Origin of the sequence: Alkalibacillus almallahensis (assembly GCF_011761495.1) — a bacterium.
GTDB lineage: Bacteria > Bacillota > Bacilli > Bacillales > Alkalibacillaceae > Alkalibacillus > Alkalibacillus almallahensis.
In genome coordinates this window covers 1-57,671 of sequence record NZ_JAASRU010000015.1, presented here as the reverse complement: position 1 = coordinate 57,671, position 57,671 = coordinate 1, and the positions used below count along the sequence as shown (strand labels likewise).

52 protein-coding genes, 1 pseudogene and 1 riboswitch are annotated in these 57,671 nt (G+C 38.3%); of the genes and pseudogenes, 38 read left to right on the top strand and 15 right to left on the bottom strand.

What is annotated here, in order from left to right:
• Positions 1 to 61: 61 nt before the first annotated feature.
• Positions 62 to 502, bottom strand: a complete 441-nt coding sequence (locus tag FHR85_RS12350) for a cell wall hydrolase (RefSeq protein ID WP_167263725.1) — start codon at positions 500 to 502, stop codon at positions 62 to 64.
• 614 nt (positions 503 to 1,116) lie between these two features.
• On the opposite strand from FHR85_RS12350, the gene FHR85_RS12345 reads away from it, so the two are divergent.
• The 6 genes from FHR85_RS12345 (at position 1,117) to FHR85_RS12320 (ending at position 7,106) form a co-directional block, all read left to right on the top strand.
• A complete protein-coding gene (locus tag FHR85_RS12345) occupies positions 1,117 to 1,440 on the top strand; it encodes an ArsR/SmtB family transcription factor (protein WP_167263723.1) in 324 nt (107 codons plus the stop codon).
• A 32-nt stretch (positions 1,441 to 1,472) separates the two neighbouring features.
• Complete coding sequence (locus tag FHR85_RS12340) at positions 1,473 to 2,417, top strand: cation diffusion facilitator family transporter (protein ID WP_167263721.1); 945 nt, start codon at positions 1,473 to 1,475, stop codon at positions 2,415 to 2,417.
• 27 nt (positions 2,418 to 2,444) lie between these two features.
• Positions 2,445 to 3,260, top strand: coding sequence for a ZIP family metal transporter (locus FHR85_RS12335; RefSeq protein WP_167263719.1), 816 nt, complete (start codon positions 2,445 to 2,447; stop codon positions 3,258 to 3,260).
• 139 nt (positions 3,261 to 3,399) lie between these two features.
• Positions 3,400 to 3,501: riboswitch (purine riboswitch) on the top strand.
• A 126-nt stretch (positions 3,502 to 3,627) separates the two neighbouring features.
• Positions 3,628 to 4,989: a nucleobase:cation symporter-2 family protein gene (locus tag FHR85_RS12330; RefSeq protein WP_243864240.1), complete on the top strand. Its 1,362-nt coding sequence runs from the start codon at positions 3,628 to 3,630 to the stop codon at positions 4,987 to 4,989.
• Positions 4,976 to 5,968, top strand: a complete 993-nt coding sequence (locus FHR85_RS12325; protein WP_167263718.1) for an aromatic ring-hydroxylating dioxygenase subunit alpha — start codon at positions 4,976 to 4,978, stop codon at positions 5,966 to 5,968. The genes FHR85_RS12330 and FHR85_RS12325 overlap by 14 nt, the downstream gene beginning before the upstream one ends.
• Before the next feature lie 124 nt (positions 5,969 to 6,092).
• Positions 6,093 to 7,106, top strand: a complete 1,014-nt coding sequence (locus tag FHR85_RS12320; RefSeq protein ID WP_167263717.1) for a DUF3231 family protein — start codon at positions 6,093 to 6,095, stop codon at positions 7,104 to 7,106.
• A gap of 82 nt (positions 7,107 to 7,188) precedes the next feature.
• Here the strand turns inward: FHR85_RS12320 and FHR85_RS12315 are convergent, their stop codons facing one another.
• The gene (locus FHR85_RS12315) at positions 7,189 to 8,121 is read right to left on the bottom strand and encodes a DMT family transporter (RefSeq protein ID WP_167263716.1); all 933 of its coding nucleotides are present in this window, start codon (positions 8,119 to 8,121) and stop codon (positions 7,189 to 7,191) included.
• Between the two features lie 79 nt (positions 8,122 to 8,200).
• Positions 8,201 to 9,589 carry a tetratricopeptide repeat protein gene (locus FHR85_RS12310; protein WP_167263714.1) on the bottom strand — a complete coding sequence of 463 codons (1,389 nt, stop codon included), beginning with the start codon at positions 9,587 to 9,589 and terminating at the stop codon, positions 8,201 to 8,203.
• Positions 9,590 to 9,762: 173 nt separating this feature from the next.
• Between FHR85_RS12310 and FHR85_RS12305 the strand changes: the two genes are divergently transcribed.
• The 4 genes from FHR85_RS12305 to FHR85_RS12290 all read left to right on the top strand — a co-directional run bounded on the left by FHR85_RS12305 (position 9,763) and on the right by FHR85_RS12290 (position 13,623).
• A complete protein-coding gene (locus tag FHR85_RS12305) occupies positions 9,763 to 10,680 on the top strand; it encodes an alpha/beta hydrolase (RefSeq protein ID WP_243864239.1) in 918 nt (305 codons plus the stop codon).
• 190 nt (positions 10,681 to 10,870) lie between these two features.
• Positions 10,871 to 11,515, top strand: coding sequence for a GntR family transcriptional regulator (locus tag FHR85_RS12300; RefSeq protein ID WP_167263712.1), 645 nt, complete (start codon positions 10,871 to 10,873; stop codon positions 11,513 to 11,515).
• Positions 11,516 to 11,744: 229 nt separating this feature from the next.
• A complete protein-coding gene (locus FHR85_RS12295; protein ID WP_167263710.1) occupies positions 11,745 to 12,506 on the top strand; it encodes an SDR family NAD(P)-dependent oxidoreductase in 762 nt (253 codons plus the stop codon).
• A 118-nt stretch (positions 12,507 to 12,624) separates the two neighbouring features.
• Positions 12,625 to 13,623, top strand: coding sequence for an LLM class flavin-dependent oxidoreductase (locus FHR85_RS12290; RefSeq protein WP_167263708.1), 999 nt, complete (start codon positions 12,625 to 12,627; stop codon positions 13,621 to 13,623).
• 162 nt (positions 13,624 to 13,785) lie between these two features.
• Here the strand turns inward: FHR85_RS12290 and FHR85_RS12285 are convergent, their stop codons facing one another.
• The 3 genes from FHR85_RS12285 to FHR85_RS12275 all read right to left on the bottom strand — a co-directional run bounded on the left by FHR85_RS12285 (position 13,786) and on the right by FHR85_RS12275 (position 15,712).
• Positions 13,786 to 14,076: a hypothetical protein gene (locus FHR85_RS12285; protein ID WP_167263706.1), complete on the bottom strand. Its 291-nt coding sequence runs from the start codon at positions 14,074 to 14,076 to the stop codon at positions 13,786 to 13,788.
• A gap of 16 nt (positions 14,077 to 14,092) precedes the next feature.
• A complete protein-coding gene (locus FHR85_RS12280; protein ID WP_167263704.1) occupies positions 14,093 to 14,308 on the bottom strand; it encodes a helix-turn-helix transcriptional regulator in 216 nt (71 codons plus the stop codon).
• Positions 14,309 to 14,551: 243 nt separating this feature from the next.
• Positions 14,552 to 15,712: an alpha/beta hydrolase gene (locus FHR85_RS12275; protein WP_167263702.1), complete on the bottom strand. Its 1,161-nt coding sequence runs from the start codon at positions 15,710 to 15,712 to the stop codon at positions 14,552 to 14,554.
• Positions 15,713 to 15,872: 160 nt separating this feature from the next.
• On the opposite strand from FHR85_RS12275, the gene FHR85_RS12270 reads away from it, so the two are divergent.
• Positions 15,873 to 17,060 carry a DUF4317 family protein gene (locus tag FHR85_RS12270; protein WP_167263700.1) on the top strand — a complete coding sequence of 396 codons (1,188 nt, stop codon included), beginning with the start codon at positions 15,873 to 15,875 and terminating at the stop codon, positions 17,058 to 17,060.
• A gap of 82 nt (positions 17,061 to 17,142) precedes the next feature.
• On the opposite strand, the gene FHR85_RS12265 is transcribed toward FHR85_RS12270, so the two are convergent.
• On the bottom strand, positions 17,143 to 19,152 hold the full coding sequence (locus FHR85_RS12265) for a heavy metal translocating P-type ATPase (protein ID WP_167263698.1): 2,010 nt from the start codon (positions 19,150 to 19,152) through the stop codon (positions 17,143 to 17,145).
• Positions 19,153 to 19,290: 138 nt separating this feature from the next.
• Positions 19,291 to 19,851 (bottom strand): Maf family protein, encoded by a 561-nt coding sequence (locus tag FHR85_RS12260; RefSeq protein ID WP_167263696.1) that lies wholly within the window; start codon positions 19,849 to 19,851, stop codon positions 19,291 to 19,293.
• Positions 19,852 to 19,944: 93 nt separating this feature from the next.
• On the opposite strand from FHR85_RS12260, the gene FHR85_RS12255 reads away from it, so the two are divergent.
• Positions 19,945 to 20,781, top strand: coding sequence for an alpha/beta fold hydrolase (locus FHR85_RS12255; protein ID WP_167263694.1), 837 nt, complete (start codon positions 19,945 to 19,947; stop codon positions 20,779 to 20,781).
• 210 nt (positions 20,782 to 20,991) lie between these two features.
• Here FHR85_RS12255 and FHR85_RS12250 read toward each other — a convergent pair whose 3' ends face one another.
• Both FHR85_RS12250 and FHR85_RS12245 read right to left on the bottom strand, forming a co-directional pair.
• The gene (locus FHR85_RS12250; protein ID WP_167263692.1) at positions 20,992 to 21,816 is read right to left on the bottom strand and encodes an ABC transporter permease; all 825 of its coding nucleotides are present in this window, start codon (positions 21,814 to 21,816) and stop codon (positions 20,992 to 20,994) included.
• A 12-nt stretch (positions 21,817 to 21,828) separates the two neighbouring features.
• Complete coding sequence (locus tag FHR85_RS12245; RefSeq protein WP_167263690.1) at positions 21,829 to 22,761, bottom strand: ATP-binding cassette domain-containing protein; 933 nt, start codon at positions 22,759 to 22,761, stop codon at positions 21,829 to 21,831.
• A gap of 109 nt (positions 22,762 to 22,870) precedes the next feature.
• On the opposite strand from FHR85_RS12245, the gene FHR85_RS12240 reads away from it, so the two are divergent.
• From FHR85_RS12240 to FHR85_RS12215, 6 genes are all read left to right on the top strand, one after another.
• The gene (locus FHR85_RS12240; RefSeq protein WP_167263688.1) at positions 22,871 to 23,311 is read left to right on the top strand and encodes a MarR family winged helix-turn-helix transcriptional regulator; all 441 of its coding nucleotides are present in this window, start codon (positions 22,871 to 22,873) and stop codon (positions 23,309 to 23,311) included.
• Between the two features lie 61 nt (positions 23,312 to 23,372).
• Positions 23,373 to 24,140, top strand: coding sequence for an alpha/beta fold hydrolase (locus tag FHR85_RS12235; RefSeq protein WP_167263686.1), 768 nt, complete (start codon positions 23,373 to 23,375; stop codon positions 24,138 to 24,140).
• 16 nt (positions 24,141 to 24,156) lie between these two features.
• Positions 24,157 to 24,576, top strand: coding sequence for a magnetosome magnetite crystal formation protein family (locus tag FHR85_RS12230; RefSeq protein ID WP_167263684.1), 420 nt, complete (start codon positions 24,157 to 24,159; stop codon positions 24,574 to 24,576).
• 234 nt (positions 24,577 to 24,810) lie between these two features.
• Positions 24,811 to 26,040: an MFS transporter gene (locus FHR85_RS12225; RefSeq protein ID WP_167263682.1), complete on the top strand. Its 1,230-nt coding sequence runs from the start codon at positions 24,811 to 24,813 to the stop codon at positions 26,038 to 26,040.
• An 80-nt stretch (positions 26,041 to 26,120) separates the two neighbouring features.
• Complete coding sequence (locus tag FHR85_RS12220) at positions 26,121 to 27,125, top strand: DUF3231 family protein (protein WP_167263680.1); 1,005 nt, start codon at positions 26,121 to 26,123, stop codon at positions 27,123 to 27,125.
• A gap of 4 nt (positions 27,126 to 27,129) precedes the next feature.
• Complete coding sequence (locus tag FHR85_RS12215; protein ID WP_341770975.1) at positions 27,130 to 27,618, top strand: hypothetical protein; 489 nt, start codon at positions 27,130 to 27,132, stop codon at positions 27,616 to 27,618.
• On the opposite strand, the gene FHR85_RS12210 is transcribed toward FHR85_RS12215, so the two are convergent.
• The gene (locus tag FHR85_RS12210; protein ID WP_167263678.1) at positions 27,619 to 28,524 is read right to left on the bottom strand and encodes a DUF4349 domain-containing protein; all 906 of its coding nucleotides are present in this window, start codon (positions 28,522 to 28,524) and stop codon (positions 27,619 to 27,621) included.
• A 134-nt stretch (positions 28,525 to 28,658) separates the two neighbouring features.
• Between FHR85_RS12210 and FHR85_RS12205 the strand changes: the two genes are divergently transcribed.
• The 10 genes and pseudogenes from FHR85_RS12205 to FHR85_RS12160 all read left to right on the top strand — a co-directional run bounded on the left by FHR85_RS12205 (position 28,659) and on the right by FHR85_RS12160 (position 41,619).
• A complete protein-coding gene (locus tag FHR85_RS12205; protein ID WP_167263676.1) occupies positions 28,659 to 29,315 on the top strand; it encodes a VTT domain-containing protein in 657 nt (218 codons plus the stop codon).
• 20 nt (positions 29,316 to 29,335) lie between these two features.
• Positions 29,336 to 31,033, top strand: coding sequence for an ABC-ATPase domain-containing protein (locus tag FHR85_RS12200; RefSeq protein ID WP_167263674.1), 1,698 nt, complete (start codon positions 29,336 to 29,338; stop codon positions 31,031 to 31,033).
• 24 nt (positions 31,034 to 31,057) lie between these two features.
• The gene (gene queG / locus FHR85_RS12195) at positions 31,058 to 32,203 is read left to right on the top strand and encodes a tRNA epoxyqueuosine(34) reductase QueG (RefSeq protein ID WP_167263672.1); all 1,146 of its coding nucleotides are present in this window, start codon (positions 31,058 to 31,060) and stop codon (positions 32,201 to 32,203) included.
• A complete protein-coding gene (locus FHR85_RS14530; protein WP_167263670.1) occupies positions 32,204 to 32,737 on the top strand; it encodes a methylated-DNA--[protein]-cysteine S-methyltransferase in 534 nt (177 codons plus the stop codon).
• A 43-nt stretch (positions 32,738 to 32,780) separates the two neighbouring features.
• Positions 32,781 to 33,254: a TrmH family RNA methyltransferase gene (locus tag FHR85_RS12185; RefSeq protein WP_167263668.1), complete on the top strand. Its 474-nt coding sequence runs from the start codon at positions 32,781 to 32,783 to the stop codon at positions 33,252 to 33,254.
• Between the two features lie 315 nt (positions 33,255 to 33,569).
• Positions 33,570 to 35,204, top strand: coding sequence for a hypothetical protein (locus FHR85_RS12180; RefSeq protein ID WP_167263666.1), 1,635 nt, complete (start codon positions 33,570 to 33,572; stop codon positions 35,202 to 35,204).
• Positions 35,205 to 35,494: 290 nt separating this feature from the next.
• Positions 35,495 to 38,336, top strand: a pseudogene (locus FHR85_RS12175) (2-oxoglutarate dehydrogenase E1 component).
• Positions 38,278 to 39,567, top strand: a complete 1,290-nt coding sequence (odhB, locus tag FHR85_RS12170) for a 2-oxoglutarate dehydrogenase complex dihydrolipoyllysine-residue succinyltransferase (RefSeq protein ID WP_167263663.1) — start codon at positions 38,278 to 38,280, stop codon at positions 39,565 to 39,567. The pseudogene FHR85_RS12175 and the gene odhB overlap by 59 nt, the downstream one beginning before the upstream one ends.
• Before the next feature lie 62 nt (positions 39,568 to 39,629).
• On the top strand, positions 39,630 to 40,244 hold the full coding sequence (locus FHR85_RS12165; RefSeq protein ID WP_167263661.1) for a hypothetical protein: 615 nt from the start codon (positions 39,630 to 39,632) through the stop codon (positions 40,242 to 40,244).
• A gap of 178 nt (positions 40,245 to 40,422) precedes the next feature.
• Positions 40,423 to 41,619 (top strand): NupC/NupG family nucleoside CNT transporter, encoded by a 1,197-nt coding sequence (locus FHR85_RS12160; RefSeq protein WP_167263659.1) that lies wholly within the window; start codon positions 40,423 to 40,425, stop codon positions 41,617 to 41,619.
• A 199-nt stretch (positions 41,620 to 41,818) separates the two neighbouring features.
• Here FHR85_RS12160 and FHR85_RS12155 read toward each other — a convergent pair whose 3' ends face one another.
• Positions 41,819 to 43,177: an MATE family efflux transporter gene (locus tag FHR85_RS12155; protein WP_167263657.1), complete on the bottom strand. Its 1,359-nt coding sequence runs from the start codon at positions 43,175 to 43,177 to the stop codon at positions 41,819 to 41,821.
• A 94-nt stretch (positions 43,178 to 43,271) separates the two neighbouring features.
• On the opposite strand from FHR85_RS12155, the gene FHR85_RS12150 reads away from it, so the two are divergent.
• Positions 43,272 to 44,345: an undecaprenyldiphospho-muramoylpentapeptide beta-N-acetylglucosaminyltransferase gene (locus FHR85_RS12150; protein WP_167263655.1), complete on the top strand. Its 1,074-nt coding sequence runs from the start codon at positions 43,272 to 43,274 to the stop codon at positions 44,343 to 44,345.
• Between the two features lie 41 nt (positions 44,346 to 44,386).
• Here the strand turns inward: FHR85_RS12150 and FHR85_RS12145 are convergent, their stop codons facing one another.
• The 3 genes from FHR85_RS12145 to FHR85_RS12135 are packed head-to-tail and all read right to left on the bottom strand — an operon-like array spanning position 44,387 to position 48,155.
• Positions 44,387 to 45,538, bottom strand: a complete 1,152-nt coding sequence (locus tag FHR85_RS12145) for a Ger(x)C family spore germination protein (RefSeq protein ID WP_167263653.1) — start codon at positions 45,536 to 45,538, stop codon at positions 44,387 to 44,389.
• Positions 45,522 to 46,637, bottom strand: coding sequence for a GerAB/ArcD/ProY family transporter (locus FHR85_RS12140; RefSeq protein ID WP_167263651.1), 1,116 nt, complete (start codon positions 46,635 to 46,637; stop codon positions 45,522 to 45,524). The genes FHR85_RS12145 and FHR85_RS12140 overlap by 17 nt, the downstream gene beginning before the upstream one ends.
• A gap of 45 nt (positions 46,638 to 46,682) precedes the next feature.
• Entirely contained in the window at positions 46,683 to 48,155 is a 1,473-nt protein-coding gene (locus FHR85_RS12135; RefSeq protein WP_167263649.1) for a spore germination protein, read from the bottom strand.
• Between the two features lie 100 nt (positions 48,156 to 48,255).
• Between FHR85_RS12135 and FHR85_RS12130 the strand changes: the two genes are divergently transcribed.
• The 9 genes from FHR85_RS12130 to FHR85_RS12090 all read left to right on the top strand — a co-directional run bounded on the left by FHR85_RS12130 (position 48,256) and on the right by FHR85_RS12090 (position 57,534).
• Positions 48,256 to 49,266, top strand: coding sequence for a TIGR00341 family protein (locus tag FHR85_RS12130; RefSeq protein ID WP_167263647.1), 1,011 nt, complete (start codon positions 48,256 to 48,258; stop codon positions 49,264 to 49,266).
• Positions 49,267 to 49,395: 129 nt separating this feature from the next.
• The gene (locus FHR85_RS12125) at positions 49,396 to 50,205 is read left to right on the top strand and encodes a S1 family peptidase (protein WP_167263644.1); all 810 of its coding nucleotides are present in this window, start codon (positions 49,396 to 49,398) and stop codon (positions 50,203 to 50,205) included.
• Positions 50,206 to 50,265: 60 nt separating this feature from the next.
• Entirely contained in the window at positions 50,266 to 51,003 is a 738-nt protein-coding gene (gene sigI, locus FHR85_RS12120; protein ID WP_167263642.1) for an RNA polymerase sigma-I factor, read from the top strand.
• Positions 51,003 to 52,403, top strand: coding sequence for an anti-sigma-I factor RsgI family protein (locus FHR85_RS12115; RefSeq protein ID WP_167263640.1), 1,401 nt, complete (start codon positions 51,003 to 51,005; stop codon positions 52,401 to 52,403). Before sigI ends, FHR85_RS12115 begins: the two co-directional genes overlap by 1 nt.
• 143 nt (positions 52,404 to 52,546) lie before the next feature.
• Positions 52,547 to 53,968, top strand: coding sequence for a hypothetical protein (locus tag FHR85_RS12110; RefSeq protein ID WP_167263638.1), 1,422 nt, complete (start codon positions 52,547 to 52,549; stop codon positions 53,966 to 53,968).
• 19 nt (positions 53,969 to 53,987) lie between these two features.
• Positions 53,988 to 55,148, top strand: coding sequence for an ABC transporter permease (locus tag FHR85_RS12105; protein WP_167263635.1), 1,161 nt, complete (start codon positions 53,988 to 53,990; stop codon positions 55,146 to 55,148).
• Positions 55,145 to 56,146 (top strand): ABC transporter permease, encoded by a 1,002-nt coding sequence (locus FHR85_RS12100; RefSeq protein WP_167263633.1) that lies wholly within the window; start codon positions 55,145 to 55,147, stop codon positions 56,144 to 56,146. Before FHR85_RS12105 ends, FHR85_RS12100 begins: the two co-directional genes overlap by 4 nt.
• A 9-nt stretch (positions 56,147 to 56,155) precedes the next feature.
• A complete protein-coding gene (locus tag FHR85_RS12095; protein ID WP_167263631.1) occupies positions 56,156 to 56,851 on the top strand; it encodes an ABC transporter ATP-binding protein in 696 nt (231 codons plus the stop codon).
• Positions 56,852 to 56,937: 86 nt separating this feature from the next.
• Positions 56,938 to 57,534, top strand: coding sequence for a YhcN/YlaJ family sporulation lipoprotein (locus tag FHR85_RS12090; protein WP_167263629.1), 597 nt, complete (start codon positions 56,938 to 56,940; stop codon positions 57,532 to 57,534).
• Positions 57,535 to 57,671 lie beyond the last annotated feature (137 nt).

The following is a 57,671-nucleotide window of genomic DNA, read 5'->3' as shown; positions in this document are numbered from 1 at the left end:
ACTAAAAGCTTTAAACATCATTTAAACAAATTATCCCCCACAATGTGTGGGGGTAATTTGTTTAATATCGATAAGCACTTGCGCATGTATTTGCTTGTGGTTCGTAATAACAATGTTGTTTGTATCGTCCGGTAATTGGTTGACCGAACCATGTAGGCGGGCATTCGCCATAAGGGTTAAAGTACCAAAGTGCATATTTAGCAGGTTGTTGTCTCCAATACTCGATAACTTGCCTTGCTAATCTTTTCTCTGCTTCTCTTGCTGATTGATAAAATAAATTACCCTCTTGCACGGCTTCAAAAGAGTAATTTCCACCTTGAATTTGGAAAATCACGTCACGTATCGACCTCAAATCTTCAAAATCCAAACAATTAGCCCGTGTTCGATTTATAATAACATTTCCGACCATTAGCATACCTAATCGGCCTTCACCTACAGCTTCCGCCCTCATTAATCGGGCAATTATATCAACGTCTTTTTCGGTATAAGCTACTCTTGCCACACATATCACCTCTTATGAATTTTATGAATGAAAGTTTGAAGATATGAATCTTGAAATAAAAAATTAGTTGTCGAATTAGAGATTTTAAATAGCTACTATTAGTTATTGGTGTTGAGATATGTTCATTTGTGGTCTTAAGTATCCCAATAAAAAATCATATGGGGAATTCACCATGAAAAGACTCCTATTTTTCTCCAGTTACTTTATGGTCGTGTCGAACGGTTAATGTGAGCATCACAATGTTAAATACGATAGAAATTAATGCGCTAGCTATGTGTAGTCCAATAATTAAGTTGAGCTTCTTATCCAAGGTATAAGCACTCCTTTTATTTGTTTGCTGTTAGTCTTATCTTGTATTAGTAAATTTATTATTAGAAATATACGTTTTAAGTTTCTGTTTCAAAGTAATGGTTAAGCAGCCTCGTTTTACCGGAAGTATTAACTGTTTTTAGATCAACTTTGATTCCTTTCATTAATTTCTCTTCGACCGTAAAGTTCATTTAATTAGTTTTTTAGTAAATGATGTACAATATCATCAATTTTGACATGTTCAAAAAGTATATATTAATATATGAATATATACTAATATTCATTACAGAAGGGGTGAAGCCCTAATGACTGACGATCAACATATTAACCTAAATCATAAAGCTTTAGACGAAGAGACACTTTTTGTCTTGTCACAAACGTTCAAAGCGCTTGGTGACCCGACAAGGATTCAGATTCTTCATTTGTTGTTTAACAAGGAATATTCGGTGAATGGTATTGCCAATGCGTTGGACCTTAAGCAAGCAACGGTCTCGCATCAGCTTCGGGTTTTAAAAAATTTACGCTTAGTTAAATATCGCCGAGAAGGTACAACACTATATTATTCTCATGATGATGAACACGTGATGAAAATGTTAGAACAAACAATCAAGCATGCTAGTCATAGTTAAGTTTGTCCGAAGTTTGATCTGGAGGTATTAAAATGGGACACGATCATGATCATACACATGGTGCTAATAAAAAAGCTTTATTAATTAGTTTTTTGATCACGACAGGGTTTATGATTTTAGAAGCGATTGGTGGCTTTATCACTAATAGTCTCGCCTTACTATCTGATGCTGGTCATATGTTGAGTGATTCTATATCACTTGGTGTTGGATTATTGGCGTTTACGTTTGGTGAAAAAGTAGCTGATTATAGTAAAACATTTGGTTATAAACGGTTTGAAATATTAGCAGCTGTCTTTAATGGTATAACCCTAGTATTGATTGCGTTTTATATCTTTTATGAAGCTTATGGGCGTTTTGTTAACCCACCTGACGTTGCATCAACAGGTATGTTAATTATAGCTACCATTGGGTTATTCGTTAATATATTAGTCGCTTGGATTTTGATGAAACAAGGTGATACGGAAGAGAATTTAAACTTACGAGCGGCATTTCTCCATGTCTTAGGGGATTTATTAGGCTCTGTAGGAGCTATAATAGCTGCGTTATTAATCATTTTCTTTAATTGGGGCTGGGCAGATCCTGTTGCGAGTGTGATTGTTGCTGTCTTGGTCTTAATTAGTGGCATAAGAGTGACACGTGAATCGATCCATGTCCTCATGGAAGGCAAACCTAAAAATGTTGATTTAAATGAGGTTGTTCGTAGCATCAAAGAAATTGAGGGCGTTCAAGATATTCATGACCTGCATGTTTGGAGTATTACAAGTGGTCAAAATGCGCTATCGTCTCATGTCGTCGTTGAAGGCGATTTATCGATTAGTGAATGTCAATCACTACTTCGACAAATCGAACGTCAATTAGAACAGCAAAATATCGGTCACGTGACCATTCAGTTAGAAAATGATGATCATCCTCATGATGATTCGTTAATGTGCCAACTTGATTCGAATTCTCATGAACATAGCCATCATCATGACTAGTAAGATAATTCTTTGGAGTGGATAAAAATGTTTGAATTCTTTATATCGTTAAGCCCAGCTATGCAGGCATTAATTGCAACGTTATTTACGTGGGGGATGACTGCTTTAGGGGCTGCGCTTGTATTTACTAAGAAAACGATGAGTCAAAAATTACTCGACGGCATGTTAGGCTTTGCTGGTGGTGTCATGATTGCCGCCAGCTTTTGGTCGTTACTGGCTCCTGCTATTGATATGGCTGAATCTGATGCTATGCCAGCGTGGGTCGCTGCTGCGTCAGGTTTTCTAACGGGCGCCTTTTTCCTATGGGGCATTAATAAATTGATTCCGCATTTGCATCCTAATACGTCAATGTCAGATGCAGAAGGATTGAACCCTAGTAAAAGAAAGCGAAGCACGTTGTTAATTTTAGCGATTACCCTTCACAATATTCCAGAGGGCTTAGCTATTGGCGTGTCTTTTGGAGCGGTGGCAGGTGGTTTTGATTCCACATCGTTAGCGGCCGCTGTGACGTTAGCGCTCGGAATCGGAATTCAGAACTTTCCAGAGGGAACAGCTGTCTCCATGCCACTCCGTCGTGAAGGAATGTCACGCAGAAGAAGTTTCATGTATGGACAGTTTTCCGGTATGGTAGAGCCAATATCAGCTGTTGTCGGTGTGTTAGCGGTGACGATTATGGAGCCGTTATTGCCGTTTGCTCTTAGTTTTGCAGCAGGTGCAATGATATTCGTCGTCGCTGAAGAAGTGATCCCAGGTTCGCATGAAAACGGACATAAAGATTTAGCATCATTGAGTTTAATCGTCGGTTTTACGATTATGATGATGTTAGATGTGGCACTTGGATAATGATGGTTTTATATTTAAAAAACAAACTTTTAAATTGATTATTGATTAATCATTCGCTTTTTGTTACATTGATATTATAATAATAAAAGTTGATTGGATTTTTTTCAATCAATTAACGAACTTTATCAAAAATTAATAATGGTTGGATTTATGTGTTTTTCATATAATAGCGGGGATATGGCCTGCGAGTTTCTACCGGTTTACCGTAAATAAACTGACTATGAAAAGCAGTACAGGGTGTAGACTATCTATGTTGATTCGTGGATCAGTGTCGTTAATACAGCTCGTCGTACATGCTTTTCAGATGAAAAGTGTGTGTGGCGAGCTTTTTATTATGATTAGAAAATCAAGAAGGGATGGGGTTTGTTTGGAACAATTAAATGAAGCGAACGATGTGCATTCTAAGGGTGAAGAAGAGGAGAACACTTCAACAGGAAAGTCGTTATTTCTTGGGTTACAACATGTATTGGCAATGGACTTGTTTATCCCACCTATCATTTTAGCAGGACTATTGTCGTTATCAGTTGGTGATACTGCCTTACTAATTCAAATGACATTTTTAGCGTGTGGGATTGCAACATTAATTCAGGCGGGTTTTGCGATGAAGTTACCCGTTATGCAAGGGCCATCGTTTGTGCCGTTGAGTGCTTTAGCTGCTATCGGTACCACATCAGGTATTGGAGCTATGATTGGAAGTTTAATGCCAGGGGCTTTATTGATTGCTTTACTAGGCAAGCCACTTAAATTGTTTAGTAAAGTGGTGATGAAATTTATTCCACCAATTGTGGCAGGAACGGTGATTGTTGTTGTTGGTATTTCGCTGATGCCAAGTGCGATCAACTCGATATACAGCGCAGAGGGAAGCTTTAACGTGAATTTCTTTATCGCCTTTTTAACAGCTGCCATATTGATTGGAAGTATGTATATAGGAGAAAAAACAGCTTCACGTTTTAAGTTTATAAAATTAATATCTGTTATTTTATCGCTTGGGGTTGGAACCATGACGGCCTCATTTTTCGGAATAGTCGACTTTTCTTCAGTTGCTTCATCATCATGGTTCGCATTGCCGAGCGTGTTTGCTTTAGGAACGCCAACATTTGAATTGGATGCGATTTTAATCATGATACTAATCTATGTGATTGTCGTAATTGAAACAACGGGAACATGGTTTACTGTTAGTGAAGTGTCAGATCAGGAATTAGATGATAAACGGCTTAATGGAGGTGCTTTTGGTGAAGGATTAGGCTGTTTCGTTGGATCGTTCTTTGGTGGTACGCCAGTGACGGGTTACTCTTCGAATGCGGGAATTATTTCGATTACTGGGGTTCGTAATCGTAAACCAATCATAGCTGGTGGTATGATTTTAGTTGCTTTAGGCATGATGCCGAAATTTATGAATGTGATTGCTAGTATTCCTGGTGTCGTTATTAATGGGGTATTTGCGATCTTATGCGTTGTCATTATGATGAATGGCTTTAAAGTCATTAAACATTCACCATTTACTGAACGGAATATGATCGTCATTGGTGTACCCGTGATGATGGCTATGTTTGCGGTGCTCATTCCAGCTGAGGTGTCGAATTCGCTTCCGAATATCGTCATGTATATCGTGTCGTCTGGTACAGCGGTTGGCGCCATTAGTGCTCTCATTTTAAATGTTGTGTTGCCAGAAAAATCGGATGATCAAGTGATGACAACAGAAAGGGAGGTCAATTATGCGACAAGATAAATTATGGAATCAGTGGCATCCTGTATGTAAAGCAGATGAAGTGGCAAATGAACCGAAGCAAGTGCATGTATTAGGCGAACCTGTGGTGTTGTTTCGCAATGATAAAGGTGTGCATGCCTTTAAAGATTTATGTGTACATAGGGGTGCGTCACTATCGCTTGGGAGTGTCGTCGATGGGCGATTAGTATGTGCTTATCATGCGTGGGAATATGAATCATCTGGCGCTTGCGCCAAAATTCCAGCACTCCCGTGTGAGCGTCCAATTCCTAAAAAGGCAAAAGCAGTTGTTTACCAATGTCAGACATACATAGGACTGATATGGGTTTGTTTGGGTGATAAGCCAGAAGCTATAGCAGAATTTCCTGAGCATCATTTAGACGATCATCGTACGGTGATTTGTGGTCCTTATGATGTAAAAGCGAATGCGCCTAGAATTATTGAAAATTTCCTTGATGTGTCTCATTTAATGTTTGTGCATGAAGGGATGTTAGGTGATGCTGATCATGCTGAAGTCGTTGATTATGACGTGAATTTTGTGGATGGTCGATTTATCACGAGTAAGATTCCCGTTTATCAACCAGATGCAGATGGACGTGGACAAGGTGGTTATACGGATTATGTTTATGAAATTTTAACCCCAACTGTCGCACGGTTTACGAAAACGACGGAAGGCTTGGATGAAGCTCTTACGATTTTTACAGCTGTGAATCAATTGGATGATGAGCAATGCCAGGTGTTCATGTTATTAACACGTAATTATGAACTTGATCAACCAGATGAACCTTACCGTGAGTTTCAAGACACGATTTTTTATCAGGATTTAGATATTGTGGAAAGTCAAAAGCCAGAACTGCTCCCGTTAGATTTACAAGCTGAAATGCATTTGAAATCAGATGCACTCACGATTGCATACCGTCGTTGGTTAGATGAGTTAGGTATTGAAAATGGAACGATGCCGAAACACTTTTCACGGATATAATGGTTCAACTAGATTATTTGAGTAATGCCGAATTGGTATTACTCATTTTTTTGTCATTATTTACTTTGAGTTGGGTAACACTAAGTTCAGCCTTATTTTACAACGGATTGGAGTGTTTATAGAAATGGCAGTAGATAATCAGGATGCCCGGTTAACCGCTTCAGAAATCACGAACTTATGGACAACTTATATGAACGATAGTGGGGCGATTTGCCAATTAAAGTTTTTTGAAGAAAAATGTGAGGATGAGGATATTAAAACAGTTATTCAACAAGCTATCACATTATCTGAAAGTCATATCGACAGAATAACGGAGATCTTTAACCAAGAAAATTATCCGATTCCTCATGGCTTTAAGATCGAAGAAGATGTGGATCTTACAGCAACTCGATTATTTACGGATTCATTTGTCTTAAATTATCTTGAGCAGTTAGGAATACTCGGTCTCAATACTTACAGTATGAGCTTGCCTTATTCCCCCCGCCAAGATGTGTATACCTTTTTTAGCAACTGCCTCCAAGAATCAGATCAATTATTGCGACAGGCAACGGATACGCTAATGGAGAAAGGTATATTTAATAGAGGTTCTTATCTACCAGTTCCTGAAGGTATAGATTTCGTCCAAAAACAAAGCTTTCTTACAGGATACTTTGGTAATAAACGACCGCTTACAGGCCCTGAGATCACAAACTTAGAAGGGAATTACAAAAGAAATGCCTTAGGTACAGCTATCTTAATTGGTTTTAGCCAAGTTGCGAATAGCAAGGAAGTAAGAGAGTACTGCCTACGCGGCAAAGAGATCGCAAAGAAACATTGCGAGATATTTGGTTCAGTATTGGGTGACAATGATATCGATATTACACCGACATCAGAGACTGAAGTGACCGACTCGACGACGTATACATTTTCAGATAAATTAATGATGTTTTATACGACGTCATTAATTGCGATCAGTGTCGGGTACTACGGGGCAAGTATGTCGATGAGCCCGAGAAGAGATGTAGCTGTTCACTATGATCGTTTAATTCATGAAACATTGTTATACGCTGAGGATGGGGCTAATATCATGATTAAACATGGTTGGTTAGAAGAGCGACCTAGAGCACTAGATCGCGAGGAATTAGCGAAGAAGAAATAAGACACTTAAGTCAGGACTTCATAAATTTAAATGGGCCGGAAACTAATATTGGTTTCTGGCCCATTCATTTTGGGGATTAAATTCACCTGTGTTCAGTACGCTTTTTGTCATAAGTAATTTGAGATAAAACAATACCTACTAAAATGAGAGTTGATCCTGTAATCACACCAATAGTCAATTCCTCATTCAGTAATAAACTACTTAAGATTAAGCCGAACATTGGAACTAACAATGTCGAGATTGTGGCTGTCACCATATCGACTGTACTCATGATGACATACCACACAGTAAAACATAATGCCGAAGCAAGTACGCCTGTGAATAGTATGTAATATATACTTTCGGTGTTAAAAATAATCGGTTGACCAGATTCCATGACAAGTGTCGCGATGAAAATACCGAGTACACCGAATAGCATCTGAAAGGCTGACGATTGAAGTTTGGGAAGGTCAGAAACATTTAATCGGTAATAAATATTTGCGATTCCCCAGGAAATAGCACTAATGATAATTAATATCTCCCCGATAATGACTTCAATATTTTGTCCGAGCCAAATATCCCATCCCAGAATTGTTAGTAAACCAAGCATACCTGAAATAAGGCCTGCTATTTTCCAACGTGATAAGTGTTCTCCTAAAAATTTCACAGCGAGTAAACTACTCCACAAGGGCATGGAATAAAGCAGAACGGATGATTTTCCGGCATCCACAAACATTAACGCAAACATGACCAACGTAAATACAACCGTTGTTTGTAAGAACCCAATGATGATTAAGTGTTTAATATAACGTTTGGGAGGTAGTCCTAAACGAGCGATCCAAACAATTAATAGTAATGTTAAAGCCCCCGTTCCGAAACGAAACGATGAAAATGTAAAGGGCCCCATATGATCAAGCGACGCTTTCATTAAGACCCACGCATAACCCCAAATGAGAGTAATCGCAATAATGAGCCCCCATACACTTCCTTTATTAAGTGAAATATCTGATCGTTTTGTCTGTTCATCCCTGTCCATGGTCTGCCTCCAAAAGTAAGTTACTTATTATCGTAACATACAATAGACAGGTTGCTGATTGAAATGATCAGTTGGTTCGTCAGGCCTGCTTCTGTAAATCGACATACATCTTCTGATAGACTTCTGACTCAGCTTTTAAACCTTTTTCAAGATAAGTTTTCGACAACCATTTTAATGGTTTAGAGTCATCTGGCCTTAATTCAGATGCCATGCTAAAGCAATCAAGTGCTTGATCCCATTGTTTGAACTCAAAATACAACTCGCCTAGTGATTGAACATGGTCCAAGTCGTTATATAGCGTATAAATACGGTCAAATTTGGCTAAGACGTTTGAATCCGGATTTAAATCACGGAATGGTTCTAGCCAATTATGCAGTTCATTTATATTATATTGACCGAGCAAGTTGCTTACGAAAGGGTATAATAATCTGTCTGCTTCTTGAGGGCTAAATTCGATTAATTTAATCAATAGTCGTTGTAATCCTTGGGGATGGGCAGCTAAGTTGTGATCAGTTTGTCGGGTGATGATCTCTGTCAGTTGTTTTGCATCTTGAGCATTTAAGTCATGATCATGCTTCAAAACGATGCTGGATAATTGGTTGAGATGGCCAAATTCGATACATTTTTTAAGTAAACGATTTTGAAGAGGATTGAAAGAATTGTAGCTAGCCAATTCATCGTATAGTTTTAATAAGTCTTCATCAGATAACGCCTTAGGAAAGTTCTTTTCAAAAGATTTTAAAATAGCTTCTGTAGGAGAAGTTTTCAATTGATGATATTGAATCATCGTTAACTCGATTAATCGATCTTCAGCTTTAAGGTGGTCCATGTAGTAATTGAAATATTGCTCGGGATCATTGAACATAATTTTTTCCGACTCAATGACATCGTGTAGGAACAGTTTCTCATTTTGGTCTTGGTACATTGTAAAATATTTTTTAAAAATACGGTCGTTTATTAATGATTTAACAAAGCTGTGGTTAGGGGTGAAATCTTTCATAATTTGAATCGTTTGGTAAGCGGAAAGTAGGTGGCCTTCGCGTCGGTCTTCATAAAACATAGATTTTAGATGGTCGAAAAGTTGTTGTTTTTTAATAAATGATTCAAACATGGTGAGGATGTACGCTTGATCATGCTTTGAGTATTTGTCGCTGAGCTTTCGAAGTAGCTGTTGGTTATTAATCATTTTCATAGTAGGATTCGCACTTAGAAAAGCTTTAATGAATGGGTGAGGTGCGTGATGGACGTGACCGTAGCTGAAGGCTTTTGCGATAAAGGAAAACCGTTTAAGAGTCGAGGTTGTTTTGGCAGTAATAAATTTTCCTTTATAGAAAAACAAATAATAAAACTGTTGTGTACTGTCTATAGCTTCGATGATTTGCGCACGGGCATAATTCGTCAGTCGTAACGCATTCAATGTGACAGGGTGTTGTTTGTGATTGTAAATCGTTATGGGCTGTTCGGTCATTATGAAACCCTCCTTGTTATTTTTAGCATATCATAATTTTATTTTATTGAGTATATGTATGCCACATGATATTATCAGAATAATTAAAAATAATTACTAAAGGGTTGATTTTAATTAAAAAAATCATGAAAGTTGTCGTGATTGTTGCTCTGTCATCTGCGGGGATTTATTTAATGATTGCGCACGGCTTAACGCTTTTTGGGCCAGTTCAAGAACCAAAAGATCAAGCATCAGACTTAAACTTTAATCAAGTTGAAGTCTCAGATGATCAAGTGCCCGAGTTAGAAACATATGAAGCGTGTGACGGTACCAAATTATCTTATCGGCATTATTCATCCGAGGCTGATCAAGTGCTGATTCTTTTGCATGGTTCTGGCTATCACAGTCGCTATTTGGCTCCACTTGCCAATCATTTGGCTGAAGCGGGTGTCGCTACGGTTTATACGCCAAATTTCAGGGGGCATGGACCAAATCCTGAAAATCGAGGGCAAATAAATTATATTGGGCAACTTGAAGACGACTTAGATGATTTGATTGATGAAGTGGAAGTAGAATATCCTGACACTGAGATCATTCTGGGTGGACATTCGAGCGGGGGAGGCACAGTTATCCGTTATGCGGGTGGTGACCCTGCACATGACCTTGCGGGATATTTGCTAATAGCTCCTTATATTCATCATGATTCAGATGTTTATAATAGTGAAAGTGGCTGGGCAAATGTTAGTTTACCGCGTATGATTGGACTTTCGATGTTGAATCAAGTGGGGTTATCCTATTTAAATGGGCAATCCGTAATTTCATTCAATATGCCTGAAGCCTATCGAGACGGTACAGAAACGTTGAGATATGACTATCGTCTGCAGACATCAATGCATCCACGTTCAGATTATCAGTCTGATATTGACGGGTTGGATAAAGATACGCTCGTTGTTGCAGGTTCAGATGATCAATCCTTTCATGCGGACGCCTATGAGGATGTTTTTGCATTAAATGATTTAGTTGACGTTAGGGTTATTGAAGGATTATCTCATTTTGGTGTTCTTCGCGATCAAGAAGCGCAAGAGTTAATGAGCGAGTGGTTAGCTGAGTAATTTATTGTGGTTGATTAAAATTACTAAGCGTTAATTCATAAATTTTTATAAACGACTAAAAACACGTGTTGATCATCAAATCTGGTATTGATGCAGCATGTGTTTTTTAGTTCATGATCGGAAAGATTCTATTTTAAAACTGACGCATTTTGATATACTGACTACAAACAATGATAAATGGGGAGAAAACATGTTTAACCATCAATCAGAGCATAGTGACTACTTTAGAGAATCATTACCACAATCAATAAGCAAGGAAATTTTGCGGAAGATCATGAAAGGGGAACTCGTTCCTGGTGATAAAATTGTTGAAGAAAACATAGCATCAGAGTTGGAAACGAGTCGGGCTCCTGTACGTGAAGCTTTATATTTATTACAAGTGAATGGCATCGTCGATCGTATTCCGCGAAAGGGAACAGTTGTTAAATCATTTACCCGAGATGATATTTCAGACTATATAGAAGTTATGGTTCATATCATCCAATACGGTATTGTTGGTGTTTCGAGAGTATGGAATGACACGCATAAAGAAAAATGGCAACAGTTATACGAGGATGTGCTTACGTATTATGGACGCCAAGATTTGATTCATTATCAGCATAGCGCTGAATTGATGCTGAGGTACGTGATGTATTTAGCAGATAACAAGGCTTTAATGCGATTTTATGAAGAGGCCAATCAAATCCTTAATGTATTCGCCCAAGTCCAGTGGAATCAAGAAACCATGATTCAATTTCATAAGCAATTTGCCAAGTTTGTGGAAGCTTTGGCAGAAGCAAATTTTGAGGAAGCCAAACAATTTGCTAGATATGCATTGAAAGAGGGGGAAGTTTAACAATGTTATGAGTTTATTAGACAATCTCATAACATTGTTAAACAATCTCATAACTTTATCTAACAAAGCGCTCAGATTGTTTAACAATTTGAGCGCTTTGTTTAATAATCTATCAATATTTAAAAATTCAAAATTGTCGACAATATATAAACGTTTTTGTTAAAGTAGAATTGTAACCGATTACAAGAATACTAATCTAACTATTAAAAGCAAAAAGGAGAGGTGTTTTATGCAAGGGAAAACAGTTTTAATTACAGGCGGAGCTGGTGGCATTGGTATGGAAACGGCTAAGGCTTTTTTAGATGATGGAGCCAATGTTGCACTAGTCGATATTAGTGCTGATGCCTTGAAAAATGCGAAGGACAAGCTAAATCAGCCGGATAAAATTTTAACGATTGAAGCGGATGTTACCAATGAAGCTGAAGTGAAGCAGTATGTCGATGAAACTGTTGAAACTTATGGATCAGTTGACGTGTTCTTTAATAATGCTGCTGTTGCTGGACCTGCAACGCCCATTAAAGAGCTCGAAAAGGATACGTTCGAACAGATTATGGGCATCAACACAACAGGTGTCTTTCTAGGCATGAAACATGTCATTCAACAAATGGAGAAACAAGGCTATGGTGCAATTATTAATGCAGCATCGAATGCGGCTTATATTGGTTCTGCGAATATGGTCGGTTATATAGCGTCGAAACACGCTGTAGCGGGTATGACGAAGACAGCTGCCTTAGAAGAGGCAAGTCATGGTATACGGATCAATGCGGTGGCCCCAGCAGCAATCGATACAAATATGCTGACAGGCATCCAAGAAAACTTGAGTCCAGATGATCCAAATGCTGCGGCAGAGGCGATTAAACAAGGCATTCCAGTCGGTCGTTTTGGTACACCGAAAGATGTTTCGGCTGTTGTTAAATTCTTAGCATCAGATGAGGCAGCCTTTGTGACAGGTTCACTTTATAATGTTGATGGTGGTATGCAAGCTGATTAATTAGAGCATTTTTAATAAGCTTCTCATGGGATCTCATCCTATGAGAAGCTTTTTTATGGTCAAAATAATTCTTACTGGTTTATGCTAGAGGTAGGCTAATCATTAGAGGAGTGACAGCATGATTCCTATTAGTATATTAGATTATTCACCGATTTTTGAAGGCTCGAATGCTCGTGAAGCCTTATTACATACAGAAGAGCTCGCCCAGTTAACTGATACACTAGGCTTTAAACGCTATTGGGTCGCGGAACATCACCATGTTTTCTCAGTCGCAGGTAGCACACCAGAGATGTTAATGATGCAGTTAGCAGCGAAAACTAATCGAATTCGACTTGGCTCAGGTGGCGTCATGTTGCCTCATTATAGTCCCTATAAAGTGGCGGAAATTTTCCGCATGCTAGAAGCATTTCATCCGAATCGAATTGATTTAGGGATTGGCCGTTCGCCAGGCTTTCCGATGGTTAATCGCGCTTTAAATGAGGAGCGAGGCCACCGGGTATCTTTTGATCAGCAAGTGAAAGATCTTTATAAATATTTAACCGATGACAGCCAAGAAGATCACCGATTTTCGGAATTAATAGCAACACCACAAGTCGATACCATGCCCGAAATATGGTTGCTCGGTCGTGGTGGCCGTAGTTCTCGTGTCGCTGCTGATCTTGGGGCAAACTATGCCTTTGCTCATTTTGTGCCGTCAACAAAAGCAAACGGTCGTGAAATAACCGATGATTACCGACAGCGTTTTAAAGCGTCCTCAGTACAAAAACGCCCATACGTCATGGCGAGCGTATTCGTTGTCATTGCCAATACTGAGGAAGAGGCTGAGACATTAGCTCAAACCTTTGATTTATGGGTGTTGGCAGTTGAATCTGAGGACCAACCACCTTATATGCCATCAGTCGAAACGGTTGTAGAACGCGGGTTCACTCAAAAAGAGGTAGAACGCATTCAAGAGAACCGTGATCGCGTTGTGATTGGAACACCTGAACAAGTTAAAGAAGGATTAAACACGCTAGCTCAAAAAGTTAATGCTGATGAATTGCTTGTGATCCCTCAATTTTATGGTGAAAATAATCGTAAGAAAGCGCTCGAGTTGCTAGCAGATGTATGGATTTAAACTTGACTCTCACAGGTTTAGCAAATGTTAAGATAAAATTAATTCAATGATCTATAAAAAGGTTAATGTTTTATTTCGAAGACATTTAAATTCATAACTAAGACTATAAAAACACCCCTACTAATAACAGAAAGGGGTGATATGACATTGATGGATTTTCAATTAAGCTTTTTGTTTATTAAGTTTTACAATAATTGTTATGACATTACCTAAAAAGACAGAAGCCATCCAGGTAGCAATTAAAATTTCTACTTGATCGATCGTTGGATCAACAAAAGTGAAGAAAAACGCTTGAAAAATGAATCCGACCATCGTAATAAAGAGTGCTACTTGTGAAGCGCTAGTCAGTATTTCTTGCCCTCTTTCATCTTTTCCCTGGCTAGCAACAAAGAATATGTAATAGATAAAACTTATTGATATTATTAAATATAATACTAAATTCAAAATAGTCATTTAACCTTATTCCTCCTTATTCATAATAGGTGAATATTTCATTTATTTCTTTACCAAACAACTTTGATATTTTGAAAGCTAATATTAAAGAGGGATTATATTTATTTGCTTCCAGTGAGTGAACTGTTTGCCTTGTAACTCCTAGTTGTTCAGCAACATATTTTTGTGTCCATTTATTTTCGGCTCTTAATACAACTATATTATTAACAAGAATTTCCGATTTGTTTTTCAAATAATACTCCTTTCATTCATTATTTGATGTTAATTTATTTTGTTTAATTTCAAACTAAATGCAACACCCTCCACATGTTGAAATTATTGATGAACACTAAAAATTTTTAAAGTAAGTAAAAAAACTTTACATATGTAATATAATTTTTACATAGTTATTTGTCAATACAAAATCAATAATGATTGGTATTAATTTGAATAAGTGTTTGAAATATACGGTAAATATCTATAAAAAGGTCAATGGTTATTGATATTTCTCAATAAATGAATCGATTTGTTTCCAAGCTTCTTGGCTTTCTGGAATTTCAGGGTGACTAATATAAAAGTTATGAAATAAACCTTCGTATTCAATGAATTGTACAGTTGTTCCGGCAGCTTTTGCCTTTTCATAGATGGTCTGGCTATCGCTTAGTAATAACTCTTCACGACCTGTTTGAATCAAGATAGGAGCAAAATGATCATACTCTCCGTAAGCAGGGGATAAATATGGATCAGTTAAATCGTGATCCCCAGCATAAATGACCGGAACTGGGAACTCAGGTGCGGTATTTGGGTTAGGCGACCCGAATAGCGCATCATCTTGAATTTTGGTTTTATATGAATCACCATTTGCTGCTAAATCGGTCCATGGTGAAGCCAATATGAACATACTTGGTAATGGTTGATCTTGATCACGCAGTTTTAAACCCATCGCTAAGGCAAGCCCACCACCAGCTGAATCGCCGACTACGACAATATCATTAGCATCATAACCTTGATTAATTAACCACCTATAGCCTTCTTTGGCATCAGTTAAAGCAGCAGGGTGCTCGTGCTCAGGTGCTGTACGATAATCGAGTGAGAAGACATCAGCATCGTTGTAAACATTGGAGTAACGAACGGCTGTCTCATTGTATCCATTTGAAAAAGGATTGATATATGCGCCACCATGCAATTGATAGATGACGTGATCTGATGAGCTCTCGTTATGCGATAATAGGTATCCTTTTGATTGTGACAGTTGGATTTGTTCATTTTCGTAAGTCTTAGGTGGATCCCAACTCTGAAAGTTATACGGCACAGAATTAAACGTTCGTCTTTCGTTCGACAGTCTTTGTTCTGTAAAATAGTTGAATTTCATAGTTTCATTAATAAAGTGTCCTTGAAAGGATACGGATAAGTCAGGTCTGCCATAAACTAGTGTCAGCATTAAGACTATAATGGAAGCAATCCAAATCAGGACATTTTTACCGATTGAAAAACGTTTATACCCCCAAGTAATAACAGCAATAGATAAAATTAGAATTATATAGCTGAACCAGCGATGATCTAAAATGATAAAAAGAAATAAAAATCCTAGAAATAGGCTGGTTAATAAACTATAGAAAATAATATTTATAACTGTAGGGGTACGAAACCGTGTCAAAATATCACCTCATTTCAATCAAATTATGATCTAAAGGTTGATAGAAATCATTCCTTTTGATGATCGTGAAATTCAAATTATAGGTAAATGTTCTTTCAAAATATAAAAAGCGTTATGATAAAATATATCATGCAGTCATCATAGCATAGGAGTGAACGCATTGAACAAAAAAGATGTCGCAAACGTACGCAAACAATTCAAAGCTGATAATGATCGCTTAACGATTCATGAAATTTTTAATGTGTATATTATGAAAGAAACGAATGAAATCTATCATCACCAAAGCATGCCGTTTGAGATGCTTGAAGCTGAACAACAAGAGTTGTTCTATCAAAACTTCAAAAAAGTATTAACAGGTCAACTCGACGAGAAATTATTTGAGTTAAAGTTCAAACGAGACGTCGAAAATAGTAGTCAACTCATTCTTCACCAAGGTTTATTAGCACAGGAAACAGATGCTTGGAAGGCTGATATGTTGAAGCTTGTTGAGAAGATGTTAAGCGGGGACCCTTATGACGTAGATATTGTGGTGACATTTATCAAAGCAGAATTCCGTGATCCGTCTAAACAAGTGAGTGAAGAAGCGGAAGAGAGCAGCCACGATAAGATGTACGCTCATCCGTTCATTTTATGTAGTGTTAACAAAACGCAAGACCCGAAAAAAGAATTGCTATTCGATTACGTTGAGAAAGAGTTTAAGTATAATATTGTGGTCGATCCTGTTATTAATTTACAAGCGCCGATTTCAGGCTTCTTATTTCCGGCTATAACAGATAATGCGAGTGATGTTAATCATGTGCTCTACTCTACTGGTAAAGCGAATGCATTAAATGAACATTTTATCGATGATGTGTTAAATGCAGAAGAAGCAGTCACAGCTGAAGAAGATAAAGCTGTTTTTGAAGAGGTTCTCAAGCGTGTCGCTGGTGAACAAATTAATACGCGGACTCTATCGAACGTATATGAAGAAGTGAATCGTGTCGTAGAAGAACATGAGGAAGAGGAAGCGCCAACTTTGGATTACAAAGATATCGGTCAAGTCTTTGAAAACAGTGGGGTGAAAGAAGCGAATCCTGAAAAAGTACAGGAAGCATTTAAGTCGATCATCGATGACGAGTCGTATGAACTGAAAGCAAGCAGTGTTGTACCGAAATCGAATTCAAAATCGATTAAGATTAAAACAAAAGTGGCGGATATTGCTTTGAAGCCTGAGGACCTTAAATATGTGCGCCAGACGATTGTCGGTGGCAAGCTCAATTTAATGATTGAAGTTGAAGAAAATACAGTTGTTGAAGGCTTCGAAATGATTCCAGAGGCATTGATGCAAAAAGCTGAGGATGAGCAATAAGATTCCAGTGAGTCATTTCAATTGGCTTAAGAAATAGTAAAACCACGTAACCATGCTCTGAATGGTTACGTGGTTTTAATTTTTAATCTGCGGTTAATAGTTTAGCGTTGATGGCAACAATAACGGTACTCATGCTCATTAAGACGGCGCCAACTGCCGGGCTTAGTAGGATGCCAATCGGAGCTAAGATACCTGCTGCTAGAGGGATCGCTACAATATTATAGCCTGCAGCCCACCATAAGTTTTGGACCATTTTGCGATACGTTTTACGTGATAAATTGAATAGTGAAACGACATCATTTGGATTACTTTGGACTAAGACAATATCGGCTGATTCCATCGCAACATCTGTACCAGCGCCGATCGCGATCCCCACATCAGCTGTGGCTAAAGCTGGTGCATCGTTAATGCCATCACCAGTCATAGCGACGCGTTTGGATTGCTGTTGAATCGTTTGGATATAGTCGGCTTTATCATCTGGTAATACTTCAGCATAAACCTTGTCGATCCCAATTTGGTTCGCAACCCAGTGAGCAACTCGTTCGTGATCTCCTGTTAACATGACAACTTCGATTCCGTTCTCATGTAGCTGTTGAACCGCTTCTTTTGCTTCATCTTTGATGATATCAGCAAGGGCGATCATGCCAATTAAGGTATCGTCTGCTAAAACAGAAACGACTGTTTTACCTTGCTCTGATAGTTGTTGTAATCTGTCATCATCATAAGCTATATCATGTTCATCTAAATATTTCGGACTTACGATTTTAACTTGCTGTTCATTAACCGTACCTTCGATTCCTTTACCGGTTTTGGCCTGGAAATCTTGCGCGTCATCGAGTGATAGATCTTTTGATTGAGCATAATCAACAATACCTCGTGCAAGTGGATGCTCTGATTGTTGTTCAAGACTTGCTGCTAATTGAATTAATTGGTCTTCGTTGTAATTTTCATGTGGTAAAATATCCGTTACCCCGAATTCACCTTTTGTTAGAGTGCCTGTTTTATCAAAGACAATGGTATCAACACCACGTGCGTTTTCGAAGTTTATGCGATTGCGAATCAACAGTCCTTGTTTAGCTGATAACGATGTCGATACAGCGACGACTAATGGTGAAGCTAGACCGAGGGCGTGCGGACATGTAATGACCATAACTGTCACCATTCGTTCTAATGAATGATCGAAAGGGTAACCAAAACTTAACCAGATGATTAAAGTGATTACACCTGACAGAACAGCGATATAGAATAACCATTTAGCCGCACGATCGGTGAAATCCTGTGCTTTTGAGCGGGACTGTTGAGCTTCTTGGACGAGGTTAATGACTTGTGATAAATAAGAGTCCTGTCCAGTTTTCTCAACAGAAATCGTTAAGGAACCTTCTTGAGCAATGGAACCACCGATTACTTCATCGTTTTCATGCTTTTCAATAGGAACAGACTCACCCGTAAGCATGGATTCATCAATACTGGATTGTCCCTTAACGATTGTTCCGTCAACTGGGATTTTTTCACCAGGTTTGACTAGAACATGATCGTTAGTTTGAAGAGAATCGATTTCAACTTCCTCAATTTCACCGTTGTCATGAACTTTAGTGGCTTTATTGGGCATTAGCTTAACGAGTTCTTCTAAGGCATTAGAAGCGCCCATTACTGAACGCATTTCGATCCAGTGGCCTAATAACATAATGTCAATGAGCGTTGCCAATTCCCAGAAAAACTGACCGCCTTCAAGGCCGAAGACTGTTAGAGAGCTATAGACATAGGCGACCGTGATCGCTAAGGCAATGAGCGTCATCATGCCTGGATTCTTCTGTTTAAGTTCATCGACGGAGCCGGTTAAAAATGGCCAGCCCCCGTAGAAGAAGATGGCAGTTGCTAAAACAAAAATAATATAAGAACTAAAAGGGATTTCCCAATTCACACCTATAAATGACTGAATCATAGGTGAAAGTATTAAGATAGGAATCGTGATAATAATAGAAATCCAAAGGCGTTGTTTAAAATCTTGTACCATCTGTTCGTGATGGTTGTGATGATTTTCATGGTTATCGTGGTTGTGTTCTCCGTGTTGTTCGCTATGATCGTGTTCCATAGAAACCCTCCTTTTACAATGCGCTAATATTCACATTCACTATTAGTCATTTGCTTAAACATAAGACCCTATGATGAAAGCCATCATGAGGGAGGAGAGGGATGATATTTTATGTGTTTAATGGTGGTTCATGTTGTTTTAAATATTAAAAGCTTGTAAACGGCGAATAACCTGAGAAATTGGTAATCCCATCACGTTATAGTAGTCCCCATGAATCTGCTTCACAAAACGAGCGCCTATGCTTTGAATGCCGTAAGCTCCAGCTTTATCATAGGGTTCATCTGTGTCGATATACCATAAGATTTCTTCTTCAGATAAGGGCCAGAATTCGACTTCTGTTCGTTCAACGAATAGATCCTCTTGATTAGCAGAGCGGAGCATACCCCCAGTGAAAACAGCGTGTGATTGTCCACTTAATTGTTTCATCATTTGATAGGCATCATCTCGAGTGTTCGGCTTTTCAAAGATTTGGTGATCAAAGCCAACGACTGTATCAGCTGATAAAATGATTTCCTGTTCGTTTTCAATAGGAATGTGGCGTCCTTTGATGGTGGCCAGTTGCTCAACTTTTTCAACTGGATTAGGTGTTGTAATCACAGACTCGTCGATATCTGGTTTTCGAATTGTAAATGGCTGCTCAACTTGTTGTAATATCGCTTGTCGCCTTGGGGATGATGACCCTAAAATTAAATCGCCCATGATTGATGCTCCTTTTTTGGGTGTAGAGTTTGCAGTATGGTGAAACTATAACATATCATAGATATAGAAACATGATGCAGAGGAAGCGATCGGATGAAACAAGAAACGATTAGAGTGTTAGACGTTGATGTGTATTGTGAATATGAATGGAAGAATAAGCCTGTGATGATTTTGATTCATGGATTTTTGGCTTCAACGTATTCATTTAGTTCAATTACGCCCGAGTTATCAAAACATTATTCCATTTTGGCGCTTGATTTGCCAGGTTTTGGTCAAAGCGAAAAGTCGGTAACATTTGAGTATTCATTTAAGCAGTATCGTCAGTTAATTGTTGCGGTAATGGATTATTTTGATATTGACCGTGCTCATTTAGTGGGTCATTCAATGGGCGGACAAGTGGCATTAAGTGTTGCCAAGGCATCACCAGAACGAGTTAACACATTAATGTTGCTTTGTAGCTCAGGCTATTTAAAACGGGCCAAAACATGGTTGCGTTATAGTTCCTATATGCCATTCTTTTATCGATTTGTTTATCGATATTTTAAACGAAAAGATGTACGAAACGTTATGGAAAAAGTATTGTATCGGCATGAATTAATTACCGATGAAATGATGGATACTTATACGAAGCCGCTTCTCGATATTAATTTCCATAAATCATTAACGCGTTTGCTAAGGCAACGAGAAGGCGATTTGTCGACAGAGGAATTACAGCAAATTTCAGTGCCAACATTGTTGATTTGGGGACGTGAAGATGAGATTGTGCCACTAAAGATTGGCGAGCGGTTAACAGAGGATTTACCAAATTCGCAATTAGAAGTGTTTGATGAATCGGGTCATTTAGTAGCTGATGAACGGCCGAATGACGTTATAAGAACGATCAATCAATTTATTGAAAATCAACAAGCCGGAGCGACGTCTTCTAAGTGACGTGACTCCGGCTTGATTTATGATGGCTGTCACTTATTGAGAGAAGAAGCTTATAAACGAGCGACTTCGCAATGGAATTGGGCGAGTTTACTCTAGAATTGTGCGCGATTTCAAGTAATTGAGCTCCACCCCAAATAAATGAGCACCATCCAAAATAATTGTGCGCGATCCAAAATAAATGAGCGATTCAACTAATTAATGGTGCGCCCACTAAGCATTCGCCCGCTTAAAGCTAAATGTGGCGATCGCAATCACAATAACAGTAAAAGCTAAAATAAATAAGATTTCTTCAAATACGGTAACCTGTCGCCCGAATAAGGTGAGGTTTAATCCCATTGTTTCTCGTACGGTCATAGATAGTTGGTCGATATCAATCATAATCTTCTTCATGACGTCGACGCCATATGTAACGGGGTTAAGTTTGACGACAACATCGAGCCAGCCTGGCATACCACTAATCGGAAACAAAGCCCCGGATAAGAAGACCATTGGCAAGACAATAATATTGACAATTAATTGAAAACCTTGTGTTGAATTAATCACACTGGCAAATAAAAGGCCGATTCCTGATAAAGCAGCACCGAGTAAGAACATAAACGGAATGACCTGGATTAATGACATAAAATCATAGCTCAGGCCTAGAAGCGGAATGAGTGCGAATAACATAATGCCCTGAATGGTTGAAACGGTTGCAGCCCCAGCCATTTTGCCGACCGCAATACTCACGCGCGAAATCGGTGAAACTAAGATTTCTTTCATATATCCGAAGTCCTTATCTTCAATGACAGACATCGCGGAAAAGACAGACGTCATCAGTAATGTCATAGATACGATTCCTGGAAAAACAAATTGGACATAATTAAAATCTTCGCCGACATCGATGTTTTGCGTCATCATCGTTTCCATTGTGCCACTGAGGCCGCCACCAAAGATAAGTAAAAACAGAATCGGCATGGTAAACGACCCGAATAATCGAGCTCTATCACGGAAAAATTTGATTAAATCACGTTGCCATATGGCCATAATACCTTCCATATTGTGTCACTCCTATCCTTCGCTTGTTTGAATATTGCGTCCTGTATAAGCTAAAAAGACGTCATTTAATGTTGGTTTACGAATATTTAGTTTGGTAATTGGAATATCGAGCGTTTTAATAAAGTCTGAAATAAACGCATCACTACTTTCGACTTTAAGGTGAATCGTGTCACCACTAACGGTCACATCAGCACCAGTTACTTTTTCTTGGATCTCTTCGATTGCTTGATCATTATCTTCAGTCGACAGCTCAATTAAGTCGCCGCCTAGTTCATCCTTTAATACCGTTGGTGAATCCATTGCGATAATCTCACCTTGGTCCATAATGGCAATGCGATCGCTCACTTCAGCTTCATCTAAATAGTGCGTTGTTAAGAACATCGTGATGCCTTCCTGTTCCTTTAATTTTAAAATGTATTTCCATAAATGAGCTCGCGTATTCGGGTCGAGTCCAACTGTCGGTTCGTCTAAAAATAAGACTTTCGGATAATGGAGTAAACCGCGTGCGATTTCTAAGCGTCGTTTCATACCACCGGAGAACTCTTCGACACGTTTGTTTTGCACGTCGACTAAATCAACAATTTGTAAGACTTCTTGAATTCGTGAGTGGCGTTTTTCTTTAGGAACATTGTAAAATCGACAATGAAGTCTTAAATTTTCGTTGGCGGTTAATTTTTCATCGAGCGTATTTTCTTGAAAGATAATCCCGATACTACCGCGAACTTCGTCTTTTTGTTTATGAACATCGTAGCCGTTAATGACGACGGAGCCTGATGTTGGTGGTAGCATAGTGCAAATCATATTAATCGTTGTACTTTTACCAGCACCATTAGGACCTAGAAAGCCAAAAATTTCGCCCTCTTTAACGTCGAAATTAATGCCTTTTACGGCGTTAACATTTTTATATGTTTTAACAAGATCACTTACTTGAATAACGGAATTCATCGTCATCCCCCTTTGTTGCAATTAGTTATGTTATAATAACTATCAATTATTATCAGCTTAAATGGTGAGAATGTCAAATTGTTATGAAAAGTTTAAGGAGGTTAGCTACATGAGTGGGTCAACAAACGACCTAGTCGATCAAGTATTAACGGCATTGCCCTATATACCGAAAAAAATATTCGGCCCTTATCATCTTATAGAGACAGGTGATTTACACCCGTCCCACTTTCATATCTTGCATACGATTGAACAGGTTGGGCATATTCAAATGTCTGACATTGCCCGAAGTTTATCCATTAATAAATCAAACTTAACGCCTCTAATCCAAAAGTTAATCAGTCATGATTTGATTCGAAAGGAAAAATCTGAGCTAGATCGTCGTGTCACTTATGTATACTTAACAGAAAAAGGTGAAACGTTTTTATCGGAACAAAAACGTCGCCTAGAAGCGGCTGTGGAAGAGCGTTTATCTACACTATCTAAAGATGACCAACGACAATTAAAAGAAGCATTTCAATCGATCAGTAAGATTTTATCAACACTCGATTAGTGTGCATGAACCATTCTTCTAGAGTGACAATAATGAATATAGTCATTAGAGGAGTGGTGCAATGCCATATATCACGTATCGAAATCAAAAATTGTATTATCGGATTCAAGGGAAGGGTGAAGCGATCGTTTTTATTCATTGTCCAGTGTTTCCGAGTCCTGTCTTTAAAGGGCAAATAGAAAGCTTATCAAATCAATATCAAGTCGTCCAAATGGATTTACGCGGGCACGGTAGAAGTCATTCAAGTGGTGAACCATGGGATTTTACTGATATATGTTATGATTTTATTAAATTTATTGAAACCAAGGTGCAGAAACGGGTATGGTTGGTGGCTTATTCAGCAGGATGTAGCATTGCGTTTGAATTAGCGCTCAAAAGACCTGATTTAGTTAAAGGATTAATCCAAATTGGTGCTGTTGATCGTGTTAACACTTTGATCTTATCAACACTTGTTAAAGGTGGTATGGCTCTCACTAAACGAGGGTGGTCTCATTTAATTGCTTTCTTTGGCACATTTAGCAATACGAAAAATCCACTGATTGCTGTCCCGTTGATATCATCTGCTTTTAAAACAAATTCACGAGATGCCTATTATTTTTACCGTGCTTATTTGACCTACCAATGCCAACAACGATTGTTTCAGTTAGATCAACCAACTGTGTTAATTTATGGTGAACATGATAAACTGCTCAGTCGTCATGGTGCATCGATTGCTTCGAAAATGCCGAACTGCTCGATTCGCATGGTTCAGCATGGTAGGCACCAATTACCAGGTAATCAAATCAATGACGTTAATCAGATCATTGATCAGTTTATTAAGTCGCATTAGAAATGGGGAATAAGCTGTGAGGGAAGTAGTTACAGCTAAGGATCGATGGATGGTGCTAATCGGTTATGTTTTACCTATTGTTTTTCCATTAACCTTATTCAATATTGTCGTAACAGTTGTGTATTGGTATGTAGCCCCGTATCAATCACCTTTTTTTGATCACCATATGCGCGAGAATATTAATGCACAAATTTCTTACCAGCTATACCTGCTCCTTAGTTTTGGGTTATTTTTATTACTTGGGTGGATCGGTTCTATGAACTTAAATTGGTTGCCCGATTTAGCCCATCTATCAATCCCATTGTTTGCTATGGGGCTTGTAGGAATTATTTTCATCATTATCATAGCATGGTGGGTCGTCTTTATTATTGCGATGATCGCTGCTATTGCTAAGAAATATTTTCGTTTTCCTGTGACCATTCGTTTTATTAAGTAACTCCATAAGCATTTCACAAAACAAATAATCAAACATTTGATACACTAACTTAGGTAGGGGAGAGGTTTAGAAAACTTAAGACGCTAGGATTGTCGTTATGACCATCACAAAAACTAGCATTCCTGGGAGGAATCATATTTGTGGTTTTTACGATTATAATGAATGATCTAAATTAGCCGATTTGGTAACATGCCAATCGGTTATTTTACTGTTGGAACGTGAAGGAGGAATAGTGTGGGGAATATCAAGATTGGGATCAAAGAGAATATTTTACTTTTTAGCATTTTTGTCGTGATGAATTTCTTTGTAGGTGCTATGGTCGGTGTCGAACGAACAGTCTTGCCAATTATTGGAGAAGAACAATTTGGGTTGGCTTCAACGAGTGCAGCATTATCTTTTATTGTAAGTTTTGGATTTTCAAAGGCGATTATTAACTACTTTGCCGGAGCTATTGCCGATCGGTTTGGACGGAAGCGTGCATTAATCGCAGGCTGGATTGTTGGCTTGTTTGTACCAATCTTAATTATTGTCGCTCACGCGTGGTGGGTGATAGTCGTTGCCAATATTTTATTAGGAATTAATCAAGGTCTCGCTTGGTCGATGTTAGTAAATATGAAGATTGATGTCGCTAAATCAACCCAACGTGGAACGGCTGTTGGGCTTAATGAATTTGCTGGTTATTCAGGTGTGGCTGTTTTTGCAGCATTTTCAGGTTATATTGCACAAAATGTGTCACTACGTCCGGAACCGTTCTTCTTGGGAATCGTGATTGTGTTAGTTGGACTCATTTTATCTATATTTGTCAAAGATACCGAGCCGTTTATCAAGGAGCAAATGAAGGCAACTTCTAAAAATGGTCAAGAAAAGCGTAAATCAGCAGGTGAAATTTTTGCTCTTTCAACTTGGCGAGATAAAAATTTATCCAATTTTAGCTTCTCTGGTTTAACGACAAACCTTAAAGATGGTATGGCATGGGGATTATTTCCTTTATATTTTGCAACGGTAGGTCTTAGTGTCAGCGAGATCGGTATGATCGTAGCGGTTTATCCAGCAGCGTGGGGGATGTTTCAGTTATTAACAGGTACACTAAGTGATAAATGGGGACGTAAACGTTTAATTGCTTCGGGTATGTACTTACAAGCCTTGTCTTTATGGATGATTCTCTTAGTTGATGGATTTGCCTTGTGGTTTATCGCAGCTGCTTTACTTGGATTAGGAACAGCGATGGTTTATCCGACGTTACAAGCTGCGATTAGTGATGTCGCAGCCCCAAGTTGGCGAGCATCATCCATGGGTGTTTACAGATTTTGGCGTGACACAGGGTATGCGTTCGGTGCACTATTAGCAGGATTGTTTGCTGATATGTTTGATGTGTCATGGGCAATTGGATTAGTCGCACTCATGCCATTTATTGCTGGTGTGCTAGCACAATTAACGATGGATGAGACATTACAAAAACAATAAACGATAAGGGTTCTTGTGTATGGGATTGACAGAATCGGAAAAGCTATCCTTGAGGAAATATTAAGGATGGAGGTTTACCAATGGCAAATACACATGCCCAATTAACAGCCCCTGAAATATCACAATTATGGTCAGACTGTTTAAGTGATACCTTAATTCTTTGTCAATTAAGGTATTTCGAACAGCATGTTGAAGATCAGGAAATTGCAGAAATCATTCATACAAGAATTGAAAAAACACGAGAACATTATGGTTTCATTGTTGACCAGTTTAATGCAATTGGTTATCCAATTCCAGTTGGGTTCAATGAAAATGAAGATGTTGATATTAATTCTGATCGCTTATTCACGGATCATTATATGTTAGAGTTTTTAAGGCAGTTAAGTCAGATTAGCATGAATGCTTATGGCACAGCAGCAGCTTTTTCCACACGTCCTGATATACGTCAATTTTATGCAGACCGTCTGCAAGATTCACAGCAGTTAAATGAAGAGGCGACAAGTTTAGGGATCGATAAAGGATATGTCATTATTGCGCCATCACTTCCAATTCCATCTAAGCCTGACTTTGTCAAAAAGAAAAGTTTCTTAACAGGTTGGTTTGGTGAACGAAGACCTGTGACTGGAAGTGAAATTACATTTTTATTTGCGAACATACAACGTAATGCCATAGGGGCAGCAACGATGATGGGATTTGCTCAAACGACAGAATCGAAAACATTACAACGTTACTTTCAACGTGGGAAAGATATTGCAAACAAACATATTGAAATCTTCTCATCCATTTTACGTGAAAATGATGTGCCCGTCCCAATGACTTGGGATACGGAAGTGACAGACCAGACTTCTTTTGTCTTTTCGGATAAATTGATGTTATATCAGACGTTGGCATTAAATAGTTTAGGACTTGGTTTTTATGGGTTGAGTATGTCCAATAGTCCACGGCATGATTTAGGCGTTCATTACACACGGTTAATGGCTGAGATTGCACAATTTACTGAGGATGGAACAGAATTGATGATTGATCATGGCTGGTTAGAGCAACCTCCTCAAGCGGCAAACCGTAGGCAATTGATGAACGAGTAAGGGAATGATGGATAAGAATAAACGCATTGAAGCTATTGTATGGAGTATTGCTCTACCTGGATTTGCTCAATTACTCAACCATTCCTATATTAAAGGTATTTTGTTTGTCCTGTTAGAAATTTTCATAAACGTCCAAGCCAATTTTAACTATATTATTATTCCCAGTTTTCAAGGTGAGATTGATACAGCAATTGAAATGACGAATTATCAGTGGATTATGTTTTATCCTTGTTTATACATGTTCGCGATGTGGGATGCTTATAAATCAGCTGGTGGAGGCGATAAACCCTATGCTTATGTTCCTTTCGCTCTGGCAGCATTTGTAGGTACAGTAGGTGTGATTATATCACCTATTTTCCAAATTGCGAGTATTTCGTTCGGACCAATCTGGTGCGGCATTATCTTTCATATCATAGGGTTCATAGTAGGAGTTTGGCTTATGAAACAATTAAGACAAAAGCTACCACTAGACGAAGAAACAGTCGAGTTATAATTAACCCGACTGTTTCTTTTTACGTCGTTTGAACCAAATAAAGCCTCCAACGATTAATAATGGAATTAAAATGGGTGATGTACCTGCAATAAATACGACAAGATAAGATCCTAATTGAATAAGCGTATTGATTGTACTCATAAAAACTTGTTGAGTCCGTTCAAAGGTGTTTAATGATTCTTCGCTTTCAATATTAGGGATGTTAACTCGTTTTTCTTCAATTTCAATCGTAACGGTAGCAAAAGCACTATGGTTTTCTAAGTATTCCATTTGGCCTTTTAATTGTTCAATTTCTTCTTGGACACTTGCTAAGTCGTTTGAGATTTCTAATAAACTTTCGGTGTCATCGGATTCCTCTAAAAAGTCCAATAAACGTTGTTCGACTGCTTCTTTTGACTTCAACCGAGATTCTAAATCAACATATTGTTCCGTAACATCTTCGCCTTGCGTTGACTTTTCCACAATATGAATGTTTTCACTGTCTAACTGATTCATGAAATCCTGGAAGGACTCTTGAGGTATTCTTGCCCGTATATGGCCGGAACGATGATCTTCATCTCTGTTACGAGTTGATGATGCGACGACATAACCGTTTAGATTCTCTATTTTGTTTGTGAGTTGGTTATGGGCTTCGTCATAGTTTGGGACTTCAATCGATAGCCGTCCTGTGTAGATGACCATACGCTCAGAACTAGTGTCCCGCGCCTCATTGGTTGATGGTTCTGATTCAGATGATTGCGTGTTACTTTCTTCGCTCATTTGTACTTGCTCTTTTGAACCAGCTTCTTGTTCAACTTCAACTGCATCATTTCTGTTGTCTTGTTGAGTTGATTTCGATTCATCATTAGAACATGCACTTAATATAATAGCGCATATGAGAATGAGTATAGTTATATAATGCCGCATAAACAGACCCCCTGTTTCTATAAGTGGTACATTAGACGTTTTAATTCTGAAGATGTTACAAAAGTATATGTATGATTGAAGAGAAGAATTATCGGGAATAAATGATTCATAACGATTTGTAAGGGTGAATGCTTGTGGAACGTGTATCGATTTGGAAAGTAACCATTATATTAACCGCTATTTTAGCTTTGTTGTGGCTTAATTATGTTGTTATTGACATCACCCCAACTGAAATTCGACAGATGATTTATCAAGCTGGATGGTTAGCACCCGTTGCTTATCTTGTTATTTATAGCATTCGTCCATTAGTTTTATTTCCAGCGTCGATTTTTTCAATGGTTGGTGGTTTAGCGTTTGGCGTGTTATTCGGTGGGTTGCTAGCTTTAACTGGCGCTACATTAAGTGCTGTGGTGGCCTTTTTTGTGACGAGGAAATTTGGCCATAAGGCTGTCCAATTTAAGGAAAAAGATAAAATCGAACAATATCGTCAGAAGTTCGAAAGCAAAGGATTTTTATATATTTTAATGTTACGCTTAGTACCAGTAATCAACTTTGATTTCATTAGTTATACAGCAGGGTTGGCTCGAGTGTCACTTAAAGACTTTGTGAGAGCGACTGTTATTGGCATAATTCCTGGTACGATCGTTCATAGTTTCGTCGGTGCAAGCATTGCAGAAGGGAGCTCAACAAAATTGATCATTGCCGGATTTTTATTAGTGGTCATGCTCCTCATTCCAGTGATCTGGAACCAACAACTCTTACAAATGATCGAACGAATGAAAACGAATTAAAGGACTAGGAGGATATGAAGATGAATCAACTAAAATCATTACTACAAAAAATTGATCAAAAAAGCTACAAAGGGTATAAAGATGTTCAAGGAAGCTATCAATTTGATGACTACACCTTGTATTTAGATTATGCCCAAGGTGACCCCTTTGCAACACCGTCTAAGATACGTTTGTTTATAAGTGATCAAAGACAGTCTGTTTCTCAAAAATGGCTTGATTCCAAACGCCGTCGTGTATATGTGGAAGATTATCTAGCACGCATCGTTAACCAATCTGTCTTAAATAATAAAATAAATATCAAAGGAAGCGGTAAAAGTGGCATGATTGCAATTGATGCCCCAGACCAAGAAATATTAGAACGAACGGCTGTATCTGTAACCGAAAAGGGCATTACGGTCTGTTTATCAGTTGGCTTACCAGCAAATGGCCGAAAAATTAATGGTAAAGAAGCAGAAAAGCTCTTCTTCCAAGCATTACCTAAAATTATTTCTGATTCCGTGTTATCGCTTGATCCTAATCGCCTTGACCAAACACTAGAGTTAGCTGACCAACATGAGGCGATTCGAGACAAGATGAATGAAGAAGGTTGGATTGCTTTCGTCGCAAATGGTTCTGTTTTGCCAAGAGCAAGCGGGATTAGTTCTAAACCTTTAAAACAAGCAGTCCCATTTGAAAGCCCGAAAGAAAACGAAGTATCATTCTCGATCCCACACCGTCATGAGCCGATTCGAGGCATGGCGATTAAACAAGGTATCACCTTAATAGTGGGTGGAGGCTATCATGGCAAAAGTACACTGCTCGAAGCGCTTGAACTAGGCGTCTATGATCATATTGCAGGTGACGGTCGAGAGTATGTGTTAACAAACCGTGATGCTGTAAAAATCCGTGCTGAAGATGGTCGCAGTGTTTCTAATGTTTCGATTGCTCCATTTATTAATAATTTACCGAACGGAACAGACACACAAGCATTCTCAACCGAAAATGCAAGTGGCAGTACTTCGCAAGCGACTAATGTGATGGAAGCATTAGAAGCAGGTGCTTCAACATTATTAATTGATGAAGACACGAGTGCAACGAACTTTATGATCCGTGATGAACGGATGCAACAACTTGTCGCACCTGATCAAGAGCCAATCACCCCGTTTGTTCATAAAGTGAAACAATTAAGAGATGAGCGTAATGTGTCAACTGTGCTCGTCATGGGAGGTTCTGGCGATTATTTTGACGTCGCTGATGATGTGATTATGATGGATCATTACCAACCGATTAATGTGACTGAACGTGCGCGGCAAATTGCCAGGGAGGATCCTAAAGCTTATGGACAAGCAGATGTGTTCGGCGAATGGTCTCATCGTTCCGTTCAAACTCAGTCGCTAGCCAAGCCAATTGGTCCAAAAGGCAAAGTCCAAGCTAAAGGCAAAACGACTATTATGTTAGGGAAACAAGCTGTTGATTTAGCTCTTGTAGAACAATTAGTAGATGATTCCCAAACAAGAATGATCGCAAATATGTTAAAATATATAGCGGTTAAATACGAAAATGACACACCGAAAACGGTAGCAACATGGTTAGATGCTTTAGAACAAGCAATGGATGAAGAAGGGCTAAGCTTCACTCAAGGTAAACGCCGACATGAACATCCTGGAGATTTAGCTCGTCCACGTCGCTTTGAAATTGCAGCAGCACTTAATCGTATTCGCCACTTACAAACGCGTTAAGTTAAATAGAAAGGAGGGGTTGTGTTGGATATTAACCAGTTAAAACAAGAATTAAAGGACTATTGTGAAGAGATTAATGTTCAGAAGATCGGTTTTGCATCAGCTGAGACCTTTGACACATTAAAACAACGATTGATCACACAACAAACGTTGCAATATCACTCTGGTTTTGAAAAAGGCTCGGTTGAAGAACGCACAACCCCAACATTGTTACAACCAAAAGCTAAATCGATTATTGCGATTGCGCTTGCCTACCCGTCTAAGCTTCATGATGCACCTAAGAATCAAAAAGGAGCACGCCGAGGCCAGTTTGCACGAGCCTCATGGGGGCGCGATTATCATGATGTGTTACGCGAGAAATTAAATCTAATAGGCGAGTTTTTAGAAGCGCGAGTGGGTGATGTGACGTACACATCAATGGTTGATACCGGTGAATTAAACGACCGAGCTGTTGCAGAACGCGCTGGTATCGGTTTTACCGGTAAAAACTCGACTCTAATTACTGAAGAGTATGGGTCTTATGTTTATTTAGGTGAAATGATTACAAATATTCCATTCGAGCCGGATGAACCCCTAGAAGAGGGGTGTGGTGATTGCAATATATGTGTCGACACTTGTCCTACAGGCGCATTAGTACAAGGTGGACAGTTAAATGCCAGTCAATGTATTGCTTATCAAACCTTAACGAAAGATTACTTAGGTGATGAATTCCGCTCGAAAATAGGTAATCGTCTTTATGGCTGTGACACTTGCCAAGTCGTTTGTCCGAAAAATAAGGGTGTTGATTTTCACGTTCATCCTGAGTTTGAACCAGATCCTGAAAGAGTTAAGCCGAAGTTAGAGCCATTACTTACCATGTCTAATCGTGAATTTAAAGACACATTCGGTGAGATGGCTGGTTCATGGCGTGGCAAGAAACCTATTCAACGTAATGCCATCATCGCTCTAGCTAATTATAAGGAAACATCAGCAGTCGATACATTAAATCATGTCATGCAACAAGACCCTCGACCAATGATCCGTGGAACAGCTGGCTGGGCAATCGGGAAAATTGCTCGTCACGATAGTCAATCCCTTATATCGAACGCCTTAGAACGTGAAACAGATGAGGGTGCACGCCATGAAATGAATAAAGGCTTGGAGCTATTGACTGAAAAGGTGGGGGAATAGATGACCGTTTATGTGACAGAATATCAATCACCTGTTGGTCCATTATTTATTGGCGGAACTGAAGATGCATTATATTGGGTGAAATACGGGACAGAACATGACCTGAGAGATCGCTTCGACCGTTGGTTAAACCAACATTTCGGAAATGAAACATTTGTATCCAATGCCGAGGTGCTAAGCAGTGTAACTGATCAATTGGATCAATATTTCCAAGGGAACTTAACTGATTTTGATTTAAATTTTGTTTTTTACGGCACAACATTTCAACAAGAAGTGTGGCAAGCTTTATTAACGATTCCTTATGGCGAAACATGGTCCTATCTCGATATCGCCCAAGCAATCGGACGACCTAAAGCTGTACGAGCAGTAGGTGGTGCGGTCAATCGTAATCCATTTACGGTCGTTGTCCCCTGTCATCGCGTCATCGGAAAAGACGGTTCGCTTGTAGGATATGGTGGCGGTTTAGATAAAAAGAAAACATTACTATCAATCGAAATGGATTCAGACTCAACATTGCTTCATAATATGCTATAATATGCCATGTTTGAATCATTTTAATAGCTGAGGTGGAAAAACAGTGGGTATACATGTTGTTTTATATCAACCAGAAATTCCTGCTAATACTGGTAATATTGCTCGAACTGTACTAGCAACAAAAGGATCGCTTCATTTAATACGACCTTTAGGTTTTTCGACGGATGATAAGATGTTAAGGCGTGCAGGATTAGATTATTGGCATGATGTCGATATTCGATATTATGATTCTTTGGAAGAACTGTATCAATCGTATCCAGAAGGCTCTTATTATTACATCGAGAATTTTGGAGAGAAATATTATTCAGATTTTGATTATAGTAATCAAGACGAAGACATCTTTTTTGTGTTTGGTCGTGAGACAGACGGGATTCCGCATGAGTTACTTGAAGGTAAAGAAGATCGATGCTTGCGTGTCCATATGACAGGGCATGTACGATCGCTTAATTTATCAAATACAGCAGCAATTATCGTCTATGAAGCATTACGTCAACAAGGCTTTCCGCATGTCCATTAAAAAGCACGCATTGGAATTCCAATGCGTGCTTTTTGATATTAGTTTAGATGTTTTATTTGCGTGGTTCACCTGGTGTTGCATCATATCCAGCGGCAAACATAGAGACTAAGAATGTCACACAAATGGTCATAATAATAGGTGCATCCATGGAGAATCCTCCTTTATGATAATCACGTTTGTACAATCATTATAACTTAAAACTTAAATGTTGTGAATGAATAAATCATTTGTTCAAAAAAAGTTCTTGTTCCGTCTATCGTATAATATCCTTAACCACTCGAATAAATTATAGCAAAAACGGGTGGAGGGGATTCTGTGTCAGAATTAACATTAGCTCAATATGTTGATTTGATTAAAAATAGAACTGTAAAGCCTTTGTCTGCACATGAAAGACTTTACCGTGCGTTCACGTGGGGACAGGAAAAAGGAATGTTTGCTCACTTAATTGGGATGGAACATATTCTTAAAGAATTTGAACAACGATTTTTATTACCAGCCGCTAAAAATTATGATACACGGAAACGACTATGGTTATTCGTTGGTCCTCCAGGAAGTGGGAAGTCGACCTTTGTCCAAACATTAAAACAAGTTCTTATTGAATTTTCGAAAACAGAGGAGGGGGCAATTTATCGTTTGGAAGGTTGCCCAATGCAAGAAAATCCTTTGTGGGCATTGCCTAAGAATGAACGAACGAGCATAAAAGAAGAAATTGAGTTAACTATAAGTGGAACGCTTTCTCCCTATAATCAACAACGACTTGAACGGGATTATCAAAACGATTGGCGTCATATGCCTGTAGAACGGATTGAACTTTCAGAGCAAGAACGATTAGGAATTGGAACCTTTATGCCGGGTGATTGGTATACGCAAGACTTATCCGATTTAGTGGGCGATATCGACTATGCGAAGGTCACACAATATGGTACATCATCTGATCCCCGCGCTTATCGCTATGACGGAGAAATTCAAGCAGCTAATCAAGGGTTATTAGAATTGCATGAAGTATTGAAGTGTCGTCACGATTTGCTTTATCCTTTCCTAACTTTAGCTGAGCAATCAATTTATAAAGTATCCCGACAAGCGATGATATTTAGTGACTTAGTCATGATCGGGCATTCCACTTTGTCTGATTGGCGAACATTCGCTGAGGACGAGAGGAATCACAGCCTTTTAAAACGGATGAGTGTATTATTTGTGCCATATAACTTAAATTTGCGACAAGAAGTAGAACATTATAAGCATTACATACATCAAGATGACCAAGATCAATTTGCCCCGAAAGCCTTAGAGAGTGTTGCAGTAACGGCCATCTTATCTCGACTTCAATATAATGAAAATCGGCATATTTATCAAGAAATAGCTAAATTGAGATCAGCAGAGGCTCTTCCATTTCAAAAAGATGACGGTCTAGATGGTCTTGATACGCGTCTCATTCACCGTGTTCTGGACCGATGTATCTCCAGGGATAGTACAGTTACTGCACAAGAGATATTGAAAGAATTGCGCCTTCAAATTGGAGAGGATCTCACGATAGCTAAAGCCTCTAAAGCCTGGTATGATCATTTGATCACATGTGTTCTTAATCATTTCGAAACGGAATTAATTCATCGATTTGAAACTGAAATCATCAATGATTATCAAACGGAATTAAATGAATTAGTCGAGAAAGCTAGCCAGTCACCTGAATTACTAAAACAGTGGTTCGGATTATCTAACGATGTGATAGCCAGTTTTCAAAGCCCACAAAATCGTTTCGATCATCTAGATTCAGAATATCAAAAACTATTTCAGCAAAAACTAATGCAAAATGTGTTACAAAAGTTAAATGGTGAAGATAAGTTAAGAATTGCATTAGCAAAATATTTAGAGGCAATTGAAGATGGACGTTATTCACCATATTTTTCAGAATTGATAAAGTTGGTGAATGAGCGTTATATTATTCATAGGTAGATTAATACATTAGAACATGTCGAAACTAATCACTTCATTGTAATTTTTCATGCGCTAACCTTTTCTATTCAACAATTTTCATATATACTAATTGAAGGTATATAATGTTTTGACATGGGACACTACTGAACAGTTTGTTTTGCCTTAGAATAGGGTATTATAAGAGGTAGATGTTCTTTATAAAACGACAATAAACTTGAAATCAATTTTCTAGAAAGTGATGGGGGTAGTAAATAGTGGCAATCCAAGGGTCTAACGGCAATGTTTGGCATGCTTTTCATGGGCCTAACATGGGTTATGTGGAAGAACAGTATGAGTTATTTCTAGATGACCCTGATGCAGTTGATGAATCATTGCGTCAAATGTTCGAACAATATGGTGCTCCTGATTGGATGGAATCGAGTAACGTACAGACTTCAAGTGGAGGTCAATCCAGCATCAATGACTTGAAGAAGTTAACATCAGCGATGAAGTTAGTTGATGCGATTCGACGTCATGGACACTTAGAAGCAGACATATTTCCAGTTGGAAAACAAGATGATCGTGCGACACCATTAGTTGATCCAAAAACATATGACTTAACAGAAGCTGACTTAAAGCAAATGGACGCTAAAGTGTTAATCGCCAATGTACCAAGTCATGTCAACACGGCTTGGGATTTGATTCAACATTTGAGATCCCGCTATTCAGGTACAGCTTCATTTGAATTCAACCATATCCCAGATGATGATGAACGGGAATGGTTATATAATCATGTAGAAAATGGTGCGATTGACGTCTCGTTAAGCGATGATTATAAGAAAGATTTATTGAAACAACTAGCTGAAGTAGAAGGTTTCGAACAATTCTTAGGTAAGACATTCGTTGGTCAAAAACGTTTTTCTATTGAAGGTATAGACGTCATGGTCCCAATGATTGATCGTTTAGTAAAGAACGGCAATCAAGATTCGGTTGAACATATCCTTATGGGCATGGCTCACCGCGGTCGTTTAAATGTCTTAGCTCATATTCTCGGAAAGCCTTACGAGAAGATCTTTTCAGAATTTGCGCATTCACCTGATAAAGAATTAGTTCCTTCTGAAGGATCTACAGGAATCAATTATGGATGGACAGGTGACGTAAAATATCACTTTGGTGCTGACCGTGAATATGGTGATGAGAACTCGACTAAAGTGACATTAGCACATAATCCTTCTCACTTAGAGTTTGTTAATCCTGTAGTAGAAGGTTATACGCGAGCTGTACAAGATAATCGTCATGAAGCGGGTTACGCTGAGCCTAATTTCGATAAGGCATTCACCATCCAAATTCATGGTGACGCAGCATTCATTGGTGAAGGGGTTGTTGCGGAAACACTTAATATGTCGCAATTAGATGGTTATGAAACAGGTGGTTCAATCCATATTATTGCGAACAACTTATTAGGTTTTACGACAAATCATAAAGATGGCCGTTCACCGAAATATGCGAGTGATCTCGCTAAAGGCTTCGAAATGCCAATCGTCCACGTCAATGCTGATGATCCAGAAGCATGTATGTCAGCTATTGAACTAGCGTATCAATACCGTAAGAAATTCCAAAAAGATGTTATCATCGATTTAGTTGGTTATCGCCGTTTTGGTCACAATGAAATGGACGAACCACGCGGAACTCAACCTAATCTATATCGTGAAATTGACAATCAAAAAACAGCTTACGAGTTGTATGCTGAGACTTTAACAAATGAACAAATTATTGGTGAAGAAGATGCCAAAGCGTATAAAGATCAAGTGTTAGACAGTCTACGTGAAACATATAACAGTATGAAAGAAAATGAAGACGTTGAACACACGATCCCGGATATACCGGAGGAAGTCGTTAATGGTTTAGACAAAATTGAAACAGCCGTTGATGAGTCAACGCTTAAGAAATTGAATGAAGATATGCTTAAGCGACCAGAAGGGTTTAATGGCTTTAAGAAATTAGAGAAAATCCTGCAACGTCGTGAAAAAGCATTTGAAGAAGGCGAGAAAGTTGACTGGGCCCTAGGTGAAGCTTTAGCTTATGCGTCGATTTTAAATGATGGCACACCAATTCGTATGACAGGTCAAGATACACAACGTGGTACTTTTGCCCATCGTCATGCTGTCCTACACGACACAGAAAAACAAGAAACGTACAGCCCATTCCACGGTCTTGAAGACGTTAACCGAGCATTCAGCATTTATAACAGTCCATTAAATGAGACAGGCGTCTTAGGCTTTGAATATGGTTATAGTGTTCAATCAGATGAAACACTTGTCCTTTGGGAAGCACAATTCGGTGATTTTGCTAATGCTGCGCAAGTGATTTTTGATCAATTTATCGCATCTGGTCGAGCAAAATGGGGCCAAATTGCAAGTTTAGTGATGCTTCTGCCTCATGGTTATGAAGGCCAAGGTCCAGAACATTCAAGTGCGCGTTTAGAGCGTTTCTTACAATTGTCAGCTGAAAATAACTGGACAGTGGCTAACGTGACTTCAGCCGGACAGTTTTTCCACTTACTACGTCGTCAAGCAGCGATTGTTGGTACGGAAGCTGCTCGTCCACTCGTTGTCATGTCGCCTAAGAGTTTACTACGTAATCAACGAGTTGCTGTTGATCACGAAGAGCTTTCAGAAGGTAAATTCAAGCATATTTTAGAACAGCATAATACAGGTGAAGATCCTGAAGCTGTTAAACGATTAGTTCTTGGTAGCGGTAAGGTAATGGTAGAGTTAGAAGAAGCAATGGAAAAACGTGATCCATCTGATGCGATTCACCTTGCACGAATCGAACAGATTTATCCATTCCCTGAAAAAGAACTTCAAGAACTACTTAAGAAGTATAAGAACGTTGAAGAGATTATTTGGCTACAAGAAGAGCCGAAGAATATGGGTAGCTGGGATTTCGTTAAAGAACGAATTCAAGATATAAAGAAAGTTAAACAGAAACTCCATTACGTTGGTCGTCCACACCGTTCCTCTCCAGCTGTGGGTGATCCGAATGTATCGAAAGCAGAACAAAGTCGCATTCTTAATGAAGCATTGAAGTTAGATTAAAGGAGGAGAAGGTCGTGAAGGAAATTATTGTTCCAGAGCTTGCCGAATCAATTACAGAAGGTACGGTAGCTGAGTGGTTAGTCCAAAAAGGTGATCAAGTTGAAAAAGGTGACGCAGTTCTTGAATTAGAAACAGATAAAGTAAACGTTGAAGTGAACGCAGATACAGCAGGTGTGATTGCTGAATTACTTGTTGAAGAAGGCGATGACGTTGAAGTTGGTGACGCGATTGCGAAAGTAGATGAAAACGGGGAAGCTTCAGCTAGCTCAGACGATGGTTCAGAAGCTAAGTCTAAAGAAGAGGACAAGGCAGAAGAATCTAAATCAGAGTCTAAAGAAGAAACGAAACAAGAAGCCAATGAAGTAAGTGAACAAGAACAGGAAGAAACATCACAACAAGATGCTGAGCAACCTGTTGCTTCACCAGCGACACGCAAACGTGCACGCGAACTTGGAATCGACTTAAACGAAATCAAACCGAAAGATCCAGTTGGCCGCATTTCGAAAGAAGACGTTGAAGCGGCAGCAAAAGAGAAATCTGAAGGTAGTAAGAAACAAGAAAGTAAGAAAGACGATAAATCAGCTGAGAAAACAGAATTTGAAAAACCAGTTGATCGCGTGAAAATGTCACGTCGTCGTCAAACAATTGCGAAGCGTCTTGTTGAAGCGCAAGAACAATCCGCAATGTTAACGACATTCAACGAAGTCGATATGACAAATATTATGAATTTACGTAAAGAACGTAAAGACGAATTCGAACAGAAGCACGGCATTAAGCTTGGATTTATGTCATTCTTTACGAAAGCCGTTATCGGTGCACTTAAGGAATTCCCATTACTTAATGCGGAAATTCAAGGTGACGAAATCGTCATGAAGAAATTCTATGACATCGGTATGGCTGTATCGACTGAAGAAGGTCTTGTCGTACCAGTTGTTCGCGATGCTGATCGTTTAAGCTTTGCGGGCATTGAAGGTCAAATTATGGATGTGGCTAAGAAAGCACGTGACGGACAACTATCCATGGGTGACCTACAAGGTGGTTCATTCACCATTACTAACGGTGGTATTTTCGGTTCATTACTATCGACACCAATCTTAAATACACCTCAAGTTGGTATTTTAGGCATGCACAAGATTGAAAAACGTCCGAAAGTTATGCCTGATGACAGTATTCAAGTACGTCCAATGATGTATCTTGCGGTATCATATGATCACCGCATTGTTGATGGTCGTGAAGCTGTACAGTTCCTAGACCGCGTGAAACAAATGGTTGAAGACCCATATGACCTATTACTAGAAGGTTAATGAATAATGGATTCCCACCCTCGCATAACTTATTGCGAGGGTGTTTTTTGTGAGAGGAGTGATTGATCATCCATTATCACAGTCCTTACTATATTCATGGTCATACGAGTTGGCAGCTAGTTGAACAAAATCATGAAAGAGGTAATCAAAGTGCGCAACCTTTGAATGGTGATAGCCCCTTATCTGAACAAGATTTAATCCAATTTATGGGTTCTTATAAACAAAAATCAGAATATACTTATCGAACCAATAAACGTCAAACTTGGCTCAAGCATTTCCGTACATCAAAACCTATCCCAGATTGCAAAATACGGCAACCAATTAAGATTAAACAAACAGATGTTAGATACGTGTTAATGATTGATAGTTCTCGTTCTATGAAACAAGGAAATTTTTTAGAGTGGGTGGATCATCGTGATTTCACAAAGTACCAGCATATCTTTCTTCATCGGGAAAGAATTTATCCCTATCCACATGAAGGATTGACGAAGAAACACTTGGAAGGAGGGACTTCATTTTTAACTCCGATTCAGATGTTGATCACCGTAGCTAAACAGTGTGATTTATTAGTCCATTTAGATCACATAACAGACGGTCATGTTAGTCAAGAAGAGCAGAAGAAGTTAAATGATGCCCTTGTTAAACCTATTTTATCTTACCGACAAATCAGGCCATAAGATGAATTGTCGCATTATTCAACAACGATTTGACCAAATAATCTAAAATTTACTAAAAAGATGCAAAAAACAAAAATTTTCGAGAAAATTTAGGTATATATGATTGCGTTTTCATAAACTAATTGATAAAATGCAATAGCATAACTGTTAATCATTTATTTTTATAGGGGGAACGAAAATGGATATAATTTTAGGTTTGTTAGCCATTTTAGCTGTCATTGGACTAGCTATGTTAATGTCTAACAATCGTGGTAAGATTCCATTCAAGGGAATTATTATCATGATTCTATTGCAACTATTTGTTACATGGTTCATGTTCCAGACAGAAATTGGCCAAGATATTATTAAGGGTATTGCAGCTGTCTTTAACAAATTGATTGAATTTGGTACAAACGGTGTTAACTTTGTAGTTGGTGGTATAGCTATTGAAGAAGGCGCAAGTGTATTCTTCTTTGACGTACTTCTAATCATCGTTTTCTTTGCGACCATTCTCTCAGTCTTAACTTACCTTAAAGTACTACCTTTATTAATCAAATACTTAGGTGGTGCGCTTTCATTCTTAACTGGTTTACCGAAGATCGAATCTTTTACAGCGGTAAATAGTATGTTCTTTGGTCAGTCTGAAGCGTTAATCGCGGTTCAGTCACAGTTTCATAGGATCACAGAGAACCGTCTTTATATCGTATCGGCTTCTGCCATGGGCTCTGTATCAGCATCAATCATTGGTGCTTATATGCAAATGCTTCCGGATGAATATGTTTTAGTAGCGATTCCGCTTAACATGTTCAGTGCTTTAATTGTTGCTTCAATCATTGCACCACCAGTTGTGGAAGATAAAGATGATGATGTTGATATTGATGACGTAAGTGGAGCAAAAAGTATATTTGAAGCGATGGCAAATGGTGCCCTTGATGGTGGTAAAATTGCCTTAATCGTTGCGACAATGTTAATTGCATTCCTAGCATCGCTAGAATTAGTGAACTATATTGTTGGTGTAGTAATCCCTGTTGAAGGGGCATCACTAGAAGCAGGTTTAGGTTACCTATTACTACCATTAACATTCCTAATGGGTATTAATCCTGGCGAACTAGTTGATGCTGGTAGTATCATGGGTCTAAAAATTGTCACGAACGAATTCGTTGCAATGTTAGAACTAGTTGACATGCAAGACCAGTTCTCTGAAAAGACAATGGGTATCGTATCTGTATTCTTAACAAGCTTTGCGAACTTCGGTTCAATCGGTATCATTGCCGGTACTGTTGCTGGTATTGATTCTGAAAAAGGTAAGACTGTCTCTCGTTTCGGTCTTAAACTATTAACAGGTGCGACTCTAGCATCAATCCTTTCAGCAACAATCGCTGGTTTATTCCTATAAACCTATCAATATTGAAAAGATCCATCTTCACACTACGTGAAGATGGATCTTTTTTTGATTGAGTTAAGATTGTTAGACACTCTCTCCGGATTGTCTAACAAATTTGAAGGGTTATTTAACACTCTCTGCGGAATGTTTAACAAACTTGAAGAAATGTCTAACAATCTAAGCGGATTGTTAAACAATTAAGGTTTGGGAGCTATATTTGTTGTTTTTGGTCGTATCGTTTAAACATATAGATCAATCGTCCAATTAAAATCATAGCACCAACTGCTAATCCAACAATCAGCCCTACCCAGTATCCGAATGCATCGAGTGATGTCCACGCAGACATGGCAATTCCAGACGGTAGACCTATTATCCAGAATGAGATAAACGCGATGACTAAGGTTACATTGACATCTTTATAGCCACGCAGTGCGCCTTGGATAGGTGTTCCGAACCCGTCTGAAATTTGAAAGAAGACAGCAAAGATCAGAAATTGCTGCATTAAGCTAATGACTTCAGGATGATCGCTGTAAAGCTGAGCAACTTCTTCTCGTAAGAAAAAGATAAAAGCACCACTGATCAGAGCGACCATTAGTCCAGAACTAATACCCATCAAACTATACTGTTTCGCGTCTTTCATGCGCCTGCCCCCGACTTCAAAACCAACAGCAATGGTAAGAGCCATAGCAATCGCTAGTGGCAGCATGTAAAAGATCGTCGCGTAGTTCATCGCCGCTTGGTGAGCTGCTACGGTATATGTATCATAGCGACTAATCATTAACGTCACAGCCGCAAAAATACTTGTTTCAAAGAAAATCGTAAAGCCAATCGGCACGCCAATCTTCAGCTGTTCTTTCCAAGCTTTAAGTGACGGCTTAATCCAATTACGAAACACTTGATATCGCCTAAACGGCAACACACGATGAATAATCACCACAGCCACAATCGAAGAAATCATATAAGATAAAGCAGATGCGATCCCAGCACCAATTCCACCCATTTCAGGCATACCAAATTCACCGAAAATAAACATATAATTAAACAACGCATTGAGTGGTAGGGCTAATAATATAATGAACATAGAGATTTTCGTCTGGCCTAATGCATCAATAAATGATCGTAATAAGTTAAATGAGAATAAGAAGATCATGCCACAGCCTAAGGCGACTAAATAATATTTCGCAATATGTTGAACTTCAGTTTCTAAGTTGAGCAACCCGAGTACAGGTTCTAAAAATATCACTCCTGCCAGAAAAATAACAAAGGACATTCCGGCTGCTAAGTATAACCCTTGTTTGACTTTGTATGGAATCATGTCCTTATCACCAGCACCTAATAATTGAGCGGTAATCGGTGAAATGGCAATTAAGATTCCATTAGTCCCTGTTAAGATCGGTACCCAAAGTGAAGAGCCAACCGCAACGCCGGCTAAATCTTCTGCTGACGCTTGACCAGCCATGACTGTATCGAAAACATTCATAAAATAAATGCCGACTTGCGTAATTAGTATCGGAATTAAGATGCGAATAAATAGTTTGAATTTATCTGAAATCGAGTCTGTCGGATACATTTTTTGCTCCTTCCTATACTCGTTGGCGTAAATCTTTGCTAATATGTCATTATAGCGTATATTGTGTGATGTGAATAGAAAGGACGTTTGCATAATGAGTAAAACTGAAACAATCGTATTTACAGGTGGCGGGACAGCAGGCCATGTCGTCGTTAATTTAGCCTTAATGCCTGAGTTTATTGAAGAGGGATATGACATTCATTATATTGGCTCTTATGAAGGGATTGAACGAGAGCTGCTTGAGGGCATGGACGATGTCACATATCATGGAATCGCAACAGGTAAGCTACGCCGCTACATGTCATTAGAAAATATGAAAGACCCGTTTCGTGTCTTAAAAGGGTTATTTCAAGCACGCCAATTATTAAAAAAATTAAAACCGAAATTGGTGTTCTCTAAAGGTGGATTTGTCTCTGTACCAGTCGTGATGGCGTCTCGTTTAACAGGTGTACCGTCGATCATTCACGAATCAGATTATACACCTGGGCTTGCGAATAAAATTGCGAGTAATTTCGCGAAGTATGTGTTAACGACGTTTCCTGAATCGGATAGCCATTTACCAGAAAAGAAAGCGGTTAACATTGGAGCCATTGTGCGAAATGAATTGTTCGAAGGTGATCCAGATAAGGCTGCTCAATTTACAGGGTTAAACAAAGCACAACCAACTTTGCTCGTGATGGGTGGTAGTGCTGGTGCACAAAGTATTAATCAAGCTGTGCGTGATGCACTTCCCCAACTACTAAAGCATTATCAAGTGATTCATTTATGTGGTAAAGGCAAGTACGATGAACAAGTGAAACAGCCAGGTTATGTGCAATATGAGTATGTAACTGATGAATTAAAAGACTTACTAGCTTTGTCAGATCTCGTTGTTTCTCGTGCTGGGGCTAACTCAATCTTTGAATTCTTAGCCTTAAGAAAGCCAATGTTACTCATCCCATTATCCAAGCAAGCTAGTCGCGGTGACCAATTACTTAATGCTGAATCCTTTAAAAAACGAGGCTATGCCGATGTGTTAGAAGATGAGTCAGTTAATGCTTCAACATTAACCGAAGCTGTTGACCAACTGTATTCACAAAAAGAACACTATCACGAGAACATGACATCCTATCAGCCAAAACAGACAAAAGAAGACGTTATTAACATGATTAAGCGTACAATGAAATAAACAAAATGGCGAATTGTCTTTGGACTAATTCGCCATTTATTTTATTGAACAATACCAAATCGTTTAATTTCAGTAGAAACATTAAAATCCACTTCGATGTTAGGAAACAAATCTTGCCATTGCTCACGGGTTAATTCTTCACCACGAGTTCGGTTATTATATTTTACACCAAATCCAAAGACATCAGCGTTAACTTGTTGTGCCTTTTTTACAACGGCTTCTAAATTTTTTTTAATTTTTTTATCGATTTCTTCTTCTAGTTTCCTTAACGGCGCGGCTTTGTCTAGGTTCATTCGTTGGGACATTTCTACAATGCGACCGTGTATACTCACATCAACCTCATAAGTTAAATGATCAACGTTCGTTAAGTTTATTTTGGAATTATTCTGGAGTTGATCAATGACGATAAACATTTTGTCTTCACGGTTATCCCCCTGGTATTCCTTGATATAATCTTGAAAGGGCTTTGTTTCCAATTCTAGATCGAGTCGTCCCTCGTTAAATTCCTCTCTTAGCAATCTAACAAAAAATATCTCTTTCATTGAAAAGCTCCCGACATGGCTATCACCTTGCATAATTCCAACCTCTTCAATAGCTGCTTTATTTTGTTTTATGGAAATAATCGGAACTAGCGGTTCACGTCCCACTTGTAAATAATCTCGCATAAATTCATGGAACTTACTGCTCACAATTTTCTCGTCAAGTACGGCTGTATCAACAAGGCGATTTAAATAGACACCTATATTGGGTGCCTCCTCGTAATTTGAAGCCGATAATATGTCGCGCGCAGGTTCTTCGGAGATTGTGACATAAAGCATATCAGATATAGCTGCATCTCGTTCAATTGTATCTAAGTAAGGAAAAACTCCTTTCTTAGCAATAGTTGGGCCAAACAATAATGTTTGTAGTTTACCATTTACGATTTTATAACCTGATTTTTTATTCGCATTTGATCGCACCATATTGAAAGTACTACCGGTACTATGAATGATTTGTGAAGCATTAGTAATATCAGGGTTAAATTGGTATAAGACAGTGGTCCCCTCTAAAACTTGTTCTTCATTTTGATCAAATCCGTAGGCTGATACAACGCCTAATTTTTCAATAACATCTTTTGAATGACTGCAACTTGGTATGATCATCATAGATAGTAGGCCGACGATCAAAAGGGTGATTTTACGATTGTTTTGCATGCTGTTTGGCTCCTTTCCGTCGGTAATACATGGCGAAGGGAACCAATAGTATCGGAACGACAAAACCGAAAATAACACCAGCTTGACCGACATAATTCGTAAAGAAATTAACATTGTATCGACTATCAAAGAAATAATGAGCAATAAAAGCTAAGGAACATACAGTAATCATGTAATAATTCTCCTTGCCGCCGAAAACGCGTTTAGCACTCATACTAGTCATCCAACAAAATAAAATAAGATTCGGTAATATAATGATCATCCACAAAGCAACTGTTACAATGTCAAATCGTTCAAACATAGGGAACGAAATAATCTTAATGGTGGATAGCAGAGGCCATATCTTGTCTTCTAGTTGATTATTGCTATAAAAACCAATTGAAACAAATGTAATAAAGAGAACTGATAAAATTGTGAGTGACATCGCTAATTGACTATATCGATGAACTTTGTTTTTGTCTTTTAAATATGGATATAAAAACCAAAGCAGTTCAAACCCGATGATTGTATAAGAAGTTTTGAGCGCACCACTCATTAGCTCACGTGGTGATGCTTCAAACATCGGTAGGTAGTTATCATATTGAATATAGGTAATAGGTTCAATGAGTAACCCAAACATCCAAACTGACCCAAAAAAGAATACAATACATGCCCCAACCGCCACTCTTACACCACCTAATACAGCATATAAGACGAGTGAGAGTAAGCAAAGAGAGATAAACCATGAAGACATGTCGGGGAAAATAAATGCGTGAACAAATTCAATATAGTTAACTAAGACGCTGATAAACAATAAAAAGAAATATATGATAAACAAAAATGTTATGAGTTTTCCGAACCATTTTCCGAAAAATTGAGCTAAAATACCATGCAAATCTTGACCATCAAAACTTCTCAGCACGTATACAATACAGGCTATTACAATATGCAATGCGATAGCTGCAATTAATATGGAGATAAAGCTATCTCGGCCGGATTCAAGAAATACAACGCGTGGATGTCCAGCAATACCAACACCTATTTGCATCGTGTGTAAAACAATAACTAAATAAATAGCTTTAAGTTTTTTATGATCAGGAATATTGAGATTTTCTGGCATAATAGCACCTATTCTAAACAGTTTATCGTCATGGGAATTTTAGTTTTAACGATTAGGTTTCTTGAAACGACGGATTTTTTTCGGGCGATTTGAATACGCACGCTTGTAACTCCAAAGAAAAGGTAAACGAATAAATGAGTTATCAAAGTCACGAGGTTGAAACGGATATATTGGAACAAAATAAGGGAAATTAAGTGAGCGTTGTCTAATCAAATGAATCGAAATAAACGCAAAACTAAACATGATTCCAATGAAACCCCAAAATCCAGCTAATATAATAAGTGGAAAGCGAAGGATACGTATAGCTGATCCCATTAAGTAGCTGGGTGCTGTAAATGATGCCAGAGCACTCAGTGCCACTATAATAATTAAGATATTACTTGTAAAACCTGCTTGAACGACTGCCTGTCCGACGACAATACCACCCACAATACCCATTGTTTGACCAACTTTTGTGGGAAGCCTGGCCCCCGCTTCACGAATTAATTCAATTAGGAATTCCAGTATTAACGCTTCTAACAAGGGTGGAAATGGAACACGTGACCTAGAATGTCCAAGTGAGACGAGTAATGCATCAGGAATGATTTCATAATGATAAGTCAAGGCTGCTACATATAAAGGTGTTAGAATAATTGATAAGAACATACCTACAAGGCGCATTAGGCGAATAAATGAACCCATATTCCATCTTGTATAAATATCTTCTGTTGTTTGAAAGAAGCTAAGAAATGAAACGGGTGCAATGACAGCTGTAGGACTTTTATCAACAAGTAATCCGACACGTCCTTCTTTCAAAGAGTAGCAAAAACGATCAGGTAATTCGGTGACAAGAAATTGCGGGAATATGGAATAAGAATTATCTTCAACATATTGTGTTAAGGCTGATGAATCTAAAACATCGTCGACTTGTAAAGAATTCAATCTACTCCGCATTTCTTGTACGGCTTCATCATTAGCGATATCAGATAAATAGATGAGTCTTACTTCACTTGGAATCTTATCGCCAATGATGAATTTTTCGGCGGTCAGTGTCTTCGTATCCAGTCGTTTATGAATGAAGTTCATATTCACATCAATCGAATCAGAGAATGAGATCTGTGGACCGAAGATAAGTGATTCTGTTTCAGCCTTAGCTGGCTTTCGTTGATCAATTCTTGGAACAGGAATGACAATACAGTGTTTTTCTTTCTCTATGTAGACACATACATAGCCTTCTATGAGTGCCCCACCAATTTCGTTTAAAGTTTTCAATTCCATAATATCAGTAACAGGAACTTCACTTTCGATTGTTTGGTAATCTAATTGTTTGGCACCTTGAACTTTAGAGGTGATATGGTTATAGACTTCTTCTTCTCTGACTAAGTAATCCATATAAATAATTAGTGCTTTTTGTCCCTCTACATTAACTGTCTTACTAGCTAAATCAGGTGAGGAATTGAAGAAGTCAGTGAATAAGTCTTGTTGTAATGTTTCGATCTTACATGGAAAATAGCTCGACTGACGGAATCGACGTTTCATATTGAACTCCCTTACGTATCTATTTAGCGTTAGTATGTGATGAATTGCTAGAAATATGTACACACTAAAACGCAAATAGATGCATGAGGTGTGACGAAGTATGAGTATGCAATTAATTGAAGTTTATATACCAAAGGAACAATACGATAACGTCAAACCAGCCCTAGATGGTTTTTCACAACAAAGTGTGTGGAAAGCGGATGAATTAGAGGATCGTATCCTATTACGAATGATTGTAGATGATGAGGAAGTAGAAGATGTCTTAGATTATTTAGAAGCGGTATCAACCCTTTCAGATGGCTTTGAAACGATTCTTTTTCCTGTGAACACTTATATGTCAAGGGAAACAATTGAGGAACGTGATAATCCTGATGAACAACAAGAAGATGATGAAGATGATCAAGGTAAATTATTACGTGCCAGCAGGCAAGAATTGATGCACACGATTGAGAAGAAAAGTCAATTTACGATGAACTACGTGTTATTAATTGTCTTCTCAGCCATGGTTGCAACTGGGGGATTTATTAATGATAGTGAAGCAGTCGTTATTGGAGCTATGGCTATTGCACCTTTAATTGGCCCTGCGATCTCGGTATCATTTGCAGCGGTGTTAGGTGATGTTTTTCGCTTGTGGCGTGCATTTGTGACGTTATTATTTGGCTTTATTATTATAGTTCTAATTGCTGCAGGGTTTGGTTTTTTATTTGAAGCTGGTACTCAGACGACGCAGTATACATCACGGACAGTTGTTTCATTAGCAGATGTGATTATCGCGCTTGCTTCTGGTGCGGCTGGTGCACTGGCTTTATTAAATCGCGTCTCAAGTGGGATGGTTGGTGTCATGGTAGCTGTCGCATTATTGCCACCAACAGTTACATTTGGGATTTCAATTGGTCAGACATTATGGATTGATACGTACTGGTCATTTTTACTTATTATGACGAACGTCACTTGTATTTTTTTAAGTGGGATCATTATTTTCTTCTTGAGTGGCATTCGTCCGATGAAGTGGAAGGAAGAAGTGACGATTAATGTATCACGGCTCTTATCATTTATTGTGGTTGCGGTTATATTTATTACGCTATTAGTTGTATTGTTTTTAAGCATGTAAACAGTTTGTAATCGCATTGTTATACATGTGAGTTAATTTATTTGATATAATGCAAAGCAGTATACCTTGCGTCACAATTGTTTAGGCGATATGCTTAAAGTCAATACGTTAAGCAATCGAGGGATATTTATGCAAGATGACGATAAACGACTCGAAACAGAAGATGAATCTGATTTATATGAAGACTTGAATGAAGATGAGATTAAAGAATTATTAAATGAAAGACGATATACTGAAAAAGAACATGAACCTAAAACAAAACGTAAACGCCGAATTCCCAAATGGTTTTTTTGGCTCATTGCGTTGTTTATGGTGATTAATATATTCGCTACCTTACCCGTGATGGTGTCTATTCCAGCTATTGATTTTTTGAAGACCTCGGCACAATTATTAGCTGATGACGAAGTGCAATCTTACCGAAAAGCAATTGCAACCATTGATGCTGGGGATAGTCGCGGAACGGGTTTTGCTTTTGCGGATGGTCAAAAAGTACTGACAAATGACCATGTGATTGAAGGCCAACAGCGTCTACAAATTTATTTTAAAGAAGACGGACCTTATGGGGCGTCTGTGCAAGCACGTTATCCAGAGCTGGACTTAGCTATCTTAGACTTACATGAGGAAACACGAAGTGCGACATTACCGTTAGCTGGTGAAACAAATTATACCCAAGGTGAGCCTTTTTATTTTATCGGTAGTCCACTTGGATTCAGTGGCATTGCAAACGAAGGTGAAATTATTGGTGAGACGTCTTCAGAGGACATTGAATCACCAGTGCTCATGTTAGATGCTCCAATCTATAGCGGGAATAGTGGTAGCCCAGTCATTAATCAATCTGGTGAGGTTGTGGCTGTTATATTTGCCACTAGAAAAGATGATGAACGAGGTCGAATTGGACTTGCTATTCCAATTGAAGCCTTTCATGATTTGAATCAATAATAAGTCCCCAAAAAATGGTGGACAATTACGAAAATATATAATAGTTGGGGGTGATGAGGGGTGTTACAACGTCTAAAAAAGACAGAAGACGTTCCCCTCGAAGAACAGGTGTTATCTGTTCAGCATGGGGATGAAGAAACCCGTCATCATCTGTTATCGAGTTATCAGCCGTTTATCGCCAAATGTGTATCCAACGTGTGTAAACGTTACATTGACCAAGAACAAGATGATGAATTTAGTATCGGACTCATTGCATTTAATGAAGCGATGGATACTTATTCTAAGAACAAAGGAAGCTCTTTTTTAACGTTTGCGAAATTAGTCATCTCCAGAAAAGTGATCGATTTTATTCGCCAACAAACTGATCATTTTCATTCCGTATCACTTGATCAGGTAGAAGACGATGATGAATCGCAAACGGCTGAATGGCGTATATCACAAGTTTCCAAAGATGAATACGCCAAAACACAAGACAATTGGTACAGACAAATTGAAATACAAGAGTATAATGAGCGACTTAAGGAGTTTAAGCTCTCATTTGCGGAATTAGCAGATTTCTCACCGAAACATGTGGATGCGAGGCAATCAGCACAGGAAGTGGCGCGTTATGTTTATGAAGATGAAGCATTGCGTCAACATGTCCTCGATAAAAAACGACTCCCCATTAAACAAATAGAACCACATGTTTCAGTGAGTAAAAAAACAATTGAACGAAATCGCAAGTATATTTTGGCTGTATTTGTCTTGCTGTGTGAAGACTTTACGTATTTGAAAGAATACGTTCAGGGGGTGAGTTAGTGAAAGGCATAGTTGTTGAACGAAAGAAGCGTTATGCGATTGTCATGACCGCTGAAGGTGGTTTTTATAAAACAAAAATCGATTCAAGTTATACAATTGGTGAAGAAGTTCAGTTCACACCTTTAAATGAGCAATCAGGGTTGTGGTCAATATTACGCTCGTATGTATCATCACCCCAACTTAAAGCGGCTGCCGCAATCCTGTTGTGCTTAGCTATTATATATCCATTATTATCGTGGACGAACGGTTCATCAGAGACATATGCTTACGTCAACATCGATATTAACCCGAGTTTTTCATTTGAAGTGAATGATTCTTATCAAATTATAAACGCCCAAGGTTTAAACGAAGACGGATCTGAATTGTTGTCAGAAATGGGTGATTTACAAGGTGAATCATTACAAGAAATCTCCACTTCAATTGTGACATTAAGCCAAGAGAAAGGTTACTTAGATGTTGATCGTAATATATTATTAGGGGTTAATTATGCGAGTAATCAATCTAACAATAATGATACTTACTTAGAGTCATTATCTAATGACTTAGCGACGGAATTTAATCAAGATTACGATTTTGCTTGGTTTGAAGTGCCAGATGAAATACGTGAGCAAGCCGAACAAGAAGGTACTTCTATGAATATTCTCTTTGCTTCTAACCAACTGATGAACCAAAGTTCAAATGAATCTGGTCAAGATTCTGACCAAACTGAATCATCCAATAATAATGAAGAGTCCAGTGATGAAAATCATGAATCTGATGAACAAACCAACGTAAATGCTTCATCATCTGAGAAACAAGATTCTAATCAAAAACAATCTTTGAACGAAAAGTTTAAGAAATTCTTTGAACGAATGAATCGTGATGAGCTCCCGCCAGGTTTACGAGACAAATTCACAGATACTCAATCTGAGGGAAATGAACAAAAAGATCCATCGAAGGAAACACAGAATAAGGGAAGTCAAAAATCAGATGGCCACCCTGTTTTCGGAGATGATGGGCCACCAGGTCAAAGCAAGAAGGAAGAAGACTCCCAAAAGAATAAGGGTAAGGAAAAATCAGATAGTCATCCAGTGTTCGGAGATGACGGCCCACCTGGGCATAATAAAGACGAGAATGAATCTAAGAACAAACAAAATACATCTGATCAACAAGACCGAGAAAGAGATTCGAATGATGAGAAATCAGATGAAGAAAGAAAAGACCAACAAAAAGATAACAAGTCAAAAAAGTCAAATGATCATCCAGTTTTCAGAGATGATGGCCCGCCTGGACAAAATAAAAACAAAGATGAATCAGAAGAAAGAGAACAATCATCAGAAGACCGTGATCGAGAGTCGGATGAAAAAGAATCAGATCAAGAAGATAGCGAAAAAGATGGTCACCCCGTGTTTGGGGGATGACGGGCCACCAGGTCAAAACAAAGATGAAGATTAATGGTTAACAGTGCGTCTTAAAGGCGTACTGTTTTTGTTTTAGCTATTCTTAACGCAGCTTGTTAAACATAGTATAATGAAACTATTCTATAACAAATAAGGATGATTTGATGGCAATAAAACAGTGGCTATATGATACATTCTGGAACAAAACTTGGAAGAAGATTGCCTTAAGTCTGACCATAATTCTAATTGTTACGGTTATAACCATTGTTATATGGGCCTATCAACATCCTTTAACGAATTATATTGAAGCAGAACAAGAAACACTTGACCAAATAGAGGACCATTTTTGGATTGATCAACCAATTCGTTCATCTATAAATAATCAACTAGCATTAGACCCTTCGATCACTAATTTTGAAATTGGTTTAGTGGGTTCATCTAGTTCTAGTCAGTACCAGACTATGACGAGTTTGCTTATGTCTACCACAATGTCTGCTGAACGGAAAATGAACCCAAACATCCCCCATGCTCAATATGACTGGGATATTTCTACTCTTGGCCTTGATTGGTTAGAGGGCTCGGTTTATCAAGATGAACAATTAACAGTGCTTAATATAACGGATTGGCTCGATTATGCTGTAGGCTTTGATGAAACAAACGTGTCTTACATTCCGACGCTTTATAATCAAGACAAATCTTCGAGTGATGAGGGGAAAAGAACAGGTCTAAGTACTGTTCAAACATTTATGGAATTTCTTCAAGAGCTAAAGGTTGAAGAAACGGCATTAAATCATCAAGAGGACCAAATTAATCTAACATTAAGCGAATCACAAGCGAATGAAGTGTGGCAGCAAGTGATCACAAACAGTGATTTACAACAAGAACAATTAAAATCATTTCAAGTCGATGGTGAGATGGTGTATACAGCAACGTATGAAGATGATTTTGTTTCGGATAGAACATGGAAAACGACGGTAGTCAATGGTGAGCAAGTGTTTGATGTTCAAGTTTCCCTACAATCTAATTCTTTAAATGGTGGTATGGTGGTTGATGGGCAAATTCTCGTTACAAATGAAGAAAAGGATACCGTATTAGACATCCGACTTGATGCTTCTAGTGATGAACGGTTAGATGAGCAAATAAAAAGTGAGCAAACCTTAATCATAGACTATCCTATATCTGAGTTTGCTGAGGGTATTCGTCTGGATTGGCAAACGAACGCTACATCTGATGAAAGTGAAACAAGTTTTGAACTAAAAATAGCTAACAATGACGTGTCACAACTGGCCAGTGGTCAGTTGGTCAATCAGTATAGTAAAACTGACAAGACCTCGACACATGATACAGAATTATCCGTGTCCATTGATGATCAAGACGCAATCAATCAAGAACTCCCTTTTAAAGATTGGGAACTATCCATTGATCGGCAGCATCAATTCTCTGAGGAAGTTAATATTCAGTCTGTTGATCGAGGTCAAGTAGAGATGTTCGAACCAGACATGCTCGAAGAATGGGAGAAGACGTTAAAGGATCTAACAGAAAATCCAGAGCAATTGTTTGAGAATCAATTAGAATTGCCGTTTTAATAAGGAGGAGAAGGCGATTATGATAGGGCATTACTTAATTTGGGAATGGAAGCGTGTGTTAAAATCGCCTATCCTATGCTTAACAGTTCTGTTATTTCCATTACTCATTCTTTCGGTGGTCGGCCTAATTATTTTTCACACAGCACAATCTGAAATAGATGATGTGGAACTCGTGGTGATTGATGATGACAATACATTTGAAACGAATGCACTTATAGAACAATTATCAAGTGATGAATCGTTAAATGATTACATAACATTTCAAAACGAAACAGGATCAGTCGAATCATATCAAAATAAAGAAAATGTAGCTGCTGTTTTGCATGTGCCTGAAGGTTTTACAGAACAATTGCGGCAGGGTCACAATCAGCCTATAAATGTCTATTTAAATCAAGGACAACCCTTCTCCTCTAGACTGGCACAATTACTTTTAGAAAGTGGCGAAGACTATATCACAGCAGCGCAAAGTGGTGTGAATACAGTAGTGCATTTTAGTGATTCTGATGATCGGCAAGCCTTGATTCAAGACATGACCCTACATTTTACCTGGTTAACCTTAGGCCGCAATCAATTGTTTGATGAACAGCAATTAACGGATCATTCCGTCTTGTCTTGGCAAGAACAAGGCTATATTGCAATGAATGCTTCGGTACTTCTTATGACGTTTTTATTCTTCGTCTTAGTTTTTAGACCCAGACATTTTCAAATTGTACAGAATCGTTTTCGATTATTAGGTTTCACCTCGTTTAAGCAGGGGATTAGCCAAGCCTTGTTTTATAGTTCGTTTATGTTACTGTACATAGTAGTTTTGGTTAGTATTACAACTTTTAGGATGGATTTTAATCCGATTTATGTGAGTATCCAATGGTTATTAATCATGATGATTATGGTATTCATTTATCTAATCGTTGAGAAGATATGGCGAACATCGACAGTTGTTCTCATGTTGAGTGCGTTTTTTAATCTCGTTCTGTTAGTGATATCAGGTGTCTTGTTACCTGTTGCGTATTTGCCGAATTACTTAAGAGTGGAAGGGTTACAGGTTGTACAAAATAGTTTTTACACATTGTTCAACAGTCATGATGTTCCATTTAAAGAATGGAGCTTGTTATTAGGGTTGGTAGTAGGGTTAGTGATCGTGCTGTGGTTACTAACTTATAGAAGGGGTGAGCGACTATGATAATTGTTAAATCAATGCTCTGGCGTCGTTCTACCTTGTTGACAATTTTAGGTCTACCACTACTTATTTTGGTTGTTATTCTTCCCTTTGTTGAAAAGACGACAGAGAACACTCAAGTCAGAATTGATGTCGTTGATCCTTATAACCAGTCTTATGTGGAAGAGATGGTTAATCGATTGAATGATCGTGAATCTTTTTCATTGAACTTAAGGGGTCAATTAAATTTAAATCAGCTAGAACGTGGTGACGTTGAAGCTATTTTTGTTGTCGAAAATCAATTACAGGAGAAGGTTGAAGAAGGTGAAACCGAGAATTTATTGACATGGTATCGGCATGAGCATAGTTTAGTTGATGGCTTATTTAAAGAGTATCTTGCTTCTACCTTGATGGAAGACATTGTTCGTTCTGAAGCGGCTAATATCGTAACAGGTGATACGGAAATGGCAACATGGGATGAAGTTTATCAATACGGGAATCAATTCTTTCGACCTGAGCCATTGTTTCAAATGAACTTCAAGACATATGAATCCAATGTAAATGAAGTTGAAGATTCATCAAACTGGCCGATTGCGTTAGTTTGGGCATACCTCGTGTTAATTATTGTTTATTTTTCCTCATGGTTATATGAATGGCGAAATAGAGGTGTCTTCAGTCGATTAGCTGTATTTTCTCGTGGTAAACTTCGTTTGCATTTGACTTGGGTTAATGTGGTATTAAGTACGATTTTAATTACTTTAGTAGGTTTCGTTGGAATTAATGAATGGCTAAGTTTAATTGCATTAGACCATAGTCAATATGGGATTTTGGCATTGGTTAGTGTATTATCTTTAATCTTCATTTGGTTGCTGAGTTTTATCATTCATTCACGTCACGTTTTAATAGCTATAACAACGATTTATACAGTAATAAGCGTGGCATTAGTGTTGCTAGTCGAATGGGATATGCTAACCTTTCAAAATTGGTATCTTATTTGGCTTCCATTTTGGTTAGTAAGTTGAGGTGTTTAGATGTTGGTATTAAATAATGTGACTTATAAAAGAAAAAAGAATGAATTGATCAAAAATATATCAGGTGAGATTAATCAGGGTGATTGTATTAGTTTGTTTGGACCGAATGGTGCGGGTAAATCTACATTACTAAATCTAATGGCTGGTTTGGAAACGCCAAGTTCTGGTACATGCGAAAATAAGAGTCAGGAAAAGATTACAATAGGCTATGTGCCGCAACAGTTGGCTCTATTTGAGCACATGACTGTTCGAGATCATTTAACTTATTATCAGAAGATGACAAAACAGACTAATCAACACTATGTAAATGAAATGATCGATGTCTTAGGTTTAAAAGACATACTTGACTACCAAGTGCAAACATTAAGTGGCGGCATGGCAAGGAAATTGAACTTAGCTGTTGGTTTAATTCATGAACCTCAACTTATTCTATTAGATGAAGCTTTTGTTGGTGTTGATTTAGCGACTAAACACGATATGCTGACGTGGTTACATCAATTAAATGAACAAGGCTCAACGATTGTCTTGATTAGCCATGATTGGCATGTGATTGAGCATATTGCCCAAACGATGTGGGTTTTAGATGATGGAGAACTTATTGATCGCTTTCCTATCTCACAAGTTGACCTAAAACAAAGAGAATACAGTCGTTATGCTGGTTCTGATTTACGAAAAATGTTTGCCTTACGTCGATAGAAATAAATGGAATTAACTCATCAGCATAATGTTAGCTTCTTATTTCCATACTAACGATTGAATAAGTTGGAAAGGAGGCTGATTTTATGCGACGGATGTTTGTACTTTCGTTTGTTCTGTTAGTTACGCTTCTAGCAGCATGTCAGGGTGATGACACGGGTATGATGGATAATGACGGGCAATCAGATTATCAACAAACAAGAGAGAATGAGGCTTTAGATCGTAATCAGAGAGAAGAACCAATGGATGTAAACGATACAGAAAATGACTACAATCGTCAAAATCAAATCAATCGAACAGAACAAAACAATCGAAATGGAATGAATCAAAATAATAATCAAAACCGTTTCGATGTAGCAGAGGATGCGGCAGAAGAAGTAGCTAGTCAGGTTGAAGAAGTAAATCGTGCTTATGTCATGACTGGCGATACTAATGCATATGTAGCAGTTGTCATGAATAATAATAATCGTGAAGAGATCAGTGATGAAGTTAAGAAAAAGGTTTCTGACGTTGTTCAATCGGAGAAATCAGATTTAGATAATGTTTATGTATCTGCTAATGCTGATTTCTTTGACACGGTTAACGATTATGTTGAACGTGCTGATGAAGGCGATCCAGTTGAAGGGTTCTTTGAAGAATTTAATTCTATGTTAGATCGCGTTTTTCCGAATTTAGAACGATAATCACGCAAAAGATGGAGCTCGGTCATGCTCCATCTTTTTATTTATTCATTTGTCAAATTAAGCGAGACAACATACTGTCATCGACGTGATCCATGAAACACTCAATAGGCGTTCTATAATTCAAGGATTTCCTTGGT

What these genes read in the sequence shown, in the direction of transcription:
- FHR85_RS12345 (WP_167263723.1), top strand. Translation starts at nt 1,117, where the DNA reads ATGACTGACGATCAACATATTAACCTAAATCATAAAGCTTTAGACGAA.
- FHR85_RS12340 (WP_167263721.1), top strand. Translation starts at nt 1,473, where the DNA reads ATGGGACACGATCATGATCATACACATGGTGCTAATAAAAAAGCTTTA.
- FHR85_RS12335 (WP_167263719.1), top strand. Translation starts at nt 2,445, where the DNA reads ATGTTTGAATTCTTTATATCGTTAAGCCCAGCTATGCAGGCATTAATT.
- FHR85_RS12325 (WP_167263718.1), top strand. Translation starts at nt 4,976, where the DNA reads ATGCGACAAGATAAATTATGGAATCAGTGGCATCCTGTATGTAAAGCA.
- FHR85_RS12320 (WP_167263717.1), top strand. Translation starts at nt 6,093, where the DNA reads ATGGCAGTAGATAATCAGGATGCCCGGTTAACCGCTTCAGAAATCACG.
- FHR85_RS12315 (WP_167263716.1), bottom strand. Translation starts at nt 8,121, where the DNA reads ATGGACAGGGATGAACAGACAAAACGATCAGATATTTCACTTAATAAA.
- FHR85_RS12310 (WP_167263714.1), bottom strand. Translation starts at nt 9,589, where the DNA reads ATGACCGAACAGCCCATAACGATTTACAATCACAAACAACACCCTGTC.
- FHR85_RS12305 (WP_243864239.1), top strand. Translation starts at nt 9,763, where the DNA reads ATGATTGCGCACGGCTTAACGCTTTTTGGGCCAGTTCAAGAACCAAAA.
- FHR85_RS12300 (WP_167263712.1), top strand. Translation starts at nt 10,871, where the DNA reads ATGTTTAACCATCAATCAGAGCATAGTGACTACTTTAGAGAATCATTA.
- FHR85_RS12295 (WP_167263710.1), top strand. Translation starts at nt 11,745, where the DNA reads ATGCAAGGGAAAACAGTTTTAATTACAGGCGGAGCTGGTGGCATTGGT.
- FHR85_RS12290 (WP_167263708.1), top strand. Translation starts at nt 12,625, where the DNA reads ATGATTCCTATTAGTATATTAGATTATTCACCGATTTTTGAAGGCTCG.
- FHR85_RS12285 (WP_167263706.1), bottom strand. Translation starts at nt 14,076, where the DNA reads ATGACTATTTTGAATTTAGTATTATATTTAATAATATCAATAAGTTTT.
- FHR85_RS12265 (WP_167263698.1), bottom strand. Translation starts at nt 19,152, where the DNA reads ATGGAACACGATCATAGCGAACAACACGGAGAACACAACCACGATAAC.
- FHR85_RS12260 (WP_167263696.1), bottom strand. Translation starts at nt 19,851, where the DNA reads ATGGGCGATTTAATTTTAGGGTCATCATCCCCAAGGCGACAAGCGATA.
- FHR85_RS12255 (WP_167263694.1), top strand. Translation starts at nt 19,945, where the DNA reads ATGAAACAAGAAACGATTAGAGTGTTAGACGTTGATGTGTATTGTGAA.
- FHR85_RS12250 (WP_167263692.1), bottom strand. Translation starts at nt 21,816, where the DNA reads ATGGAAGGTATTATGGCCATATGGCAACGTGATTTAATCAAATTTTTC.
- FHR85_RS12245 (WP_167263690.1), bottom strand. Translation starts at nt 22,761, where the DNA reads ATGAATTCCGTTATTCAAGTAAGTGATCTTGTTAAAACATATAAAAAT.
- FHR85_RS12240 (WP_167263688.1), top strand. Translation starts at nt 22,871, where the DNA reads ATGAGTGGGTCAACAAACGACCTAGTCGATCAAGTATTAACGGCATTG.
- FHR85_RS12235 (WP_167263686.1), top strand. Translation starts at nt 23,373, where the DNA reads ATGCCATATATCACGTATCGAAATCAAAAATTGTATTATCGGATTCAA.
- FHR85_RS12220 (WP_167263680.1), top strand. Translation starts at nt 26,121, where the DNA reads ATGGCAAATACACATGCCCAATTAACAGCCCCTGAAATATCACAATTA.
- FHR85_RS12215 (WP_341770975.1), top strand. Translation starts at nt 27,130, where the DNA reads ATGATGGATAAGAATAAACGCATTGAAGCTATTGTATGGAGTATTGCT.
- FHR85_RS12210 (WP_167263678.1), bottom strand. Translation starts at nt 28,524, where the DNA reads ATGCGGCATTATATAACTATACTCATTCTCATATGCGCTATTATATTA.
- FHR85_RS12200 (WP_167263674.1), top strand. Translation starts at nt 29,336, where the DNA reads ATGAATCAACTAAAATCATTACTACAAAAAATTGATCAAAAAAGCTAC.
- FHR85_RS14530 (WP_167263670.1), top strand. Translation starts at nt 32,204, where the DNA reads ATGACCGTTTATGTGACAGAATATCAATCACCTGTTGGTCCATTATTT.
- FHR85_RS12160 (WP_167263659.1), top strand. Translation starts at nt 40,423, where the DNA reads ATGGATATAATTTTAGGTTTGTTAGCCATTTTAGCTGTCATTGGACTA.
- FHR85_RS12155 (WP_167263657.1), bottom strand. Translation starts at nt 43,177, where the DNA reads ATGTATCCGACAGACTCGATTTCAGATAAATTCAAACTATTTATTCGC.
- FHR85_RS12150 (WP_167263655.1), top strand. Translation starts at nt 43,272, where the DNA reads ATGAGTAAAACTGAAACAATCGTATTTACAGGTGGCGGGACAGCAGGC.
- FHR85_RS12145 (WP_167263653.1), bottom strand. Translation starts at nt 45,538, where the DNA reads ATGCAAAACAATCGTAAAATCACCCTTTTGATCGTCGGCCTACTATCT.
- FHR85_RS12140 (WP_167263651.1), bottom strand. Translation starts at nt 46,637, where the DNA reads ATGCCAGAAAATCTCAATATTCCTGATCATAAAAAACTTAAAGCTATT.
- FHR85_RS12135 (WP_167263649.1), bottom strand. Translation starts at nt 48,155, where the DNA reads ATGAAACGTCGATTCCGTCAGTCGAGCTATTTTCCATGTAAGATCGAA.
- FHR85_RS12130 (WP_167263647.1), top strand. Translation starts at nt 48,256, where the DNA reads ATGAGTATGCAATTAATTGAAGTTTATATACCAAAGGAACAATACGAT.
- FHR85_RS12125 (WP_167263644.1), top strand. Translation starts at nt 49,396, where the DNA reads ATGCAAGATGACGATAAACGACTCGAAACAGAAGATGAATCTGATTTA.
- FHR85_RS12110 (WP_167263638.1), top strand. Translation starts at nt 52,547, where the DNA reads ATGGCAATAAAACAGTGGCTATATGATACATTCTGGAACAAAACTTGG.
- FHR85_RS12105 (WP_167263635.1), top strand. Translation starts at nt 53,988, where the DNA reads ATGATAGGGCATTACTTAATTTGGGAATGGAAGCGTGTGTTAAAATCG.
- FHR85_RS12100 (WP_167263633.1), top strand. Translation starts at nt 55,145, where the DNA reads ATGATAATTGTTAAATCAATGCTCTGGCGTCGTTCTACCTTGTTGACA.
- FHR85_RS12095 (WP_167263631.1), top strand. Translation starts at nt 56,156, where the DNA reads ATGTTGGTATTAAATAATGTGACTTATAAAAGAAAAAAGAATGAATTG.
- FHR85_RS12090 (WP_167263629.1), top strand. Translation starts at nt 56,938, where the DNA reads ATGCGACGGATGTTTGTACTTTCGTTTGTTCTGTTAGTTACGCTTCTA.